We start from the raw sequence: 57,438 nt of genomic DNA on the forward strand, positions 1-57,438 counted from the left end.
ATTGCGGTGCTGAACATCTGGACCCTGCACCACCGCCAATCGATTGCCCAACTGTCGACATGGTCGGATGAACTGATAGCCTCAGCCGCCCGCGTTACCGAACTGATCGGCGGGGCGGCGCCATCGATCGAGAGCTTGCGAAACTGATCCATGATCGACGTCGAACGGAAGATTGTATATCGGCGACCCGTCCCGCAGGATCAGCCGGACCAGTTCGTCTAGATCGCCCTCGCCAGTCAGGTCGAGACCAATCTCGGCAAACGATCGGGGGAGTTCCACCCTGCCGTAAAAGTCTAGAAGCGGCCCGATCTCGTCCTCACTGCCCTCCAAGGCAAGCTGAAACAACACGCCAAGCGCCACCCGTTCCCCGTGCTGGGCCGTGTTTTTGGCCGACAGCCGCGAAATAGCCGTATCCAGCGCATGTGCTCCCGCAACGCCTGTATTCTCGAAGCCAATACCGCTCAGAAAGATATTGGCCTCAATCACCCGCTCCACCGCCGGTGCAACGGCGCCTTCGGCCACGTCGGCGACAGCGGCTTCGCCGAATTCCAGGATCGTCTCAAGACATTGACGCGCGAGGGCGAGCGCGACAGGTGATATGGCCCCACCCCGAAAGTTGATCGTTCCGCTCGCGTGACAAGCCCGTGCTTCGTACCAAGTAGCAATCCCGTCTCCCATGCCCGCGATAAGCAGCGCCGCCGGCGCCTTAGCGATGATATCGCTGTCCACCAACACGATGTCAGGACTCTGGTTGAAGCGCATCACACCGATGTGGACATGATCCTCGGTGTACTCGACCGCGATGCTGCTGACCGGTCCGTCGGTCGATGCAATCGTCGGTACCGAGATCATGCGAACCTGCGCAGCGGCGGCCACTGCTTTACCGGTGTCAAGAGCCTTGCCCCCTCCGATGGCCACGATCATTTGCGCTTCGCTACCCTGGGCAAGCCTGGTCAGACGCTCTATCTCGGGTGCGCAGCATTCGCCACCAAACGCTTCCAAGCGATAGTCAAGCCCGACCGCTTTAAGGCTGCCGACGACCCGGTCGCCGACAAGATCAATTACGAAAGGATCAGCGAGCACCAAAGCCTTCTGCCCGAGATTGGTGGCTACTTGCCCGATCCGGTCCAGTGCTCCCGGCCCCTGAATGTAGCGGGCTGGGAATCCAAGCGCGAGATCCGTCATTTATGCAGCTCCATGAAAGACATTGCACGTTATCCTCCGATGACCGCAGTCAATCCGCCATCGACGGCTAAGATATGCCCATTGACGAAATCGGATGCGGGTGAGGCCAGAAAAATGGCCGCCCCAACCAGATCCTGCATCTCTCCCCAACGCCCTGCCGGCGTTCGGTTGATGAGCCAGGTGTTATGTGCTTCATCCTGTGCGATGACTTCGGTGATCTCGGTAAGGAAATAGCCGGGCGCAATCCCATTCACTTGTATGCCCTTCGGTGCCAATTCATCGCACATCGACGCGGTCATTATGGCAGCGGCGCCCTTTGATCCCGAGTACGCCACAGCACCTTTCCGCCCGAGCTTGGACAGGGCGGAGCAGATGTTGATGATCTTGCCTCTCCCCCGCACCTCCATGTATGGTGCGACGGACCTTGTGACGAAGAACAGCCCGTCTACATTGGCGTTCATGACCATCCGATAGTCATCGGCCGAGATATCACCCATAGCACCGCGGCGATTGGTTCCCGCGTTGTTTACGAGGATGTCGATCGGACCGTCGTCTCGCTCGATCTGCTCGATGGCAGCCTCGACAGCAGTGTCGTCCGAAACGTCGAAGGCGCAGGACGTGTGATCGACCCCGGCCTCTTCCAGGATCCCAGCGGCCTTGCTCAGCTTGGCGGCATCTCGACCATTAAGGACGATGCGGGCTCCGGCAGCCCCCAGTCCACGCGCCAGCGACAGACCAATACCTCCACCCGAACCCGTGATGAGCGCCGTCTTCCCAGCGAGATCGAACAGGCCGACCGGGTCGGTGAACGCGCTGCTCATTTTGCTTCCTTTCTAGGCCGCTTGCGATACGCTTGAGGAACGCGAAAGAGGCCTCTCGTCGTCGGCTCATCGTGGTGTACGTTCAAATGCCTACCGGGTCGATCGCAATGATGACGAAGTGCTTCTTCACGTAGTCTGCGACGTGCCAGACCGGCTCCAAGCCATTGTCCATCACGAAGCCGTCTCCGACCCTCACGGTGATCCGCTCGCCAACACCAGTCTCAATTTCGGCCTCACCCTCCAGAATGTGACAGAACTCGATCTGATCTTTCATCGGCCCGCGAAAGCTACCCGCAGTGCTCTCCCAGACGCCGGACCGGACCTGGCCGCCGTCGCCGATAAAGTGAGGCCAAGCGATGTGTTTCGGCGTGCCGGCCACCGCAACATCGGTCGTATCTTTCTCGACCGGGTCGGTCGCGCAATCGGTGAACTTGGTGAGAGTGGTCATGGTGTGCCTGTCGGTTGGAATTCAAAAAGTACGCCGGGCCGGATTTTCCGGCCCGACCGTGTGCCCTGCCCCTCACTACTCGAGAAGCTGCGTCATCAGCTGCGCTTCCAGATCACTGGCGGCTGCCGTACAGGTCGCTAGAGGCACGACGCGGATACCGTCAGGCACGATCAGTTCGGGCGCTGCCAGGAGGTCTTCCCGCATGAACTCTCGAGACGCCGGAACACCGTTCGAGTAGCCTGCGTGGTTGCTCAGCATGGCTGCATGTTCCGGCTGGAGAATGTAGTTGATGAATTCCTGCGCATTTTCATAATTCTGCGCGCCTTTCGGGATTGCTACAACGTCGATCCAGCTCGCAACACCTTCCTTGGGGTAAATGTACTCCAGTTCCGGCTTTTGCTCGCGTCCGCGTACGATCTGCCCACTGTAGTTGCTTGCTGCGATGAGCTCGCCCGAGACCAGCTGCTCGCGCATCGCGCCACCGCCGCCGTAAACTTTCACATGCGGCTTCTGCGCCAGTAGCACTTCAAGAACGCGCTGCATCTCAGACGGATCTTCACTGCAGAACGGGACACCCAAGTAAAGCTGCGCTAGCGAGATCAGGTCAGAGGCGCCCTTGAACATGCCAATTTTGCCTTGCAGGGCTCCCGGCGGGGTGAACAAGGTTTCGTAGCTGTCGACCGGCTCGTTATAGACGGTCCGGTCGACGGCGAAGGCCGTTGTACCCCACTGCCACGGCACTCCGTAATCGCCCTCCGGGTTCCAGTCCGCTGTCAAGTACTGCGGATCGAGATTTTCGATGTTCTCCATGTCCTTCAGGCCGATAGGCTGAATCAGCCCTTCGGCCGCGTGAACCGGGATGAAGCTGTGCGCCGTCACGATGATGTCGTAGCTGCCACCACCCGCTTGCAGCTTGGACAGCAGCACCTCGTTGGTGTCGTAGGTATCGATCGTTACGTCGATTCCAGTCTCCGCTTCGAACTTCTTAACCAGATCGGGCGGGGTGTAGCCAGCCCAGTTGTAGATATTCAGCTGACCCTCCGCATACGCAGCTCCAGCCACAGTGAGACAAGTCGTGAGCGCTAGAATTCCGTAGATCGATTTCATTGATGACCTCCTTGTTGGAAACTTTTTTTATTGAGGCGCCGTCAGTCCTTGGCACCCGTACTACCTGCAATCCGACCACCAGTCAGAACGTAGGCGCATGTCAGCAATACCAGAGACAGCAGTAGGACTCCGGTAGAGACTGCATTCAATTCCGGTGTGATCTGGGTCTTGACGAGACCGTAGATGTACAGTGGGAGCGTCGTCCCTCCTGCACCGGCCACCATCAGCGTGATGATGAAATTGTCGAACGATACGATGAAGGCGAGCATCGCGCCGGACACCACGCCAGGGGCCAGCAGCGGAAGCGTTATTAGCCGGAAAGCCCTCGGGCGGCTGGCGTAAAGATCGTAGGCCGCCTCGCTCAAACGATGATCGAGGCTGCGAAGCCGGGCGACAATGGGCAAGAGCGCGAACGGGACGCAGAAAACCGTGTGCGCGATCATCACGTTCCCAAGCCCCAGGTCGATGCCGACCGACGTGAAGAACACTAGCGTTGCGATCGCGATCACGATCTCGGGCACAACCAGCGGCAACGACATCAAACCGGTCGCGGTCGAAGCGGCGCGCTTCGACACTCCTTGACCGGTCAACACAACGGCCGCAGGCAGCGCAATAAGGACAGCACCGATCGTCGCGACAACCGCCACAAGAAGGGTGTTCACAACTGCCTTCTGCAGATCCGTGTTGCCGATCGCCTCGGCATACCATTTGAAACTAAAGGTCTCCCACACACTGATCGAGACCGACGAATTGAACGAGAATGCGATCAGCACCATGATCGGCAGATAGAGGAAACCGAAGAAGAAGATCGTGATTACCCCGAAACCTGGGTAGCTGGTCAGTTTGCGTCTCTGCGCGCGGGCCATTGGCTCAACCTCTCGCTCGGATCGCGCGTCGCGCCAGAATGAACATCGCAATCAGCACAGCCGCCAGAAGCAGGACCGACAGCGACGCGCCGTATGGCCAGTTGCGTGCGGTGGTGAATTGCAGGTGGATCAGGCTGCCCAGCATCAGCTTCTTGCCACCGCCCAGCAGATCGGGCGTAATGAAGGCCCCGAGGCTTGGCACGAAGACGAGGATGCTCCCGGCGATGATCCCGGGCATGGTGAGCGGGCCGATCACGTGACGCACGGTCTGAAATCGTGTGGCAAAGAGATCGAACGACGCTTCCAACAGACCGTTGTCGAGACGCTCGACCGACGTGTAGATCGGAAGGATCATGAACGGAATGTAGACGTAGACCAGACCGACCAGGATGGCCCCGTTCGTGAACAGAAGCGTTATCGGCTCGCTGGTGATCCCGACCCACATCAGGAACTGGTTCACGAAACCGAAGTCCCGCAGGATGATGATCCAGCTCGTGGTGCGCACCAGAAGGTTTGACCAGAACGGGAACATGATCAGCAGCAACAGGATGCTCTTCGTGCGCTGCGACTGCCGAGCCACATAAAAGGCTGTCGGAAAAGCGATCAGCAGGCAGATCAGCGTTGTGAGTCCCGCAAGGACAAGCGATCGGCTCAAAATCGCTAGGAAAGATAGGTTGTAGGCAAGACTTCCGTCCAGCCGCGTCACGTATATAAGCCGCTGATAGGCATCAGTCGAGAACTCCCAGACGATGCCGCCGTACTGGCCCCGCGTCATAAACGACATGACAACCACCAGGATAAGTGGGATCACCATGAAGGCGCCCATCATCGTGACAGCCGGAGTCAGCCCCAGTATGGTCCGGCGCCGAATTCTCTGTGCGCGCGTCGTTGTCGTCATGGCGCCAGCATCCTGAGGTGCTCCGTCGGCATCTCCAGTTTGATCGATCCCCCAACGACGACGTCGGCTAGGTCGTTCTCAGCGGCGGACAGGCGAACGCGCAGCTCTTGGGGTCGCTCGCCGCAACGAATGTGGACTGAAGCAAAAGGCCCCGTGAAGATCACGTTCTCGACCACGGCATTAATGACATTTTTATCCGGGCCGCTGCCGTCATGGAGCCGGAAGCGCTCGGGGCGGATTGCCAGAATAGCGGCATGCGGCGGCACCGTCGCCTCCTTGGGCGCATGCATCTGACCCAACGGCGTATCGAAAACCAATGCACTTCCGTTCGCCATCGGCGTGCCGACGGTCTCGATAAAGTTCATTTCGCCGATGAAGCCCGCAACAAAACGGTTGACGGGCCTGTTATAGATCTGCTGTGGCGTCCCGACCTGTTGCAGCGTGCCGTGATCCATGACCGCGATACGGTCAGACATGGTGAGGGCCTCTTCCTGATCATGCGTGACGAAGACGAATGTCGTATGCGACTCCTGCTGGATCCGCTTCATCTCGATTTGCATCTCCTTGCGGAGCTTCAGATCGAGCGCCGACAACGGCTCGTCCAATAGCAAAACGCGGGGATGCGGCGCCAGTGCGCGTGCTAGCGCGATACGCTGCTGCTGCCCCCCGGACAGCTGCGATGGCTTGCGCGCGGCCATCTGCGGCAGCCGTACGAGCTCCAGAATTTCCAATGCCGTTGCATCGTACTCCGACCTCGGCCGCCCGAGCATGCGAAGACCGAAGCCTACGTTATCCTTGATCGTCATATGCGGGAACAACGCGTAGCTCTGGAAGACCGTATTGACCGGTCGCTTGTTGGCAGGGTCGGATGTGATATCCGTCCCGTCAAGCGTCACCCGACCCTCGTTCGGCGTCTCGAACCCGGCGAGAATTCGCAGAAGCGTCGTCTTCCCGCAGCCAGACGGGCCCAGCAGAGTAAAGAACTCGTTCGCCCCAACATCGAGCGAGACGTCGTCAAGGGCTCGGAATGTCCCGCCATCGTCCGTCGGGTATTCCTTCACGATGTGGGAGAACTTGATCTGCGGATCGGAGGAGTCCGCCTCTCGCGGTCTGTCGCGTGTCGTCATCATTTCCCCCGATCCCTCAACTTGTCGAATTTGTCCTTGCAGGTCATGGCTGGCGCGGCAAACGGGATGAACGTCTTGACGACGCCATGAAGCGGGATCGGCTTGATCGGAGTGACCGGAAACGGAAGGTCCTCGTCATTCCGCCCAAGCACCTTGCTTACCAAAGAGCGTCCCATGACGGACGTCATCGCAATCCCTCGCCCACTGAAACCCAATGCCGCGAGAACCCCAGGCTCCGGGGCATGCAGATGCGGGATCATCTCCGGCGTCACCGCGATCCGCCCGGCCCAGGTCCGCTCGATTCCGATGTCCCTCAACTGCGGGAAAACAGTGTGCAGACCTTCCTGAAGCCGTCTCTTCCCCCCAAGCGTTCCAACCTTGTCCGCGCTGCCGATACATCCGAAGATCAACCGGCCGTCCCGATCGTATCGCGCGAAGTAGATCGCCAAACGTGTGTCCGAAATCGTCACCTGCCCCGGCAATACCGAGGTCTGCAATTCCGGCGACAACGGCGCGGTGGCCAAGGCGATACTGACCATCGGGTAGAATGTACGCTGCAGTCCCGGCCAGAGCCCATTGGAGTATGCGTTCGTCGTCAATACCACCGTATCGGAAGTCACTGAGCCCTCGGGCGTGGCGATGACCCACTTTCGGCCTTGCCGCTCCATTCGCGTGACCGGACTGTCGCGAAAGATCCTCGCACCTCTCTTCTGTGCTGCCCGCGCAAAGCCGCGTGTCAGTGACAGTGGCTGGACGTGTCCGCCTGACCTGTGGAGCAGCGCGAATTCATACTCACCTGATCCGCTCGCCGATGCGACACCGGCACCCTCGAGCATGTCGATCCTGGCGCCCGCGTCCGACCAAGCCGCGCCGAGGCGCTCCAACTTGCGTCTCGCGCTACGACAATGGGCAGCCTGCAGCCATCCCGCCTGAACGGGGTCGCAGTCGATATCAAAGGCCCGGATATCATTGAAAAGGTCATCGGCCGCGCTCAACGTCGTGGCAACAAGCCGCTCCGCTTGCGCGCCGCCATAGCGATCGGCCAGCTGTCGCGGCGTTTCTCGCCAGATCGGATTACATTGTCCGCCACTCCTGCCGGACGCCCCCCAGCCAATGGCCTTGCTGTCCAAAAGAGCAACAGAGGTACCCTCCTCCGCGAGTCCAAGCGCGGTTCGGCATCCGGTGAGACCGCCGCCGACGATGGCGACATCGACGTTGACACTCGATCGCAGCAGTTCCGTTTCCACCGCCGCGCCTGCTGTGACGTTCCAGTGAACTTCTTCCTGAGTCTGAACCACCGACCGAAACATCCCTGCTATTTAGTTCCATATTACGGAACATTATTTTTATTTAGCAAAACTAAGAGGACCTTGACCCTCCGTCAACGATTTTTTTGGCGAGATACTTGGCCAACAATGTTCCGACCCCGGCGCTACGCTTTTTCTGTGTAAGTCACGGCCTACAACATGCAGGCCGCCCGCCCGGATAAACCGCGCGACGCTGCCCATGCCGATGTCCCTCCTACTCTCGTGAGGAGACTTAAAAGAACTCAGGCGAATCTTGGCGTACTGCATCGCCCCATAACAGGGGACTAAACAGTCGTTGCCAACGAGGTGAAATCCCTTGCGAATCAGGCGGCCAAGGCCACGGAAGAGATTGGCCAGCAGGTCGAAGACATGCAGTCGGCGACCGACGGCACGGTGTCTTCTATCGAAGGAATCGCTTGTGTCATCAAACAGATCAGCGAGAATGCAAACGGCATCGCCGGCGTTCGCTAGGCGACCGAGCAGACCGGCACTTCGGCCGGCGAAGTCCTGGAGGCGGCAGTCGAACTGTCGAAGCAGTCAGAGTTGCTGCGCGGCGAGGTCGATGGTTTCCTTGCCGAACTGAGGACCGGCTGATTAGCCGAGGTGCAGCAAACCGGCATTGTCTTCTATGGGCGCTCCCCTGATTGCAAGTGGTTTTGATGATTAGCCCTCTCATCAAAAGCTGTCAGCAATCGGTAAATAAACATGAAAAGTCGCTCCCTTCCCCGGCCCATCGCTTGATGCCTCAATTCGCCCATTCATGCCGGCAAGGCAGTTAACGGACCAGTGAAGACCGAGGCCTCCATTCTTGCCGCTTCGAGTACTGTAGCCACGCTCAAAGATCTGGCCCAAGTTGCTGTTAGAGATGCCTATCCCATTATCAGCAACTGCAATGTGCACCAAAGCACCTTCAGGTCCATCTTCCTGCCCGCAAGTAACACGAACCTCACCCTTCTCGAGCCCGGCGGTGGCGATCGCTTCCCTTGCATTGATAAAGAGATTGCTTAGAACCTGCAGCAAAAGGATGCGGTGCGCCATAACAGCGGGAGTCGAAGGCGGCCAGGTGATCGTCACCTTTGGTCCGTCACCCGAAGAGATCACTTGTGCCGCCTCGCGGATCAGACCCGCAAGATCAACACAGTCCATAGGCTGTTCGTAGCGGGTGAAGGTGTCGTGCTGAGTCAGCATCTCCTCGATGCGGCGATGCTGATCAACTATCTCGCTAACGTCCTCCAGCAACTGCTCGCCGTCGTCCAACACTGTGTCTTCATGACCTGCGAAAATGGTCTGCTTTTCCCTATCGGAGCTTCGTTCTTTGAGGGACTCTGTGATCCGCCATAGGCTCATATTGATCGGGTGCAGAGCATTGCGCACGTTGTGCAGGATTCCCGCTGTCGATTCGGCCTTACCGCTGTAGTAAGACTGCTCCACCAATTGCTTGCGCGTAACCGCAAGCTGCCGAATCATGGTATCGAACTCCTTTTTCAAAAGACCAATCTCGTCGCCACGGTTGATCGCTTCCATTTCCGAAAGCACACCCGTGTTGCCGATAGAAGCTACGTGCCGCGTTAACTTCTTTATCGGTGCAATGACAATCCATTGCGCAAAAATAGCGATGGTCAGCAGCACGGAAAGGGCGGTCAAGAGAAGCAAGACGAAAGCTGTCTCCTCGGCTTTGTGGCCTATCTGTGTGATGGAGCGCGAAGTAATGACCCGCACCAAAGCAACGGGCGCACCTGTGATGTCACGCAGTAAGGTGCGGGTCGTCAAAGTGTTGTCACCGGTCTCCTCAACAGCAACATTTTCAGCTTCCTTCAGCACGATGGTCGCTTGTTGATCGGCCTCGTCCAAGCCGGGACCTGAAAGCGGGACAAGATCAAAAGCGACGCCGGTCTGAGATTTAAGTTCGTTGACTATCTTTGAAGTCAAGAGGCGACCAAGGATGAAGGTGCCGGCGGGTGGCCCCCGCCAGTCGTTGTCGAGAATCGGTGCTGCCGAAATCATCAGCAGACCAGCTTGTGTTTCGACCAAGCCGCTGAACGGTCGGTCATCTGGCCGCAACCTCAAAACAGGATGACCGACCACAAAGCGGTCGCCGGGGAGTTCTCGCACCGCAAACTCCTCCCCCGTATCAAGGTCGAGCAGCAGGCTCCAGAGAACTGTCCCTTGCCGGTCCAAAACGTAGAGCGCGTTGACTGATAGGCCGTTCAGCGTGTCGGGATAGAGGTTTTCTGCCAAGTAGCTTGGGTCGCGGCCCAGGACAAAGTTGCGAGTGTCGTCCCAGAAAGCCCAATCCCGCGCCGAACTTTCCAGATGTTGACTTTCGCGCTGGATCGTTTCGACGACGCGCCCTGCGTCATCTATTGCATGGTCACGCTCAAGCTCAGCGAAGCTCGGCACAAACGTCGCATTGAGAATCCAGAATATAAGTCCAGTCGACACACCGAAAACCATCAAAACTGCCAACAGGAGCTTGAAATTAAGCTTCATTGCGCAAGTTCCATTTCTTGCTGACGCGCCACCTCTGCTGAACACCCGACAAGCCCAGACCGAAACAGGTCAGAACATACGGCATGTTTTGTTTATAGGCTATAATCAAGGACTATTTTCACTTGCGTAAGGACAAAAGGCGGCACAAAAAAAGCATTTGTCGCCAAAGGTAACCACTGCCTTAAAGTTGAGCCTGACATTTCGCCAACCTCTGCTAAGCAGGTCGCCAGTGACGGTCGACTGCATGCTGGTCGGAGACAGAGGATACGTTGCCGGAACAACGCCGGAGCGGCATTTATCCGCGGTCCGTGCAGTTCGTCAGCCGCAAATACGCGCTGGTGGAGCGTTGGCGGGAGCTCAATTTCGTTCCTTGGCAGCCTGTTATCGAGAAGGCACTGGGCCAGCAGTTCACCGGCCTCGCCCGGGGCAGCGGTATCTCGTGGGATTTCGGCCGTATGCGTAGGCTCGGTCTTGGCATGTAGGGTAAGCGCCCACCGAGGTGGTGAAATCAGCGTTCTCTCCACATAAAGCCACGTTGATGACGAGAGTTCGTTCCGCGAGCCCAACCACGTGGCAACAAAGGTAGGGCCAACTAGGGGCACGGAAGCCGCCAGTTACCGATAGCTCTTTTGGATTGACTTGAACCATTTGATACCAATCGCTCAGTTCGGCCGGTTATGTTGAAAAACTCGTTTGGGTGTTGAGGGAGTTGAAGGCTGCTGATTTTTGGGCTGGTTTGCCGGTTATGTTGCTCCGGCGGGCTGAGGCATTGGGATCAGCTTTGCCATTTTCCTGAGGTTCTGTGCGGTGGCTGCGAGGAGGAACTCACCGTGAGCCCCACAGGGTCCTCTTAATCGTAAGCGGCCGAGACCCAAGATGCGTTTGAGGTGGGCGAACAGCATCTCGACCTTCTTGCGCTGTCGCCGCGAGGTGGCGTAGGCGTCGGTCTTGGCGATGCCGCGGGCTATGTCACGGGCGCCTTCGTGGATACTTCGCGGTACCTTTCGTGCCGGCGCATTTGGGCAGCAACGCTCCTTGAACGCACAATCTTTGCAGTCCGACTGACTTGCGCGATAGAGCCGCGTCCCTGCTTTCGTGATGCCGGTCCGTGGCGATTTGAAGTTGCGCCGATACTGCTGCAGGACCTTGCCCTGTGGACAGGTGTAGAGATCGCGCTCGGCATCAAAGGTGAAATCTTCGCGTGAGAAGGTGCCGTCGCGTCGCTTCGACTTGTCAAACACCGGTACGTGCGGTTCGATGCCGCGCTCATGGATCAACCAACCGAGCATCTCGGCAGAGCCATAGGCGGTGACGCCGGCGAGCCGCTCAGGGTAGAGATCGAAACGCTCTTCTGTCCGATCGATCATTGTCTTGGCCGCCGTGACCTCGGCCTGACGGATCGTGGTCGAGGCCTCCACATCAACGATCACGGCGTGGTCGAGGTCGATCAGGTAGTTGGTGCAATAGGCAAAGAAGGCCTGACCGCCGTGCGCGCCCGTCCAACGCACCACCGGATCGGCCGACGAAAGAAACTTCGGGGTCACCACGGTCGCGGCACCGAAGGCCGCATCGTCCAGCACGGCCAGGTACTCGTCGATCGCCCGGCTCGATAGCTCCGGCGGCAGACCCTTCGTGCCTTCGACGCCCTCCTGGCGGCTGGCATCCGCCTTGATCAAGCTGGCATCGACCGCAAAGCCCTCGCCCCCCACCAACCCCTCGGCCATGCAGCGCCGCACCACCGTCTCAAAGACCTGCCGCAGGAGATCGCTATCGCGGAACCGCCCGTGGCGATTCTTTGAGAAGGTCGAATGGCCCGGTACTTCGCCCTCGAGGCCGAGCCGGCAGAACCACCGATAGGCCAGGTTCAGATGAACCTCCTCGCACAGCCGACGTTCCGAGCGAATGCCATGGCAATAGCCGACAAGCAGCATCCGGATCAGCAGTTCGGGGGCGACCGACGGACGGCCTGTCGCGCTGTAGAAAGGGGCTAAGTGCTGCCGGACCGTGCTCAGGTCAACAAAACGGTTAATTGATCGCAGCATGTGATCGCCTGGCACATGCTCCTCAAGCAAAAACTCGTAGAACAATGCACCCTGATCGACCAACCGATCACCCATCATCGCAGTCACTCCAGATTCGGTTACCGCAGTGAATCCGTGAGATCGTGCCGCCGCAATAGAGGAGTTTTTCAACACAATCGGCCAGAACCGGTCATTCGTCGGGTTTGCAGCGAATGACTGGATAGAGCCCGATGCAGAAGTGCCAAATCTTTGCTGCGTGCGCTCGCAGAACTATTCACGCCGCGACCGCGAAAAACACCATGCCGCCGTGCAGCAGGAACAGCGGCCATTCATGCAAGTGGCAGAGAAATAGAAAAACGCAATGACTGGGTCACGGGACAAAACCGACATCCCTCGGCCCGCCGTGAATGTCAGCTTTGAGTTGTGGGTTCTCTATTTCGGCGGCTTCGACCTCATCTCACACCAGACGAATTCTAAACGCGGATCACCTCCCGCAAGATTTGCCAGCGACCGTCTTCCAGCACGAAGTCAATGCTCAGTGTGACGATCTGCTCGGATCCTGTGAGATTCACCTTGCGGCTGATCACGACATGACCTTCTGATTCATTGGCTTCAATCGAGTGGTACTTCGCCCAGTTGTTCGGCTCGACAGCAGCTTCCGTCGACTCCGTGACATGCTTAATAAAGCCCGACTTGTCATTGAATTGCACGGCGCCATCTGCGCCAAACATATAGATTCGCATGTCGTCGTGGTAGATCCTCTCGAGAATATCGAATTCGCCGGCAGTGGCTGAGGCTATCAGTTCATCAAGCGCAGCTTTGACTTCGGCCGCTTGCGGGCTGTCTGATGATAGGAGTGCCATTATTCCCCCGCCCGCGGGTATTGGTTGAACATGTCAGCAACAATCTCCCAGTTGTCTTTGGCGTCATCGCGAACCAGCGTGAAATGATAGGTCCCCTTGAAGGCGATACCCTTACTTTCGACACTGCCTACAGCATCTCCAATCATCACGGCCTGTGTGCCGTCGTCAGAGACAAAGAGATAGTCAATCGTATGTGTAATCTCGCCATCGTTTTCGGTCAGGAATGTGAAGGTCTGACGAGGGACACCGTCGCGGCCTTTCGCGGGCGGCGTCGCAGGTGCGATCCACAATGCGTCTTCATGGTAGAGAGACATCATCCCTTCGACGTCCAATACCTCAGCATGGGCGTTGAAGGCATCATTGAAAGCGATAAGGCTGGCCCTGGTATCGGCATCGATTTCTTGGGCTGAAACGGGTGCAGTTGCGATGAGGAGTGCAAAAACAGCCCCCGACAGGTTTATGTACCTGAACATGATTTATCCTTTTTGTGGAGTGAGCTTTCAGCAATTCAAACAGGTGGTGTGATCAGACGTACGTGCCGTTGGCCGGGTAATCCCCGGTCATCGAACGCATGAAGCGGATGCCGCTGAACACTGCGCCGAGATCTGGGCGCGCGAAGGGGACATTCGAGATGTCGAGCACCTTCAGATTGCCACCGGCATCGATAAGGAAGAGGCCAGGCTCGGCGAAAGGCCTTTCCGCATCCATGCCGAGCCGGGGTGAAGAGATGTAGAGGCCAAGGGCCGTCATCTGATCGACAGTCAGGTCATAGCCAACCTCGTAGGTGGGCGCGACCTCTGCCATCTGGGCCGTGGCCCGCGCCTTGCTGTCAGCGGAGACAGCGACAATCGTGACGCCAATTTCCTGCAACGGGGCCACAAGTTCATTCAGTCCGCGCAAATAGGTCGTACAAATCGGACAGTGTTTTCCGCGGTACACAACCACGAGAGTCCAATCGTCTGGTCCTTTTGTCTGGGAGAGATCGAGGTCTCCCCCGTTCAGAGCCGGTACAGAAACGTTTGGAAATGACTGTCCCGGTTCGGGTTTGGGCGTCGCCATGTTGAGGCTTCCACTTTTGTAATGATCGTTCTATATATCTCTTATGCCGACTCAAAAGAGAGGGTCAAGAGATATATGTCGAACGTTACAAAAAAAATAGGACGCCCCAGAACCTTCGACCAGGACGAGGCGCTTCTGGCGGCCATGAATGCCTTTTGGACGAAGGGGTATGACGGCACTTCCATGCGTGATCTCACGACGGCAATGGGGATTAGTGGACCGAGCCTTTACTCAGCATTCGGGGACAAACGTGAGCTCTACCTGCAAACGATCGACCGATATGCCGATGTGAATGCCTGTGCCCCAATCGTTGCATTTGAAAGCGAACCAGACATTGAAAATGCCGTGAGGGACTTTCTGACAGCGGTCATTACCTACTCCACCATGTCTCACGGCGGTGCAAAGGGCTGCTTTCTCGCCTCATGTGTCTCGACCACCATTGGCGAAGTTGAAGGCGTAGCTGAGCGTATGGAAAAGGCGATCACGGATACAGATGATCGGCTCGCTGTTCGTTTTGAGAAGGAGAAGCAGGTCGGTTGTCTACGCGCAGACTTTCCCTCGAAAGACCGGGCCAGACTGCTTTTCGACATGCGGCAGGGTTATGTGTTTCGCGGCCGCGCAGGTTGGTCGGCGGAGGCGCTGCTGGTAGACATTGATGATCGGGTCAGGATGGTTTTGTCCTAGAAGGATAGTGACCACTAGAGATAATGCTTGATCCGTGTAGCCAGACATTCGTGCTTTCTGCAACATGGGACGATTTGGGCTCGAAGCGGCCGGCTGCAGCGCAGCGGTATTGTGCTGCAAACCAGCTCCGCGACCCGTCATTTGCGTCCCCTGTAAAATATTACGGTCAACACTGTGTCGACGCATGGGCCGGGAGGGGTGGATGGAGGTAATCTCATGCCCAAAATCCAACTCCCCACCGTCAAACCAAAGCGCCGGCCATGGAACAAGGGACCGCTGATCGGCCAGAAACGCCCGTTACTCCTGAAACAGGTTTGGGCCATTCGCGCCCGGCTCGAACTCGCTGGCAACCTTCGGGACTTCGCGCTATTTAACCTTGCGACCGACAGCAAATTGCGGGACTGCGATCTGGTCCGTTTGAAGGTTGCCGACCTAGTTTCCGATGACAGAGTTCGTGAGCGTGTCTCGGTCATCCAGAGCAAGACCAGTCGACCGGTGCAGTTCGAAGTCTCTGAAAGCACGCGCGATTCAATTTGGAATTGGGTGTACAGCCCGGAAATGCTCGGCTGTGCGTTTCTGTTTCCCAGCCGTTTCCATGACAGGCCGCATGTATCGACAAGGCAGTATGCGCGGCTCGCTCGGGACTGGGTTTCGGCGATTGATCTCGATCCGAGCGGTTACGGCACGCGGTTCAGCTTCTGCTCGGCCATACCATGGTCGATAGCACGGTGCGGTATATCGGTGTCGAACTTGAAGACGCTTTGAGCATCGCAGAGAAGATCGACATTTAACAGTTGGGCGAACGGTTCCAGCCGTACGCCTTCCAAAACCGGTCGTGCATTGAGACCCCGCTAAAGACGGCAGAGAGCCCAAATCGCATGATGCTGCGGGATGTACAAATGGCCAAACCTCGCACAAAGCTGCCGTAGACCAAATGCAGGACGGACCAAACCCGCTAGTCATTGCAATCAAGATCGCCGCGGTGCAGCTTTCCCAGAAACGGACGTTGAGCGTCACCTTAGCTTGAGATGCTACGGATGACTGAAGTGCGAGATGAAGCCGCCCTTCGACCCTCTGAATTGAAGAGAAGGTTTCTTTTGTCGTCAGACCGACTTTTTCGGATCAACAGCTTTGAGTTCAAAAATTGGAGAGTGAAATCGACCGTTGTCTTGCCGCGTCCAATGTTTGCCAGACTAAGCGTTCCAGCACGTTTTCCTTGCCCAATACAGCCAATCCCGCTGCAGTCGTGCCGTTGGGGCTTGTGACGGTCTCTCTCAGAAGGCCAGGATCGGGGCAATTCTCCAACAGCCTGCCTGCAGCCGACACGGTTGCGATAGCGAGAGACCGTGCCGTCGTGTCGTCCAACCCCTGTTCGATCCCTGCCATGATCATCGCCTCGCACATCGCAAACACGTATGCCGGCCCACTGCCGGAGAGCGCTGTCACAGCATGAAGCTGGTCTTCGCTTTCGAGCCATGAAAACGTCCCAATTGCCTGGAAGAGTAGTTCGACATGCACGCGCCCATCTGGCTTGGTTGAGGCGTCGGCAAAACCTGCGCTGACCGAATATCCGACGCTCGCCCCGATATTTGGCATGACACGCACCGTTGACAGATTACCATGGAGGTGTTGCTGGATATCCGCGATGCCAACACCTGCCGCCACCGAGATGACGACCGCGTTAAGGGCGGTCGGCTTTGGCATCGCTTGCAATGCAGCGGCGATGATCCGCGGCTTCGTCGCCAGTACGATCACATCCGCCGCAAGATCATCAGGCAGATCCTGAGCGGAGGCGTAGTGGACCAGCGACCCGGGATTTGCCAACCTCTTTCGCAGCGCGGCAACAGCATCGCATACGCCAGGATCTACGACATGAAACTCATGGCTGGGTCGCAATTCGCGGAGCCACCCCACCAGCATGGCATGGCCCATCCGACCCGCCCCGATCAGAACGACACGGGTCACCCTTGGGTCACGCATCAAAGTACTCCTTTCGCACTTTCGCGCAGCGACCGCATCAACGCGGTGTTTTCGTAGCGAGCCAATGAAAATTCCGTCCCATAGGAAGGTCGTTGCGCATCAGCGACCCAGGCCGCACAAAGCTCGCCGCCCGCACAGGCGGCCATCGTGCCAAAGCCTGACATGGCACAAATCATGAAAGCCCCTTCCAGACACATGGGGCCAATCAAAGGCCAATTTTCTTCGGTCATGGTGTACCAGCCGCCATAGTGGTGCATGTTCCGTGGCAGCTGGCCATAGTAATCCTTAAGGCCGGGGTTGAGACGTGCGGCCCCGCGTAAGACGATCTCCGGGAAATTGTCCTCCAGCGGCGGCTCCCACGTCGCGGTGGCCGGTTTTTCGTTGAATGCCCAGCCAAGCTTGATCCAGCTTCCATTGTCCCCGCCATCGGGGCGGCAATGGATAGCGCCTGGCATGTCCTCGGCCAGCCAGCGAAAGTCGGGCTCAGCCATCAGCATCTCGCGCTCTTCGTCGGTCCAGTCGATCTGTTGGCCGTCGAGATCGATCGAGAAGGGCATGTTCCGTGGAATGACCTTCTCCCTGTCCTCAAACGCGATCTTCTGCTGGAACGTGTTGTAGATCGGCAAATCGACGCCCAGCATGTCGGCGATCCGGCCCGCGAACGGGCCCGCGGCGTTCACGATCCTATCGGCCTTGATGTGGCGGATGCCGCCTTTGCCGGAGAGTTCCAGCTTGTAGCCGTCGCCCTGCGCAATGTTCTCGACGGCCCCGGTGACCCTTTCGACTCCGGTTCCTTTGAGAGCCTCGAGCATATGCATGCCAAGCTGCTGCCCGCTGATGCCGCCGCCGCGACGGATATGGATGACGGTCTGAACGTCATGCGCATAGGATGGAAAGGCTTCGCGGATCAGTCGCTGAGCCTGCAGGATATCAACCCCTATAGGCGCGGTTTCCCAGTCTGGTGCCAGCGCAGGCTCGTACCCTCCGGCGTCTGCGCCCGTGTGATAACGGATAAGCGTGTCGGCGCTGCGGCCCAAGCCGTAATGCAATTGCTGCACGAAATCATCGATTTCGGTCCGCCGGGTCACGAGCGAATAGCCGCGGCGGTTCATATTGATGCGGTTGCCGCTCTCACGCGCGACATCTTCGAGCAAATCGATCGTGCGGTTGGTGAAAGCGACCATGGTCGGGTGCGGCCACCAGTTGCGGTAGTTTTCGCCCGACTGTGCCGAGGTGAAGGCCATCGGCGCGTCCCGATCGATCAAGGCAATGCGTGTGATTCCGTGATTTTTGTTCAGGTAATAGGCCGTTGCGATCCCGACGATCCCGGCGCCGATCACTGCAACTTCATAACTGGTCGTCGTCATTCTTTTCCATCTCTACACGCCTGCCATTTGACCTTTCCGCTCCTCACAGGAGGAAGCAAGAAATCAAATCGTATTCGATCTTGACAAATATGAATACGATTAACAAGACTTAAGCCGCACTCAAATGGCTGCATGACAGCCTGATCAGAGTCTTGAACCAACCTGGGAGACCGACATGAAAACCAAATTACTCTTGGCACTGGCCACAGGGGCAGCCATCGCGTTGGCGTCCGGTGCGGCAGCGCAGGACCGCAAGTTCGTCAATATCGGAACCGCCGGAATCGGCGGCGGGTACTATCCAACGGGTGGGTTCATCTGCAACGTTCTGAACAAAAGCCGCGAAGCTCAGGGCCACAACATCCGCTGCACCGTGGAATCGACAGGTGGTTCGGTCGCCAACCTGCGGTCGATCCAGGCTGGTGAACTGGACGTAGCGATTGCGCAAGCGGACTGGCAGTATCACTCCTACCGCGGCTCCTCGAAATTCGAAGACGTCGGCGCGAACGAAGACCTGCGTTTCCTTTTCTCCCTGCACATCGACACGGCTCACCTGGTTGCGCGCGCTGACGCGGGCGCTACGAGCTTCGACGATCTGGAAGGCAAGATCGTTAACATCGGCAACGCGGGATCGGGCACCGAGGCCACGATGAATTTCGCCCTGTCGCGCTACGACACGGACGCGGAAAGCTACTTTGGCCAGGCCACCCGCCTGACGTCCCGCGAACAGGCGCAGGCGCTTTGCGATGGCAAGATCGATGCGTTCTTCTACACCACCGGTGTCACCGCGTCCTCCATCACCGAGGCCACAAACACCTGCGATGCAACGGTACTGAACTGGAACGACGAGACCATCGACGCGATGATCGAGGAGTTTCCCTATTACGGCAAATCGATCATCCCCAACGGCACCTATCGCGGTCAGACCGAAGAACTGACGACCTGGGGCCTGCCTGCGACGCTGGTTGCTTCTGCCAGCGCCGATGAAGAGGTGGTCTACAACATGGTCAAGGCCGTGTTCGATAATTTCGAAGACTTCACGGCGCAGTCGACGCTCTATGTCGCGATCACGCGCGAAGGCGCGGTCGTGAACGGCCGGTCTGTTCCCGTGCACCCCGGAGCGGAGCGGTACTTCAAGGAAGTCGGTCTGATGGAATAACGGCAAAAGCCAAAGAGCGGGCGCGACATGTTTCGCGCCCGTTTCCACTTTTCCAAGGGGGCGCACATGACCGAGAAAACGCATCAGGAAGAGCTCGAAGATCTTATCGCCGAAAATGATACTGGCACGCGCGACCCTTCCGGTCTTGCCCGCAAAGTCATCCTTGGCGTGGCCCTACTTTGGCCGCTCTACCAGCTTTACATGGCGTCCCCGCTTCCCTTCACCACGGGGATCGGCCTGATTGACGACAGCCAGCAACGGGCCATCCACTTGGCATTCGCGCTATTCCTCGGGTTCCTGACTTTTCCCGCATTCCTGAATTCGCCGCGCAGCCGCATCCCGACACTGGATTGGATTCTGGCCATCGTCGCTGCGGGGTGTTCGCTCTATATTCTGATTTTCTACCGGGATGTCGTGAACAACGCCGGCGGCGTCCGCACCCCGGTCGAGACCGCCGTCTCGATCATCGGTATTCTGCTGGTGCTCGAGATCACCCGCCGCGTCCTAGGCATATCACTGGTCATCGTGTCTGCGGTGTTCACGGCCTATGTTTTCATTGGACCAATGTTGCCCGACCTGATGTCGCACCGCGGGTTTTCGCTGAACCGCTACGTCGATCACATGTGGCTGACGACCGAAGGCGTCTTTGGCCTGCCCTTAGGGGTTTCAAACAGCTTTATCTTTCTTTTCGTCCTCTTTGGCTCATTGCTCGACAAAGGCGGCGCAGGCAACTTCTTCATCAAACTGTCCTTTTCGATGTTGGGTCATCTGCGGGGCGGCCCTGCCAAGGCCGCCGTAGTGTCGTCTGGCCTTACGGGTCTGATCTCCGGCTCCGCCATCGCCAACGTGGTGACGACAGGCACCTTCACAATCCCCCTGATGAAGCGCATCGGCTTCACCGGGGAGAAGGCCGCCGCCATTGAGGTCTCCTCCTCCATCAACGGCCAGATAATGCCACCCGTTATGGGGGCCGCAGCTTTCCTCATGACAGAGTTCGTGGGCATCACCTATTTCGAGGTGGTCGTGCACGCCTTCGTGCCCGCCATCGTCAGCTATATCGGCCTGTTCTACATCGTGCATCTTGAGGCGGTGAAGGCCAATATGCCCGTTCTCGCAAAAGTGCAAGAAAGCACGCTGTTGCAAGCCTTGGGCCGCTTCCTCTTTGGCTTTGGCGCGGTCGCTCTGGTTGCGGGCATTGTCTATGCAATGGCGACAGGGCTCGGCGTTGTCGCAGGCCCGCTCGCGACACCCATTGCAGGTGTTCTGATGATCGCGCTTTATATCTGGCTGCTCAAGATCGCGGCCGGATACCCTGAGCTTGAGATCGACGACCCCAACGCTCCCCTGATCGAAATCCCGAAACTGAAGCCCACCTTGATGGCCGGTTTGCACTTCGCCCTGCCCATTGGCGTGCTGATCTGGTGCCTGATGATCCAGCGCCTGTCGCCGGGTCTGGCCGTGTCCTGGGCCATAGTTGTGATGGTAGCGATCATGCTGACGCAGAAACCCATCCTGACCTATTTTCGCAAAACCAAATCCTCGGGCTTCGCGCCTGAATTCAAGGAAGGGCTTGCAGACCTGATCAACGGTTTCATCGCCGGGTCGCGCAACATGGTCGGAATTGCGGTCGCGATGGGGGCTGCCGGAATCATTGTCGGGGCCGTGTCCCTGACCGGACTTGGCCTCCTGATGACCGAGATCATCAATGCGGTCTCGGGCGGCAACATCATGATCATGCTGCTCTTCACGGCCATCATGTGCGTGGTTCTGGGCATGGGCCTGCCGACAACGGCAAATTACATTGTTGTAGCCAGCGTCATGGCGCAGCCACTGGTGACCCTCGCCGCACAAAACGGCCTCGTCATTCCGCTATTTGCTGTCCACCTCTTCGTCTTCTACTTCGGCCTCATGTCGGGGACGACCCCGCCTGTGGCCGTGGACAGCTTCGCGGGTGCCGCCGTGGCGCGTTCAGATCCAATGAAGACATCGGTACAGGCGTTCTATTACTCCCTCAGAACCGCGATCCTGCCTTTCATCTTCGTTTTCAATCCCGAGCTTCTGTTGATCGGTGTCGAAAGCTATTGGAGCGCGGCGCTGGTGATCATCTCATCCACGATTGCGATGTGCGTCTTTGGAGCCGCGACCCAAGGGTACTTCATGACGAAGAACTGGAAGATCGAAAGCGCTCTGCTTGTTGTCATCGCTTTGTCCTTGCTCAGACCGGGGTTCTGGCTCGATCGCATTCAGCCGCCGTTTGAAGCTGTTCCGCCCTCCTCTATTTACACGGTTGCAGAGACTGCCGCGAAAGACGCGCAGATCCAGATGTTTATGACCGGCGAGAATTTCAGCGGCGATGTCGTTGAACGCCGCGTGGCCATCCCGCTGGGCGAGGTGGGCAGCCCCGGCGCTGACCGTCTTTTGGAAGCTACCGGCATGACCATGCGCATCGAAGGGGACGATGTGTTTGTCGACAACGTCGATTTCAACAGCCCGGCGCAAAAATGGGGGATCGACTTCGACTGGCAAATCCTTGAGCTCAGCGAACCAAAGAAGCGCATGGCAAAGGAATGGTTCTACATTCCGGCCTATGGCGCGCTGATCCTGTTGATCCTGTTCCAACTGGCCCGGCGCCGCAATGCGCAAGGAGAGCCCGCCAATGTATGAACACATCCTTGTCCCCGTCGATATCGAGCAGATGGAGACCAGCGAAAAGGCCGTGCGAACGGCAGTTCGCATCGCGCAGGACTATGAGGCCACATTGCACTTTCTGACCGTTGTGGCCCCGCTTGGGTCTTTTGCATCGACATTTTTTCCAGACGGGTTCTCGAAAGAAGTCTCAAAGGCGGCACGGGAGAAGCTTCACGCTTTCACCCACAGCAGGAATCTTGATGGCCTCAAAGTACAGCACGTCGTGGCGCATGGTGCGATCTACGACCAGATCCTTTCCATCGCGGGCAAGGTGAATGCCGATTTGGTTGTGATGGCGTCGCATCGTCCCGAGTTGAGCGACTACCTTTTAGGCCCAAATGCCGCGCGTGTCGTTAGGCACGCAAACTGCTCAGTCATGGTGGTGCGCGAGTGAGACACCATCCCCCACCATTCTCCCTGCCTGGCTTTGCAAGCGCGCGAGGTCTGGCCACTGCCGGTGGGCGTAGCACAGCGCGCTCACCGGGCTCTCTTTCGAACATGCATCTCGCCATGAATACTCGCTTTGAAGAATGGCAAACCGTCCGGTTAGCAGTTAGTTTTGGGTGAAAGCGAGACCGTTCGATGGAGCATGAGCAGCCCGTGAAACCTGATCAGGCCGTATTCTCCGCCTCCCAGCCCATCTACGAGGCGCTGCGGAACGATATCCTGTCAGGAAAGCTGTCAGGCGGCGTACCGCTGCGGCAGGATGAAATCGCCAGGAATCACGGCGTGAGCAAGATGCCTGTGCGTGAGGCGCTCATGAAGCTCGAAGCCGAAGGGTATGTTCTTTTCCGGAAAAACAAGGGCGCGACGGTGCGGGAAATTTCGGTCACCGAGTTGCTCAATTTGATGGATATCCGGGTCGCCTTGGAATGCAAGGCGCTGGAAATGGCGATTCCGAACCAGATCCAGTCCGACTTTGATGAAATCGCCAAAATTCTCGGTGACTATAGCCAGAGTTGCACGACCGCACATTGGAGCGAGATGAACCAGAAATTCCATTACATGCTCTATGAACCTTGCGGTAACGCGCAGCTACTTGAGATGATCACGGATATTCAACGCCGCATCGGGCCGGTGACCAGGGTTGTGGTGACCGAGGCATCTGGGTTTGAACGCCCCAACAAGGAGCATCAGGATATCCTGCAGGCCTGCAAACAAGGCGACGTCGAACGCGGTGTCGCGCTGCTTCAGGCACACATTATCACCACGAAGAAAGAGGCCGCCGCGCGACTGCGACGTAACGCGTTCTGACAGCGATCGGCATTCTTGCTGATCCTGAACTCAATTCCTCCGCAAATTGTCACTTCGACAAGGCTATTCGCCTTGCGACCGGCAAAGGGTCTCGAAAAATAAATTGCCATTTTGCATACTAATTGTCGACAAATATCGTTTTTGCACGCAAACTGTCGACAAAATTAAGCAGGAGTACCCTGTGGTGGAGTTCAAGTTCCAGCGCGGCTCGGCAACGAACGAAATCTGCGAGGCTGTCAGACGCGAAATCCTGACGCTCGAAATGGAGCCAGGCGCACCGCTCGACGAAACGACACTCTCCCGACGGTTTAACGTCTCACGCTCGCCAATTCGCGAAGTGCTCAGTCGATTGGCAGCCGAAGGTCTGGTGGAAACGCTGCCCAATCGCGGGGCCATCGTCGCCCCTATCGATCTCGTAAATTTTTCAAGCTTCATCGAGGCGTTAGACCTGCAACAGCGGTACGCGACGCGTCTGGCCGCGCGCCACCGAACCGCCGCCGACTTGGTTTGGCTCAAGGAACTGGCTGGGGACTACAGCACAGCGGTAAAGAACCGCGACCGCTTCGGGATCCTTCAATCCAACTATGATTTTCACAAAGCGATCGGAGAAGTCGGCCGCAATCCCTATGTTTCGCGGCACTACGGCCAGCTGCTGTCCGAAGCGCGCCGGTTCTTGCATATCCACATCAGATTCCTGGAGGCGACGAGTGATGAGAACAAACTCGCCGATCAGCATGACGATTTCATCGAGGCGATCGAAGCCCAGGATGTCATGGCCGCCGACAGGGTCGCGCACGAACACACCTTCCAATTCCACGACCGTTTTCTGAAAGCACTGCGATACGAGGCCGATGCGGATTTCTCCATCGAAGTCGCTGCAGGCCTTGGGTCCCGCAAAAAGAAGCCGGTCGTCGCGTGAGCTTTGTCGCCAACATCCGTGTGCACACGCACTGCAACGACCTGAGCGGCAAATTCTGGAATCCGGCAATCCGATGGACGAAGAAATACGTCGTTTTTGTCGAGGTCGAAGATGGTGCAGGACGCATCGGGCTTGGGGAATGCTGGTGCTTCGACACCGCGCCCGACACGCTTTGCGCCTATCTCAAAACAGAAGTGATACCAGCCTTCCTGGGTCGGGAGCTGTCCTCCCTCGAAGAAATTTTGACGACCCTTTGGACAAGGGCGACGCTGACCGCACGACACGGGCTTTTGGCTTCGGCAATGTCGGGGCTCGACATCGCGATGCATGACTTACGGGCCCAATCCCAACAGCGACCGATCTGGCGTTCCATGAACGACACGGCGGCGGGGCACGTACGGCTCTATGCAAGCGGCGGTCTTTATGGACAAGGTAAGGGATTGCCCGAGCTGGCGCGCGAGGTCGCTGGCATGTCCCAAGCCGGCTTCTCGATCGTGAAAATGAAGATCGGCGGGCTCGATTTCGAGGCAGACCTCGAGCGGGTGCGACAGGCCCTGGATGTCTTGCCTTCGACGTCACGGCTAATCATTGACGCCGTCTACAGCCTGACACCTGTTGAGGCCTTGCGCTTCTTCGAGGCTCTTCCGACGGAGCGGATCGAGGCATTTCAGTCACCGTTACCGGCAGAGGACATCGCGGGTATGGCTCGGCTCGTCCGGGCGGGTGTGCCGGTCATGGCGACGGAAGCCGAGTACCGCCGGGAAGTCCACGCACGGCTAGTCGAGGAACGTGCCGTCTCTTTCCTGCAAACCGCGCCCATCGCCTGCGGCGGGTTCGGCCGCCTGACGGAATTGGCCGACTTGGTCCGGGAAACGGAGATCCGGCTTTCGCTGGAGGTCTCATCGACCGCGGTCGCCCTGATGGCAGCCTGCCATTTCGCTGCCGCCGACGAAACGGTGGCGCATGTCGAATATCACCATTTGCATCAGGTGTTTTTCGACCGCCTGCCATGGTCCGGCACCGAATTCGGGTCGCAAATGCCGCTCCCCGATCGGCCGGGGCTTGGCATCTCGTTGCCGCAAGACGGGACCGAATTCGCCTTCGAACTTTCAAACTCACCCGAAGAAGATGCGGTCGCCTAAATGAAATACGAAAACCAACGGAGAACGATATGACTTCAAAAATCGGAAGAATGATCGCAGCGACTGCGGTCGTCCTTACGGGTGCGACCGGGGCGATGGCGCAGGACGAAGGTGTACTGGGCGCGATCAAGGATCGGGACAGCCTGCTCTGCACGGGACACAATGGCTCCTACCTCGGCTTTGCAGAAGTGGACGCGCAGGGCGCATGGCAAGGCTTCGACATCGAGATGTGCAAGGCGCTCGCGACCGCAATCACCGGCAGCCCGGACAAATTGCAGATCATCCCGGTCAGCTGGGCACAGCGCTTCCCGGCCATTCAGTCGGGCGATATCGACGTGATCATCAAGGTGACCGGCTGGACCATGACGCGCGACACGGAGTTGGGTCTGCAGTACTCGCGCCCGTATTTCGTCGGCCCGTTCTATACCATGACGCGCAAGGAGCTAGGCGCGAGTTCCATCGAAGACCTCGCAGGTGGTGTGTTCTGCGCACAAGCGGGCACCACCGTCGAGCGTATCCTCGTCGATTACATGGATTCCCGCGGCCTTGAATACGAAGTCCTCGCCTTCGAGAAGCCGGAGGAGCTGCGGGGTGCGATCTACAACGAACGCTGCGATGCGGTGCCGGGCTTCGGTCCGTTCCTGTCCGCCACGCGCGTCGAAGCTCCGGATCCGGATGCCTTCATCATCCTCGAAGACGTGATGGCGCTCGAACCCGAAGGCATCGTTGTGCGCGAAGGCGAAGAGGCGCTGCTGGACGTGATCAACTGGATGGTTTCGGTCCTGCTGCTGGCCGAGCAAGAGGGCATCACGCAGGCCAATGTCGACGACATGCGGGCCAATCCGCCCTCGGCGACCATCGAGCGGATGTTGGGTGTGACACCCGGCGTCGGCGATCGCCTGGGGTTGTCCAACGATTGGGCCTACAACATGATCAAAGCCGTAGGAAACTATGGCGAGATCTATGACCGCACGGTCGGCGACGGCTCTCGCTATCAGCTGCCACGCGGATTGAACAATCTGTGGAACAATGGCGGCGTGCTCTACCCGCTGGTGCTCGACTGACTTGAAGCACCGGGGCGCTCTACAGGGGCGCCCCTCTCCAATTTGAAGGGGCTAGATAATGTCGGCGCTCATTCGGTCACGCTCGTTCCGTCGCGGCGCATTCCAGATCGGCTTTCTCGCGCTTCTGATCGCGTTGATCGTGGCAGCGGCGCTGGTCGGTCGTGCGAACATCCTGTCGCAGGGCATGGCCACAGGCTTCGGCTTTCTCGAACAGACGACGGGCTGGACGGTAGGCTTTTCGGTCATCGACGTCGGCCCCCGGTCGACTTATGCCCACATGCTCTTCGTCGGTATTCTCAATACACTCGCAGTCGGTCTGCTCACCCTTGTTCTTGCAAGTCTGCTTGGGCTTGTGCTTGCCCTGATGCGCGTGTCGACGAACACGCCGATGCAGATTGTGGGCGGCACCTATATCGAACTGTTCCGCAATGTGCCGCTGATCCTGCAGGTACTGTTCTGGTACGCGCTGCTAACACACACGCCAAGCCCCCGCAACGCCATCAGCTTCGTAGATGTGGCCTTTTTCTCCAACCGAGGGCTGACATTGCCTGTGCCCGCACTGAGCGGCCTGGATGTGCTGATCCTTGTGGCGGGCCTGGTCGTCCTTGCGTTCGCGTTTCGCGGACTCAGCAAAAGTTTCGACCTTCGCCAGCGCATACTCGGCGCCATCGCGGCTTTCGCGGCCCTGTTTCTGGTACTGCTATTGACCGGCCGCGCCCCCGAAATGCCGCTGATCTCGGTTCCGGCACTCAAGGGGCTTCGGTTTGACGGTGGTTTCACTCTGAAACCCGAATTCACCGCCCTTCTGATCGGACTTGTCCTGTTCGGGGCCTCTTATATCGGTGAGATTACTCGCGGCGGGCTTTTGTCGGTCGACAAAGGCAAGCTGGAGGCCGGCGCGGCGCTTGGGTTCAACTCGTCACAGATCAATCGCTTCATTCGCATCCCCCTGGCATTCCGCGCGATGCTGCCTGCGCTGGCCAACCAGTACGTCTGGCTGATGAAAGGAACGACCGTCGGTATCGTGATCGGGTATCCCGATTACTTTGCGGTCGTGTCCACTTCGATCAATCAAAGCGGTCAGACGCTTGAGCTTCTGGCCCTTCTGATGATCGGCTTCGTCATCATCAACTATTCCATCGGCTTCGCGATGAACGTCCTCAACGATCGTTTGAAACTCAAGGGACGGAGCTGACCGATGGTTGCAGAGACCCTTCCACCGCCCATAGCGCAGTCCGGCATTGGCCATTGGTTCAAGAAACATTTCTTTTCGACCTGGCTCGACGGCGTTCTGTCACTGATTTTCCTTGCGCTGATCATCTGGGTTGTCAGCGCCGTCTGGACCTGGGGCCTGCGCCACGCGATCTGGACGGTCGAAAACCGCGAGGCCTGTGGCCACGGCTCGGGGGCCTGCTGGGCCGTCATCCAGGACCGTCACCGGTTGATCCTGTTCGGGCTGTATCCTTACGAGGAACACTGGCGCTCCACCCTCGCATGTCTTGCGGTCATTGCAACTATGGTCCTGTCATGTGTGCCGCTGTTCTGGACAGTCTGGCGATTGCCGATCCTTTGGCTTGTCGGCTTTGGGACATTCGTCCTTTTGATGCGGGGTGGTTTCGCTGGCATGCCGCTTGTGACAACCGAACAATGGGGCGGGCTGTCACTGACCATTTTCATCTTCTCGGCGGTCTTTGTCCTTGGCACGCCTCTGGCCGTGATCCTTGCCTTCGCGCGGCGCTCAAGCCTGCCCGTGATCGCGAAAACGACGGGACTGTTCATCGACATCTTCCGCTCCCTGCCGTTGCTGACGATCCTTTTTGCCGCCGCCGTCGTCGTGCCGCTCGTACTGCCCGACTGGCTGCAGGGCGACAAGCTTGGCCGCGTTATCATTGGCTTCGCGCTTTTCTTCGCGGCCTACCAGGCCGAGATCATCCGCGCGGGATTGCAGTCGATCCCCGACGGGCAGGTTGAGGCGGCCGTGTCGTTGAACATGCCGTTCTGGTCTCAGGTCGTGGACATCCAACTGCCTCAGGCGTTCCGCAACACCCTGCCCTCGACGATCAATCAGGCGGTGATCACCTTCAAGGAAACGTCCATCGTCACGATCATCGGCTTTTTCGAGGTCATGGCCTCGGGCAACGCCGTGGTCGGCACCGGCGAATGGGGCCAGCAATATGTCGAGGTCTACCTTTTCCTCGCCTTCATCTATTTCGTCTTCGTCTTCGGCCTGTCCCGCTATGGGGCCTGGCTTGAAACGCGCATGAGGGTCGGTCATGGCTGAACACGCGATCTCCTTCGAGAAGCTCAACAAGTACTATGGCGATCATCACGCCTTGCGGGACGTGACGCTGGATGTCGATCACGGCGAGACGCTGGTGATCTGTGGGCCCTCCGGCAGCGGAAAATCCACTCTGATCCGCTGCGTCAACGGGCTGGAAGCCTATGCCGATGGTGCGCTCTCGGTTCTGGGGCACAGTGTGGGCGATGACGAACGGGAATTGGAAGCCGTGCGCAAACGCGTCGGCATGGTGTTCCAAAGCTTTAACCTGTTTCCGCATCTGACGGTTCTGGAAAACTGCGTCTTGCCGCAGGTGCGCGGGATCAAACGCAGCCGGACGGAGGCAACGCAGATCGCGATGGGTCAGCTTGGGCGGGTGCGCGTGGCCGAGCATGCCCACAAGTTCCCTGACCAAATTTCAGGCGGGCAGAAACAGCGCGTGGCACTGGCGCGATCCCTCAGCCTCGATCCTGACATCATGCTTTTCGATGAGCCGACATCGGCACTCGATCCGGAAATGATTTCCGAGGTGCTCGACGTGATGCAGGAACTCACCCGCGGCAACATGACGATCATCTGCGTGACCCACGAAATGGGGTTCGCCCGCGCCGTCGCCGACAAGGTCATCCTAATGGTCGACGGTGCGATCGTGGAACAAGGCGACCCGGAACAGATGTTCACAGTGCCAAAGCACCCCATCACGCAGGATTTCATGAAGGCCGTCGCATCGTGACCGCACCGCCGTTTCTGACGAAAGCCGATTTACCGGCGGCACTGGATTGGCAGCGGTATGTCGCGGCCCTTGAAGCCGGTCACAAAAGGCCACGTGCCGAGATTGCCGATGTGTTCCTGGGGCCGGCGGAACGCACGCTGCTCAGCCGCGCTGCCCGTATCAAGGGATTGGGCTTCGGGGTGAAGTCGGTAACTGTCGTGCCGGAGAACGCGGATCGGGACGTCCCGACGATCCAGGGCGCCATGCTGGTCTTCGACGACGCGACCGGACGGCATCTCGCCACTTTGGACAGCGCCGTGGTGACGAACCTGAAAACGGTTTCGGATTCTCTTCTCGGCGCGAAGATGCTGGCCCGGCCGGACAGTCGCCGATTACTCGTTGTCGGCGCAGGCAGTGTCGCCAGAACGCTGATAGAAGCCTATCCCGCCATGTTCCCGCATCTCGACGAAATCTCGATCTGGAACCGCACCGCCACATCGGCCAAGACCTTGGCAGAGACGGTCTCCGGCGGCCCGATCACTATCCAAGCGGTCACCGATCTCGAAGTGGCCGTGCAGGAGGCCGACATCGTCGCCACCGCGACCATGGCGCGCGCGCCGGTTGTACTGGGCGATTGGCTGAGCCCGGGCACGCATCTGGATCTGATCGGTGCCTTCCGGGCAGATATGCGCAAGGTGGATGACGCCGCCCTTTTGCGCGCGCGTTTGTTTGTCGACAACCGCGACACGACGCTCGACCACATCGGAGAGTTGAAGATCCCGCTGAGCGAAGGTGTGATCGCGCCGACGGATATATTGGCGGATCTTTATGACCTCTCACATGGCAGTCCGGGACGAGCCTCGCCATCCGACATCACGATTTTCAAGAACGGCGGAGGGGCGCATCTTGACCTGATGATCGCCTTTGCCATCGTCGAGAGCAGCGGAATACACTGAATGAACCAGACCGAAAGTCACAGCACCCACGACGCCGACGACGATCCCCGCAATCGCGACATCAAGATCTACGTGAACGGAGAGCTGGTGCATCGGGACGACGCCAAGGTTTCGGTCTATGACTCCGGCTTCATGCTGGGCGACGGCATGTGGGAAGGGCTGCGCCTCTATAACGGGACATGGGCCTTCTTCGACGAACATATGGATCGATTCTTCAACTCCTGCAAATCGGTCTCACTCGATCCGGGGATGACCATGGACGAGGTGCTGGACGCGCTGAACCGGACCGCTGCCGCAAATAACATGACCACTGATGTGCATTGCCGCCTGATGGTCACGCGCGGGGTCAAAGCAAAACCCTTCCAGCACCCAAAACTCAGCCGCTTCGGCCCGACCGTGGTCATGATCCTTGAGCACTCCAAACCCGTGGACCAGCTGCAGTCCAAGGGCATTCGTCTGGCCACCGTCCCACAGGTGCGCGGCCTGCCGATGAGCCAGAATGCGAAATATAACAGCCATTCGAAACTGAACTGCGTGATCGCCTGCCTGCAGGCCGAACAGGCCGGCGCGGACGAAGCGCTGATGCTGGACCCCCATGGGTTCGTGAACACAACAAATGCCTGCAACTTCTTCATCGTGCGCCGCGGCGAGGTTTGGACCTCGACCGGGGATTACTGCATGAACGGGGTTACGCGGGCCAAGGTGATCGAGCTTTGCCGCGCGAACGACATCCCGGTCTTCGAGAAGAACTATTCCCTTTACGAGGCCTATGGCGCCGATGAGGCTTTCGTGACCGGCACATTCGGCGCGCAAACGCCGGTGGCGGAAATCGACGGCAAGCCCATCGGCACGGGCGAGCGCCTAGTGACAGAACGCGTCCGACAGCTCTACAAGGATCTCATCCACGCAACCACAGCAGGTTGAGATGACGCAACCCAACATCCTGTTGTTCATGGTCGACCAACTGACCTCATTCGTGCTCAGCGCCTATGGGGGCAAGGTCTGCCGGACGCCGAACATCGATGCCCTAGCCGCGCGAAGCACCGTCTTCGAGAATGCCTATTGCGCATATCCCCTGTGCGCGCCGTCCCGGTTCGGCATGATGGCCGGACGGTTGCCCTCGCGCATCAGCGCTTTCGACAACGGCGCAGAATTCACCGCCTCGACGCCGACATTTGCGCATTATCTGCGAGCCGAGGGCTATTATACCTGCATTTCCGGCAAGATGCATTTCGTCGGCCCAGACCAGTACCATGGGTTCGAAGAACGGCTGACAACGGAGATCTACCCCGCGGACATGTCGTGGACGCCGGACGCGGACTTTCGCGATTACAACTGTGACGAAGAGCGGGCGTATACTTTCGGCGTCTCAACGATCGACACGGTGAAGGACGCAGGCCCCGTCGCCCGTTCCATGCAGATCGACTATGACGAGGACGTCATTCATCACGCCAAACGCGAGCTGTTCGCACGGGCAAGGTCGACGGACAAATGCCCTTTCATGATGACAGTCTCGCTCACTCAGCCGCATGACCCGTACGTGACGACGCGGGATTGCTGGGACCGATACGATGATGCGGACATCGACCCACCGCGCGTTCCTCACATTCCGGTGGACGAACGCGATCCGCACAGCCAGTCGCTCTACTACCACTACGGACAGGACAAGTCCGAACTGACCGCGCAGGACTATCGCAACGCACGGCACGGCTATTACGGCATGATCTCCTATGTCGACGATCTCTTCGGCGAATTGATGCAGGCCCTGCGGGACAGCGGATACGCCGACAACACGGTGATCCTTTTCGCCTCGGACCACGGCGACATGATCGGCGAACGGGGGATGTGGTTCAAGAAGACGCTGTTCGACCCGGCGATCAGAGTCCCCTTGATGATCTCTCACCCAGCGATCGGGCCGAGGCGTGTGCGCGAACCGGCCTCTCTGCTAGACATCTTTCCGACGCTGCTGTCCGTTGCCGGTATTCCGAAAACCCAGATCAAGACGCGGCTGGACGGAAAAGACCTGACGCCAGCCATGCAAGGCGAACCGATCTCCGCGCCCGTGTTCATTGAGCATATCGACGGTGGGACCGCCGCGCCGCGCGTTTGCGTGCGAGACGGCGATATGAAGTTGACCGTCTCCCGCGCCTATCCTGCGCAATTGTTCGACCTTTCGTCAGATCCCTGTGAGCAAATCAATCTGGCGGGGCAAGGTCACCCGGAGGAACGCCGCCTGACGCAAGTGGTAGAAGAGACCTGGCCGCTCGATACCTTGCTGGAGGAGATCATCCAGTTGCAGGTCGACCGCAAACTGGTCGATACCGCACTGAGCACGGGGCGCGAGGAACTTTGGGATTTCACGCCACGTCCATTGACGCAGAACACGTCCTATGTCCGGCGTGGCGATGCATTTCCCGATGTCGAAAGGCGCGGATATCTCAAATCAACAAAATAGCTGTTTCGATTCGGAAACCGACGAGCAACATGCTGAAAGCCGGGGTGGGGTGGTGGTCGCGTTTCAAGTCGTCATTTACCGTGTATTGTTTGTCTTGGCTCCAACCATGAGCTGACCGATGAACTTAACCATGCACGCCAGCTTAACGAACGGCCGCGCAAAACCTTGCAATATCAAACCCCGGCGGACAGGTTCGCTGAGTGTGTTGCGGCGATCAGTTGAATCCACCGTCGAAGACAGCCACTTGCGAGCAGGGACAGCCCGGGTATTTTAATATCCCGAATCAACAGCTGAAAATCTCTCAGAGAAGATGATTACAGCGCCCGACTGGCTCAACGCTTTGTTATGAAACCGGTTCTGTCAGGCACCCTGATCAAAGTATAAACGGCAACGGGCGCCAGCGTAATCGGTGACAGAGCCACGAAAGCCGTTCTCGGACAACAATTCACCGGCACTGCCTCGTTTGGTTGTCAGCACCGTAGGTGCATAGGGTTGTCTAATTCCGGCTGTCAAGCCAGTCTCCGATCGGCGGTCCACCACCGGGGAACATGGTTGTCTACGAAGTCTGACCCGGCAGTGCCGGCCGCTCCACCATAGTGCCCTTTGGCCTTGACGCCCCTGATGTGTAACGCGCAGTCACGTCTGGAACAGTGCTGCAATCCCATGCACGAGGTCGTCCGAGCCGCGTCCCCGGATCGGGACGAACCGCTCAGAGAGTTGCCTTTCCATTCACCATACCCTTAGCTTCCTTCAATCAGCTCGACGCCGCTTCCGGCCACCTGAATGGCTCTCCAGTCGTCAACATCCGGTGCATCAGCACCGCCAGTTTGCGCGCCAGGGCCACACAGGCCTTCTTGTGGCTGCCGCGCCCCCAATCCTTCAGAGGATGAGAACGCCGTACGACTGTCAGCATGTTGTTGGCAGCCTCATACAACAGCGCCCTCAAGAGCCTGTCCCCCTGTTTCGGGACGCGCCCGGAATAATCCATCTCCCCCGACTGGTAACGCCGGGTCGCCAAGCCCAGATAGGCCCCGACGGTGCGCGAGCGCCTGAATCGGCCCGCCTCCCCGATCACCGACACATAGGAAAGCGCAGTCATCGGGCCCACGCCCGGCACCGTCATCAGCCCCCTCAAGACATTCTCAAGGTCCTGCCGACGCCTGACCAGATGGCTGCGGGCCTTGACGATGCCCAGGTTCTCCTGGGCCTCCTCAGGCTTGACCACAACTTCCTGGTAAAAGCCGGTGCGCGCGATCTCGCAGAGAAGCGCCGCATCGCCGGCATCGGTCTTCTGATGCTGAAGCCGCATCACCGCATGGGCCTGCCGGGCGTCGATTACCATCACCTCAAGCCCCCGCGCCCTCAGCCCGCGAGCCAACCATGGCGTCAGCGCCCCGGTTCCGATCACAATCCACTCCGGGCACAGGTAATGCTCCTTCAAGACCTCGAACAGCGCGCCCAGGTCGCTCGCCGCTTTGCCCGCAGCGAGCACATCTCCCGCTGCGTCCTTCACACAGAAGGCCGTTTCGTCCTTCGATACGTCGAGCCCCACATATTCGCCCATCTCCCGGCTCCTTTCCGGTTCAGATCACTAGCCAACGCAAGACAAAGTATCCTGAAGACTCAAGCCGGAATTACGCTATGTGTGACAATCCCTTGGTGGGAATTTTCGGTCGTAACGGCTTCATTCCCGCAGCCGCACTCCCGGCCCGCTACGCGCGCGGGGACTCCATGCCCTTCCCCCGGCGCGGCCCCATACCGCCCTGCGATATCAACGCCTATCTGCAGTACTCCGACCTCTTCCAGAGTTACGCCGATCCGGTGCGCGATGCCGTTGCCGTGCTGGCCCATACCGTCGCGGGCATTCACGCCAAGCTCGCCCTTGGGGTCATCGTCGCGCGGCGCGGCAACGCGCGGATCTACATGTACGAGGACAGCGAATGGCTGCAGGCTGCCCTGATCGATCTGGAGCGCTTGGCCAATCCTAAGCAGCGCGTCGGCAGGCTGCGTCCCTGGACCCCAGACCCTCTCGTATTGGCCTGACCGCCGATGCCCACCATCGCCCTCACCCGCGAAGTCGGTCTTCTGGTCCGTGCCCTGCGCAAGCGCTACGGCCTGGCCCAAGTTGACCTTGTCGGACGGATCGGCCGCTCCCAGCTTCGTCACCCTGGAGCGCCTCGCCATCGCCTTGTAGGTGCCCGCCGCATCGACATCAGTCACCAGTTCGGTGAGCGCTGCCGTCGATTCGAGCGACCCAACGACCGGCGTCACAGCAGGCCCGAAGTCCGCCAAGCCGTCGCTACGCCGCGTCAGTGCCTTGACCCGCCAGCCGGCATCGACCAATTGCCGCAGGATATGTCCGCCGACAAACCCCGTGGCACCGGTAAGAGCAACGCATCCTGCCACAGGCGTGGTTCCGTTCATGGCCTATCGGGCTTCTCGTGGCGGCCCAACAAGAACCCCTGTTGCAAGCCGATTCGACGGTCTACTTGGCCAGCGCGCAGTCTCAGATCAATCGCCTGACTGCGCAGCAGCAGAGCCGGGAGATATTTTTTGATCGATCGGGTAGCTTATATCGAAGATTTCGCCGGCGATGTAGTCCTGGCGCACAGCCGTGCGGCTAAGCTTGCCGGAAGAGGTGAACCTCAAGGTCTTCGGCGGCACCAGGACAATACGGCAGTCGGCACCACAGGTTTTACGGACCGTCGCGGCCGCCTGCTTGCGCAGGTTTTCGCGCGCGGCCGGATCATGCAGTCGACATTGCAGCACAGCAACCATTTGCTCATCGCCGTCGGGCTCGATGACCGAGAAGCAAGCAACATCGCCGTCTCTGACGTCCTCAAGCGCCTCCACAGCCCACTCCACGTCCTGCGGCCAGATGTTGCGGCCGTTCAGAATCACCAAGTCCTTGCGGCGACCGGTCACGATCAGGCGCCCCTCGACCATGTAGCCAAGGTCGCCGGTGTCCAGCCAGCCATCATCCGTCATCACCGCTGCGGTGGCCGCCGGGTCGTTGAAGTAGCCGTCCATAACACTCGGCCCCTTGACCACAATTCGGCCAACGTAGCGATCCGGCAGCAGATCGTTCTTCTCGCTGCGGACCTCCACCGCATGACCGGGCAACGCGGTTCCGCAGTTCACAAAAGATCGCACCGCCCGGTTTGATCCGCCAGGGTTGCGCTTGACCGTCGTCACGCCATCATTCGACGCGTAGTGATCCTGGTCTACACGGTCGATCTCTGTTCCCTTGTCCAAGGCTGCGAAGGTTACCGCCAAGGTCGACTCCGCCAAGCCATAACTTGGCAAAAAGGCCTTGGATGAGAACCCCGTTACGCCAAAAGTATCGGCAAAGCGCTTTAGGATCTCCGCGCGCACCATATCGCCGCCGATACCGGCAATACGCCAACGCTTGAGATCGAGATCCTTGGCCGAGCCGTTGAGTCCACGGCGGACACAAAGCTCGTAGCCAAAAGTCGGGCTGAAGGAAATCGTTCCGCCGTACTGCGACAACAGTTTGAGCCAGGTGAGCGGCCGCAGTGCGAAGCTCTTGGTTGACAGGTAGTCAACGGTAATCTGGCTCAACATCGGCGTGAGACAGAAACCGACCAACCCCATGTCGTGATAGAGCGGCAGCCAGGAAGTGCTGCGATCGCCGCTACGCAGTTTCAAACCGTGCTGACCGATGCCGCGCGCATTAGAGGTGATAGCCCGCTGGGAAACGAAGACACCGCGCGGCAGGCTGGTACTGCCGGAGGAGTATTGGATATAGCAAGGCTCATGCGCGGCCAAAGGCCGGAGATCACCGCCCGCGTGCGGCAGCGCATAAAAGTCCGCCGGCGTCCCGATCATCTTGAGGGTACCGGCCGCCTCGGTCAGGTAGTGGATCATCTCCGGCGGACCGACAGCGACCTCCGCCCCCGCCCTTGTAATCATGGAACGCAGACGTTCGACATAGGCCTCGTGGCTGCCGAGATGGATCGGTAAAGGCAGGGGAACGGGAATCAGGCCGGCGTACTGGCAAGCGAAAAAGAAAATCGGGAAATCTGGAACCGTGTCGGCCACAATCGCCACCCGGGCGCCAGGCTGCAATCCTGCCTTATCGAAGCGCTGCGCAAGTACAATCGCCTGCTCTCGCAACTCTCGATAAGTTAACGCCTGCTGGAGCTCACCTCTCGATGAGAAAAAATTGTAACCAGTCCGTCCCTTAGCTGCATAATCCAAACCTTCGACCAGAGATTCGAAATCTGACACAGCGATAGGCAAGTTCTCGTTTATGGATTCAGCGGCGTTCACCATATAAAGCTCTTGTATCGGCTTATTTTTTATTTGGACAGCTGAGTTGTTTTTATTCTTCTGAACACGAACTATGAACTCTCACAAAACACTCACCACCCTGCACTACTGGCACGCACTGATACTGTGCATTTCCAGTGGGCAGAATAGGGACCACTGAGAAATTCGAGATAGTCCGGTTAGTTCGGCAAGTCCCAGCCAGATGACTGCGGCGCGCGCCTCAACCTCTCAAAAAGCAGCAGCACATGCATTTAGTCGGGTGACGCCCGTTCTTTTGAGCGTTGCTGCAAGCAGTCGCCTGCACTGCCTATAACAGGATGCCGTACTGGCGGCGAAAGTTTCAATCCTGTGACATATGACTATAGCCTTTGAAGATCAATAACTGTTTGGACAAAGATCCACCGTAGCCTGCTGGCGCGGGGCATGCCGGTAACACTCCCAGCGGCCGGACTGTTGTGCTATGCGCCTTGGCCTGACAAACAGAACGGCTACGGAATGGGTCTGACCCTCACGTCGGATTTTCCGATGGAATGGAGCATCTTTTCTCAGAGAAAGGTGAGTCATTAGCGTGGCCAATTCCGCGGGAGGGCCGGATCAAATCCATATCTCACCTTGACAGTCTGCACCATTCATACATCCGGACATAGTTTTTGGTAGGGACAAGAGGGACTCGCTGAAACTGCTGGAACTTGCCCACGGTGTCTCCACTGCGCGGCGATGATGTTCCCGTTCTGTCATAGGAAAGTCTCATCAAATCTACGTTGGATTGGGTGATACTGGCCACCGCCAACAAGGCATCCCATTGGCGATTAACATACTTATTATCCTGCAGTCATCGTCGTGTCTTGTAAGACTTGCTCTGCTGAAGGCGTCATGTCCGACGATATCGTCATAGGACACATTCCATTCAATTTTTCAGGTTCAGAGGACGGAACGATGAAAAAAACTCGCAATCTGCTTGGCAGCTTTTGTGTCAGTGTCCAGCCTGTCGGCGCAGAGTGTATCTGCTCAGGATTTCTCCATGCCGGTTGTCCAGATTGCACCTGACTTCGCTATGTCGAACCTGAACAGGGAGTTGCTGAACAGGCCGAATGCATCGACCAGGATTGGTTCCTCTCGCTGGACGATGCGCGCTCGAAATGCGAGGTTTATCGGAGAGAATACAATGAGGAGAGGCCTCACAACGCCATCGGCAACAAGACCCCGATGGAGTTCATAAAATCCATCGGGCAACCCAGCCGCCCGATGGTCTAAAGAACAGGAACTTGGGCCTCAAGCCGGTCGAACGTTGGGGGGCAAGCTCATATACACCCATACATGTCACTAACATTGGTCCAGTCACAAGGGGGAGTATGAAACCGACTCGGATACCTCACTACATTGTACGGCGGGATAATACTAGCGGTTTAAGGTTCAAGAAGAGGTCGGCCTCAAGCTGAATCCCCCATCAAAATATTTGCTGAGGATCGTCCTGACTAACTCGAAGATGCCTTTAATAAAGCAATAGCAGCCAGCCCGAATTGGCATGAGAGAATCCGTCGGGCTTTGGCAAGGATGTCTGATGCGAAGGAGCGGTTGACCAAGCTATGAAATGCTCCAGTTATTGGTCAACTTGCTTAGTATAGGTATCTGGGAGTCTGTCGATCTGTCGCAACAAGTCGCTGTAATCAGGCGACTCTGTTGCAGCATAATTGAAGTTCTTGAATAATCCTGTCAGCTGAGTGAAGTAGCCTCGCGCGGTCGTTTTGTCGGCGAAGTCGTAGCTGCGGGTCACAAAGTCGTAGACCTTATCGAAGGCCAGCTTTTGCCGCTCCAAGGGCACCGTGGCGTCCACCGGATCAAAGGCGTCCTGCTGCAGGTAAACCATATCCAGAAACAATGCCTTTTGCTGGGTTACGAAGTCATCCAGGGTCACACCCTCCTCGCCAGTCACCTGCATCATCTGCAGAACCGCATCACCTCGGTTCAGGAGGTCCTGCATCTCTTCCACCCGCTTGGTCCAACCCGCCGCCAGCGTTTCATCGTACCAGGGTGCGAGCTGCTCCAAATAGCGCGACCAGGAAAGAAGCGGGTCAACGGCAGGGTAAAATCGTTTGTAGGCGCGGTCCGCCGAGAGACCGAGGAAGCACTTGACGGTCGCCAGCGTCGATTGTGTGACGGGCTCATCGAAATTTCCGCCGGCCGGGGAAACCGTGCCGATCATAGTAAGACTGCCATGCGCACCGTCGTTGGTTTCGATCACACCGGCCCGCTCGTAGACGCCCTTGATCGAGGATTGCAGATACGCCGGGAAACCCTCTTCCCCCGGGATCTCCTCCAGCCGACCAGAAGTCTCGCGCATGGCCTGCGCCCAGCGCGAGGTGGAATCCGCAATCAACAGCACGTCATAGCCCATTTGACGGTAGTATTCGCCCAGGGTGATCCCGGTAAAGATTGAGGCTTCCCGCGCCGCGACAGGCATGGAGGAGGTATTGCAGACGATGATCGTCCGGTCCATCAGCGTTCCGCCTGTTCTGGGATCGGACATCTCGGGAAACTCATTGATCGTCTCGACCACCTCACCGGCGCGTTCACCACAGGCCACGACGATCACGACGTCGACCGAGGAGTGACGCGAGATCAGGCCCTGCAGGACGGTCTTGCCGGCGCCGAAAGGCCCCGGGATACAGGCCATGCCGCCGCGGGCGATGGGATAGAAGGTGTCAATCAGGCGCTGGGTGGTGATTACCGGTTCGTCGGGATAGAGCCGGCGCGACAGCCCCCGCTTGAGCAGACCGGCATTGAGCGCCTTGCGCACCGGCCATTTTTGCGAAAGCGAAACGGAGCGCTCCCGCCCGGCCTTATCCTCCAACCGCGCAACAACCTCGCGCAGGGTAAAGCTGCCTTCCTGGATCCAGGAGACGCGGAAGCTTCCCGGCCAACCGAAGGGCACCATGATCTTGTGCCGGTAACGCCCCTCCTGGACCGTCCCGACTGTATCGCCTGCGACGACTTCGGCGCCGCTTTTGACGACTGGGATGAAGGACCACTTCTTATCCTCATCCAGGGGCGCGATCTCGGCGCCGCGCGGCAGGAAGATGCCGTAGCGAGCGGCGACCTTTGGCAAGGGGGCCTGCAGTCCATCGTAGACCTGCCCCAAAAGCCCCGGCCCAAGCTCGACGGAGAGCATCTCGCCGCTCTGTTCGACCGCATCGCCGACCGCGACACCCAGTGTGCTTTCGTAGACCTGGGCATCGGCGGTTGCGCCCTGGACACGGAGCACTTCGGCCTTCAGGCGTTCCTGCTCACCCCGTTCATTCAGCGCGCCCGGACAGATGTAGATGACTTCGTTCTTCACCAGGTGTCCCTGCCCGCCGTCCTCGGTGGCCAGGGTTTCGATCTCGACGAGATCGTCCTGTACAGCCACCACACTGGCCGTTGGCTTTAGCGCGATTTCCGGTTTCTGCTGCGCGCCCCGTGACTTCCCCACCATCAGATCTCACCCTCGAATGATAGTTGCGCCTCTGCACCGAGGCCTGCGGCGATCAGATCTTCGAAGCGGTGCGCCGCGGCTTCACTGTTGTAGCGGCCCCAACGCTCGACGATGCTCCAGCGCAACACGTAGATCACGACCGCCTCGAAATTAAAGGCGTGACTGCCGGAAAGGCGCTGCAACTGCTTATTGGATTGGTCCAGTATCAGGCGTTCCAGTGCGATCGTGTCGCCCTGCTCCATCAAACGGGCAGCCTCACCCAGCCAGGGAAAGACGCGCTCGAGCCGAAAACCCGTTTCAGCCCAGTTGCGGGCGATATGCCCGGTCCAGCGTCCGAAGCCCCAGGAGTTGTTGCCCGGCGGTGGCCCCTCGCCCCGGGCCCGGTGGCGCAGTGCGGCCACGCAGGTTCGGATCTCGAGCCGGCCACGCAGGATCTCATGGAGAGTCCGGTTGCCGATCTGGGACAAAGCTGCGCGTCCGCGATCGATGACATCCTGCTCAGAGAAGGTCATTGGAAACCGACGCCAGTCAAGGACGTCCTCGATCAGCTTCAAGGTCTCGGCATCCTCGGGCGTCAGCACACGCAGCCGTTGGTCCAGCTTCAGGCGTGACAGCGGTGGTTGCTTAGCAACGAACAACGCCTCCGGACTCGGCAGACTCGAGATCAGCATCACGTAGCTATCGGACTCACTCATAACGCCCGCATCCATTCACTTCACGATCCCTTCCAATACCGCCCGAAAACGGGGCTGGAGGTGCTGAAGGATTAGGGCGGCAACGGCCTGATCCGTCAGATCAAGCGTAACATCCTGGTCTTTCATCCGCACTGTAATGCCCGAGCCGGTGTCATCCGACGGACCGAAAGTCACCCCTTCCCGCAGCATCTCACCGGTCAGGCTCAGGACGAATTGCGTCAGCTGGCCCTTATCCAACTCCTGCGGATCGTTGCGCAGCTCTTCGAGACCCACAATGCTTTCCGGCAGCAGAATCTCAAGTGGTTCATCCTCCTGCCCGGCGATCTCATCGCGCACCCGGCCTGCCACGTCCAAAATCATTCGCTCAAGCAGCGCGGGGCTCTCAAGCTGCCGGGTGACAAGGCGTTGCACGTCGGCGCTGAAGCGCTTCATCAGGACGGCTTTCATATCTAGCACCGTGTCGCGCATCGCGGTCTTGAGCGCTTCTTCTCCGGCTTTACGGTATGCCTCCGCCTTCTTACGCGCGGTCTCCCGCTGCACCTGTGCATCGGCCCTTGCCTTATCCAGAAGGAATTTCGCCTCGGCCTTCGCGTCCCCCAGGATCTGCGCGGCCTCCGCCCGCCCCGCCGCTACGCCTTCTTCACGCAACCTGCTGATAAGTGCGTCGACACCGCTCGACATAGCCTGATCCTGGAGCGCTTTGTTCGCCATCATGCTGCTCCCGGAATACCGGCGCTGACCACCAGCGCAAAGACGAAGGCGAAGACTCCAAAGCCTTCAATGATCACTGCCGGCGCCAAAGACAGCCCAAAGATTTCAGGCTTTTCCTTGGCGGCGTTGATCGCGGCGGCGCAGGCCCGGCCCTGCCAGATGCCGCAGTAGAGCAGCGCGATACCCGCAAAGAAGCCGACCCCGAAAAGTCCGCCCGCATTTTCCGGTGTCACCTCGCGGTTCAGGGTGAACATGATCACGATGCCATAGATCACAAAACTCGAAGGAAAGGCCGAGATGCCGATGTAGCGGCCGTAGCCGCCCTCGGTCTCGAGCATGGCACCAATGCCCGCCTGCCCGGCAATGGAACAGCCGATCGCGCCGGCGACCGTGCCGATTGCCATCGGCGAATAGATCCCGCTCCAACCCAACGCAAGGACGAGTTCGTTCACGGTTGCACCTCCTTTCGGGCGAACCTGCGGAAAGCTGTCCCCTCTTCCGGCAAGCCCCATTTGTAAAACTCGATAAAGTTCAGCCTTAGGCCGTGGACCACGCCACTCATCAGCGATAGGCCAAGATTAAGACTGTGGCCGATTGCAAGGATAAGTATGGCGGCGAGAAGACCGATACCCGGCGAGGCCTGATGAACGGATGTGGCCAGGTCGTTGAAAGTTACGGCCAAGGACGCACTGGCCAGGCCAAGCGCAAAGAGGCGCATGTAACTCAGCACATCGCCGAAAGCCCCCATCACGCCGGTGAGGCTCTTCATTCCGTCGGCCAGGCGCCAGAGATAATCACTCGGCTTACGGACCGGGCGCTCACTGCTGAACAGCAGGACGGCGAGCAGACCAATGCCGATCAGCGCCTGGCCAGCAAGAGTCCAGGAAGCGTCCGTGCCGGCCAACCAGAAAGCCAGGCCGCCGAAGATCCCGGTGATCCAGCCCAGTTTGGAAAGGGCGACCAGACTCCTGCACCGGACATAAGCCGCCATGGCATTTGCAAAGACGATATGAAGCACACCGACCACGATGGACAACTTCATCATGCTGTCAAAGTCGTTCACGCTGAGTACATGAAGTGTTCCGGGTAAGGAATCTGGCGGCGGCGTCACGCCGAAATAACTGCCGACGATCACACCATAAAGGATAGTGCAGCCGAAGAGCGACAGACCGAGAGTCCGATAGGACCTGCTTGTCCGACTGCGCCCGAGCCGCCGCCAGAAGAGCAAAAGCCCGGCCATCAGCACCGCACCGTACCCGGCATCGGCTAGGATCATGGCAAAGAAGAGGGAGAAAAACGCGACAAGCAACAGAGTTGGATCCCAACTGCGATAGCCCGGCACCTGATAGAAAACCGCCAGATCGGCGCCGGCCGCGAGTTCGTCCGGCTGCTCAATCAGGGTCGGCGGATCGTCTTGGGCACCGGGTTCCTCAATCAGACACGCCAATCCTGCCTCCCTGACGTAGGCCTCGACCGTGGCAAGGGAGTCGACAGGCACCCAGCCCTGAACCGCAACGAGCGAATCGCCATCGCGCGTCTGCTGTTCGGCATAGCTCAATGATGCCTGGTTCTCGGCCTCCGCCAGATTGACGCTGAGCAGATAGATGTAGCGCGTCAGGGCCTGGCGCTGCGCGACCAGATCCTCCAGCTCGATTTCTGTATCCTCAAGCTGGGCCTTGAGCTCGCCCAGCGGCAATGCGCCGGTGTGAGTGCGCGGAACGGGCAGCAGATCGCCTGGTGGTTCCTCCTTTGCAATGACAACGAGGTAAACGAAGCGGTGATCCTTGCGCAGAATCTGCCAAGGCAGTTCAACGGAATCGAGTGTGCTCAGCAGCGCTAACGGCAGGACATAAAACCATAGCCGGTAGCCAACAAGCGCCTCATGAGGCGGAAAGACGAGGTCACCCCAGGGTTCGACGGCTGCGATGCGGTGCTCCAGAAAATCCCGGCGATCGGTGGCGTCGCGCAGTCCTTGCTTCAACGCGAGTGCGTCCGTGATGAGGCTTCCGACATCAAACCTGGGATCACGGAGTACCTGCCTTCGTTTCTGCGGCATGTCGGAGAGAAAACGCAGAGCCTTGAAAGCCGCCTCAGCCCGCGGCGAGGCGACCTTCTCCACCTCGGCGGGACGCGGACGCAGTGGCAGAAGGTGCATGCACCCGAGATCCTGCAACCCTTCGAGCAAGCCACGCTTTTCCCTGAGCAGGCCGCAGAGCGTGATCTTTTTGAGCCGCAGAATGGTCATACCGTTCCCTCCGCTGAATGCTTGCGCTTAGCGATCTTGGAACGGACCACCGCCGCCATCTCCTCGTCCGAAAGGAAAACCTTGATGCGCTTGATGTTCGCTCTGGCATTCGGGATCAGAACCTTGTCGAAAAGGTTCACGCGCTGCGTAATCGTCTTTACGGCTCCGTCGAGAAGGACCAACCGCCGCTCATCAACCTGCACACGGACTCGCAGTTCCAGGACTTCGCGCAGAGCAGCCACCACATTGTCGACCCAATGCGGCTTGGCCAGCAGAGCATAGGATTTCACTTCGACTTCGACCGCCTCAAGTCTCGGAAGATGCGTGCCCACGAGGTTCTCCGTCGCCAAACGCACGTCAGAGATGCGCACCAGGCCGGTCAGATCGACATCTTGATTGGAGAGCATGGGCAGAGAACGACCCACCTGCCTGGTTAGCGTCCCGATCTGCCCGCGCGTTTGCGAAAGAGCCCGGACCGCCTTTGCCCGTTCCGCCATCAGCTGCTGACGCTTGAGATCGAGCGACGGCAGGAAACGCTCGTAATTGCGCAGACTTTGCGACTCACGGGCCAGCGAGGATTTATTGAGCTGCAGCTTTGCCATGTTATGCCTCCTCTGCTTCGGCTAGCTTCGCAGTATCAACTCGTGGCAACGCCAACTCCTTCGGATAGTACTTGTCGATCAATTCCTGTTTCATGAGCAACTGCTCGGGCCGAAAACACTCGGCAAGAGTCTGCCAGCCGAGATCCAAAGCCTCCTCCAAGGGCAGAGTGAGTTCGATATCCATGAAGCGGCCGCGAAAGAGGTTTCCGAACTTCAAAAGCTGCCGGTCGAAATCGGATAGGTCGAAGGCCATGGCCTGCTTCTGCTGAGCGTCACGGGCGCCGGAATAGAAACGAATCATGGTGTTCATGATCTGACCGTGATCTTCACGGGTTACCTTGCCGATCACGTTCTGCTTCAGCCGCGACAGCGAGCCGAAGGGATCGATGACGCCGTCATGCAGATAGAACTGCCCCTCGGTGATGTAGCCGGTGTTGTCGGGCACCGGATGGGTAATGTCGTTCCCCGGCATGGTGGTCACTGTCAGGATAGTCACCGACCCGCCCTTGGCGAAGTCGCAGGCCTTCTCGTAACGGCGGGCGAGCTGGGAATAGAGATCGCCCATGTAGCCACGGTTCGAGGGCACGCGCTCCATGGAGATGCCGACCTCTTTCAGGGCATCCGCATAAGCGGTCATGTCAGTCAGCAGCACCAGGACGCGTTTGCCCTCCTCCACCGCGAAGCGCTCGGCCACGGCCAGCGCCATATCGGGTACCGGCAGCCGTTCGACGATCGGGTCCGAAGCCTGATTGATGAACATAACGGTGCGGGAGAACACGCCCGCGTCCTCGAAGGTTTTGCGGAAGGTATGGTAGTCGTCGAAGATCAGCCCCAGCCCCCCGAAGACAACGATATCCGCATCCGCCTGAATACCGATGCGGGCCAGGAAGGGGTTGAAGGGTTCGCCGGAAACCGAAAAGATCGGAATCTTCTGACTCTCGACTAGACAATTGAAAACGTCGATCATCGGCACGTCCGTGCGGATCAACTTTTTCGGGACGATGCGCTCGCAGGGATTGACCGACGGCCCGCCGATATCGACCTTAGGATCCATGGAGAGATCGGGACCGCCATCGATGGGCGCGCCGGTTCCGTCGAACACCCGCCCCAGGATGTTCGCTGAGTAGGTCGCCTGCATGGGATGGCCGAGGAACTTGACCGTGGCGTTGGTAGAGACGCCCTTGGTTCCCGTGAAGATTTGCAGAGAGACCACGTCCCGGTCGATGCCTATGACCTGGGCCAGCGACGTCTCGCCCTCCGCATCCTCCAGCCGAGCAAGATCACCCAGGCGGACAACGCTCGCTTTGCTCCTGCCGGTCTTGTTATCGCCATTTTCAGGCACCCGGACTTTCAGAATGTCGCCGACGATCTCGAGGATGCGCGAGTAGCGGACCAGATCACGAAGCATCGCTATCCCTCCAGGATTCTAATGCCATTCAAGACCGGTTACGACGCCACTCACGGTCGTCCCGGCCGTTCCGTCGACGATGCCCTGCAGCCTACGGTTTTCATCATAGACCGTCGGGATGCCGCCCCCACCGGCGCAGATGACGATGGTGTTGCGCTCCAGTAACCAGCGGATCGGGCGGATTTCGAAGATCCGCTTGGGCATTGGCGAGGCGACGACGCGGCGCCACTTGTCGCCGTTCGGCTCGATAGACCAGTTCTTTTCAGACGCCAGGCGCCGGGCTTCCGCTTCCTCGTAGACCGGGCCGATAAACTTGGTCGGGTCGGCGAAGGCTGGATCCGTCTGATCGACCTCGATCATTGTCAGGATGGTCGCAAAGGGTACCTCGACCGGTAACAGGTTGCCCATCTCCTGCTCGATCATGTAGCCGATCATGCCTTCGGTTTCGGCCTCCAGGACATCCAGCGGATAGACCTCCCCCGGTTTGTAGGCCGCCCCCTGCAGGGCGAGCAGGCCGACCTGCGGACCATTGCCATGTGACACAACGAACTGGTGCTGCGCCGCGATCGGTACCATGGCTCCAGCAGCGACCCGCACATTCTCTCTCTGGTTCTCCGCGGTCATGGCCTGACCGCGGCGGAGAAGAGCATTGCCCCCAAGAGCGATGACGATCCGCATGGCTCAAGCTCCGATCGTTGAGACCAGGACGGCCTTGATAGTGTGCATGCGGTTTTCCGCCTGTTCGAACTGCACGCCGGCGGGAGATTCGAAAACCTCCTCGGTGACTTCCATCTCGGCAATGCCATGTTTCTCAAAGATCTCCTGACCGACCTTGGTTTCGCGATTATGAAAGGCCGGCAGACAATGCATGAAACGGGTCGAGCCCTTGCTGGTCGCCACCATCAGTGCGCTGTTGACCTGATGATGCCGCGGGCAATGCCGATCACAGGGGCAACGCCCAGCAGTTCGCGGGCGCCGTCGAAAAGGTATTGGTGAAGTCCTCCTCGCTCATGCAAGTGACCACACCGACCAGGATCGAGGCCACGATGAAGATACCGGATATCTCGGCCATCCACCAGCCACCGGACGAGACACCCCAGATCATGACCGCGAAAGCGAGGACGAAGACCAGCAACACGGTCTTGCGGGGCAAAGTGAAATCCAACAGGTGGCTGTCTGCAACAACCTCGCGACCTTTCAGGAAGTGCGCTTCGTTGGATTCCCGCCGGTCCGCGACGATGGAGGATGCCGTCGGTAATGGGCACACCTGCCGCGTTGGCCGCGATCACTGTGGCAAAGGGATTGATGGTCGAACCCAGGGCGCCAACGCCAGCTCCCAGCATAATAATGGCATCCCCGGTCACCGCGTCGTACCTTGCGGCGATCATCACCGGAATAATCAGGCCATAGAACGCCAGAGTTTCCTCGGCCATGCCGTAGATCGTCCCACCGGCAGCGAAGAGCGCCATAAGGATCGGAATCATCCACTTCTCCCGGCCCCTCATGCCTGTCATGGTCCGCTCGATACCGGCATCGATGGCGTCTGTTTTGGTCACGACACCCAGGAAGCCGCCGATGATCAGTACAAAGAGTGCAACATCGATTGCCCGCGCCTCGTAACTCCCCGGATCAAAGAAACCGGCAATCGGCGCGAGTACCACGTCGGCAAAGCCCTGAGGATTGGGATCAACCTCCTTATAGGTGCCGGGTATCGGAACTTCCTTCCCCAGTGTCTCGTTCATTTCCCGGTCATATTGACCGGCCTGGACAAACCAGGTGGCAACAGCCACCGCGATGATCAAACCGAACAAGATGGTGTAGGCACTTGGAAACTTCAGTTTCATAGCTTCACGTTTCCCCTGTCATAGAGTCATGAAATCGCAAGGGTTCGCTCAAATTGCAACTCTACAATTCGAAGAACCGTCGATTATTTTGTGATATCAACGTGACCTTTCCATCGTCACGACGCGGCGCAATCGGCTGCGGTAACTTGGGCTTGCTTTGTCTCTCCGTGCGCCGGCGGTGCTCTGTGCCTCCGTCGCAATGGCCTGTGCCTGGCTTGAAACCTCTTCAAGCTGATCGACCCGACTCCTCGCTTTTGGGTTAGCCTGTTCCTCGAAGAAGGAGACAGACGATGAGGCGCAGCAGGTTTTCCGAAGAATAGATTATCGGCGTCCTGAAGGAGCATCAGGCGGCCGGACGATGCTGTTGTCCACCCGCGCTCGCGCGAACTGGCCTCTGAGCGTCGCCGTTTCGGCTACCACCGTCTGTACATCCTGCTGCGGTGCGAGGGCTTCCATATCAACAGGAAAAAGGTCTGCCGGTTCTACAAGGCGGAGCGCCTCACTGTGCGCAAGCGCGGCGGGTGCAAGCGGACCCTGGGCAGTCGAGCCCCGATGGTGGTCCCGCAGGTCGCCAATCGCCGCTGGAGTCCGGACTTCGCCTCCGATGCGCTGTTGGACAGCCGGCGGTTCCGCATCCTCTGCGTGATCGATGCCTTCACCCGCGAGTGCCTGGCCACTATGGTGGATAACTCGCTCTCTGGTGTTCTCGTGGCCAGGAAGCTGGATCGGCTCTGCAGTCTACGCGGACGCCCAGACACCATTGTCTCCGACAACGGCACCGAGTTGACCTCCAACGCCATACTGAAGTGGCAGCAGGATGTTCACGTCGATTGGCACTACATCGCCCCTGGAAACCCATGCAGAACAGGTTCGTCGAATCTTTCATAGGCCGGCTGCGCGACGAGTGCCTTAATGAGCACCTGTTGACCAGCTACGGCCATGCCCGCAGGGTCATCAATACCTGGAGGAACGGCTACAACACCCACAGACCGCACCTGAGCCTCAACGGGCTCACCCCGATCCAGTTCGCAACCCGATTCGAAGCGGACCATAACCGGAACAGAGCTAACTTATGAATGTGGACATTTCGGGGAGCTTGTCACTTTTAATCTGACAGTGCCGAGCAAACGCATCTATCACACCGCCGCCACCACCCAAAGCGAGGGAGACCTGCAAAAACAGATAAAGCCAAACCACACTGAACCAAACCCAAAAACTGGGTGAATTTACTCCGGCACTTCTAGCTATTTTTAAGTCGACATTGACAATGGGCACGAACGATCCCACGTCGTCGATTGTTCTGGTCCACCCTAGTGTCCATGCAAGTGTCTCACGATTGTTGTTTTGTTGTCGCATTACGGCATTACCGTGCTGGTTAAGCACAAAAGAAATGGAAGCAGTCTAATGAAGGATCCAAACGCAACTGAAGTCGCCGGTCACGCGTCACAAAGTGCTTCGGTGACCCGCAAAGCCGACCGCCCTTTGCGTCGGCATTTAGCGTCGATAACAGGCGGAAGCTCTCCGGCATCCACGCTGACGATGATCAACGACTGGGCGCTGCATCTGGCCAGTGCACCAGATTTGCAGATCACCCTGGCACAGACGTCGTATGCTCATTGGGTCGCCTGGCTGGGATTTGTTGCAAGAGGGTGTCCCGAAAGCCCGGACCAGCATCCCATTGCGGCGCAAAAGGGCGACCGGCGTTTTCAAAATGCGGCGTGGACCAAGCCACCGTATGCTGCGATGGCGCAGGGCTTCTTGCTGTTGGAAGACTTTTTCGACAAGGCCACATCAGAGGTTCCAGGGCTTGATCCGGCACATGACAGGGCGATGACCTTTCTGATGCGTCAAATGCTTGATGCTATGGCACCGTCCAACTTTCTCGCCACGAACCCCGAAGCACTGGTGCGAACCGTCGAGACGCATGGTGCAAATTTGCAAAAGGGCATTGCCGCGTTCTTGAACGACTACCAAGCGGGGTGGAAAGGCGCGACACCTGCGCGAACACAGCAGCTGGGTCTGGATGTGGCGTGCACACTGGGCAAGGTCGTATTTCGCAATCATTTGATCGAGCTGATCCAATACGCGCCCAAAACAGGCAAGGTACATCCCGAACCGATCCTGATCGCACCGGCATGGATCATGAAATACTACATCCTTGATTTGAGTCCGGACAACTCGCTGGTGCGTTATCTGACGTCGCAGGGCTTTACCGTCTTCATGATCTCATGGCGCAACCCGGATCCAGAGGATGCAACGTTGGGGATGGACGATTATCTCACACAGGGCCTCTTGGCGGCGGTCGATTACATCACCACCGTAACGGGGGCCGAGCAAATCCACAGCGCCGGCTATTGCCTCGGCGGTACGCTTCTTTCGATCGCGGCAGCCGCCTTGGCCCGTGACGGTGATGAGCGGTTGGCCAGTATGACGCTTTTTGCAGCCCAAACCGATTTCACGGAGCCCGGCGAATTGAGCCTGTTTATCAATGAAAGCCAGGTATCCTTTCTTGAGGATCTCATGGACGCACAGGGCTATCTAGAGGCTAATCAGATGATGGGTGCGTTTCAGATGTTGCGGTCGAACGATCTGATCTGGTCGCGGGTGGTGCGCAGCTACCTACTGAGTGAAAATGACACACCTATGAACGATCTGATGGCCTGGAATGCCGACGGCACGCGCATGCCTGCGCGGATGCATTCAGAGTATTTGCGGCATATGTTCCTGAACAACGACTTGGCGGCCGGTCGTTATCAGGTGGGCGGTCATGCAGTGTCACTGCGAGATATCCGTATCCCTGTTTTTGGCGTTGGGACCGAGACAGATCACATTGCCCCGTGGAAATCGGTCTTCAAGGTGCACTCGTTGGGACATGCCGATGTAACCTTTGTCCTGACAAACGGTGGCCATAACGCGGGCGTTCTGTCCGAGCCCGGCCACAAGCATCGCCATTTCCGCGTCCATACAACACGCGATCAGGACAACGCCCTGTCGCCGGAGGACTGGTTGGAAACGGCAGCACTGGAAGAAGGCAGTTGGTGGCCCTCCTGGGCCGCCTGGCTTTCAAGGCATTCTGGCCCCAAGGGCGCGCCACCTAAAATGGGCCGCAAACTGGCTGACGCCCCCGGCACCTACGTCATGATGGAGTAGACCATGATTCCCAATTCTGAGTTCTTGAAAGGCAAAAAGGGGCTGGTCGTGGGTATTGCCAATGAACACTCCATCGCAGCAGGATGCGCGCAGGTGTTTCGTGCCTCGGGTGCCGAGCTTTGCATCACCTATCAGTCAGAAAAGTCCCGCAAGTTCGTCAAACCTGTTGCCGAAGCGGTCGGTGCCGGGCTGTTTCTGCCGCTTGATGTGACGGACCTCGTCCAAACGGATCAGGTTTTTGCGGCAATCGAGGAAAAATGGGGCCAGCTGGATTTTCTGCTTCATTCTATCGCGTTTTGCCCACGCGAGGACCTGCATGGCCGAGTGGTCGATTGTTCGCAGGAAGGCTTTGGACTGGCGATGGATATCTCGGTTCATTCGCTGATCCGGCTGGCTAAACGCGCTGAACCGCTCATGGTGGCGGGCGGTACAATCCTGACAGTATCCTATCACGGCGCCGATAAAGTGGTTGATCACTACAACATCATGGGCCCTGTCAAGGCCGCACTTGAGGCAACCACGCGCTATCTATCCGTTGACCTGGGTCCCAGGAATATCCGCGTAAATGCGTTGTCGCCGGGGCCACTTGAGACACGCGCGGCTTCGGGCATCGACCATTTCGATGCGCTGATTGAAGACGCAAAGACACGCGCACCCCTGCATCGACTGACAACGATTGCCGAGGTCGGGTCGATGGCGGCCTGCCTTGTGTCCGACTTTGCCCGCTCCGTCAGCGGCAACACGGCCTATATTGATGGGGGCCATCATGTTATCTGAACATGACACGCAGATGGGGTTCATCGAAAACCGTCCTTTTGACGAGATCAAGGTAGGTGATTTTGCCGAACTTGTTCGGACCATCACGGCACAGGATATCGATGCGTTTGCGGTCGTTTCGGGTGATGTGAATCCCGCGCATGTGGATGCGGAATTTGCCGAAGGGGACATCTTTCACAAGGTGATTGCTCATGGCATGTGGGGCGGCGCGCTGATCTCGAACGTGCTTGGAACGCAGTTGCCCGGGCCGGGGACGATCTATTTGGAACAATCACTGAAGTTCCTCAAGCCGGTGGGCATCGGGGATACCGTGACCGTGCGCGTGACGGTGACAAAACGGGATCCCGAGAAGAAGCGCCTAACGCTCGATTGCCTGTGTAGCAATGGCGACGGCAAACCGGTGATTGCGGGGCAAGCCCATGTAATCGCGCCGAACAAGAAAGTCCGCAGGCCCCGGATCACGATGCCCGATCTTGTCCTGCACAAGCATGGCGCAATCCATGGCCAGTTACTGGCCCGCGCCCAGACCCATCCCGCGCTGCCGGTGGCCGTTGTGCATCCCTGCAATGACATCTCGCTTGAAGCGGCAATAAATGCGCATGAGCTTGGCCTGATGGTGCCTATACTGGTGGGCCCCGAGGCTCGGATTAAGGCCGTGGCCGAACGGGCCGGGCTCGATCTTGCGGGTCTGCGGGTGGTCGACACACCACACAGCCATGCCTCGGCCGAGGAGGCCGTGAAACTGGTGCGCGATAAACAGGCGAAGGCACTGATGAAGGGCGCCTTGCATACGGATGAATTAATGGCAGCCGTGGTGCCAAAACAAGGTGGTCTTCGCACAGAACGCCGAATGAGCCATGTTTATGTGATGGACGTGCCCACCTATCCCAAAACGCTGATCATGACGGATGCCGCTATCAATATCGCGCCGGATTTGAGCACAAAGGCCGATATCGTCCAGAACGCCATTGATCTGGCGCGCGCCGTTGGTATTGAGACACCGAAGGTAGCGCTGTTGTCAGCGGTCGAAACCATCACTCCGCGTCTGCAATCAACGGTCGAAGCCGGAGCGCTGTGCAAAATGGCCGATAGAGGCCAGATCGCGGGTGGAGTGCTAGATGGCCCCTTGGCCTTTGACAACGCGGTTTCCATGGCCGCTGTGGCGTCCAAGGGTATCAAGTCTGACGTCGCGGGCCAGGCCGATATCCTGGTCGCCCCTGACCTTGAAGCGGGCAATATGATTGCAAAGCAACTAATGTATCTTGCCGGCGCTGAGGCGGCGGGCATCGTTTTGGGCGCGCAGGTCCCCATCATTCTCACCAGCCGTGCTGACGGCGATAAAACACGAACCGCCTCTGCGGCGATTGCGACCCTTTATGCCGAGGCTCGCCGCGTTTGAGTAGCCTTCTCACACTAAATGCTGGCTCGTCTTCTCTGAAATTTGGGCTTTACCGCGCCGCACCTGAGCCTGACTTGCTCGCCGATGGCCAGGTTGCGGGCGTTGGCAATACAGCGCAGCTGATCCTGAGGGTCGGTAACAACGCTTCGCAGACCGAAATCAGCGCAGAAACACAAGCAAGTGCTTTAGCAGAAGTAATGCGCGCTCTTGCGCCACATATGTTCGGTCTTGAAATCACAGGCGTCGGGCACCGTGTTGTGCACGGTGGCCCGGATTATGCGACCCCCATCGTTTTGACCCCAGAAGTGCAAGACGCACTGGCCTCCTTCATTCCGCTCGCACCGTTGCACCAACCGCACAATCTGGCCGGGATCTCCGCCGCGCATCTCGCCTTTCCAGATGCGATTCAGGTCGCCTGTTTCGACACTGCCTTTCACCGTGGACACCCATGGGTCAACGACGCCTTCGCCCTACCACGCGCACTTTATACCGAGGGCATCCGCCGCTACGGCTTTCATGGGTTAAGTTACGAATACGTAACCGGGGTGATCGCAACCGAGTTCCCCGATTTGCAAAAAGGCCGGGTGATCATCGCCCATCTGGGCAATGGAGCCTCGATGTGTGCGATCCGGGACGGCAAGAGCGTCGGGTCGACCATGGGGTTCTCGGCGCTGGACGGGCTGCCGATGGGCACCCGCTGCGGGCAGATTGACCCGGGCGTGGTGCTTTATCTGATCGAGCAAAAAAGGATGACGCCGCATGATGTTTTTCAGCTTCTCTACAAGCAAAGCGGGCTTTTGGGGTTGTCTGATATTTCAGGCGATATGCGGGAATTGCTGGCCTCTGACCAACCCGAAGCGGCGCAGGCCATTGATTACTATGTCTTCCGTGCCCGCCGGGAGATCGGGGCCTTATCGGCTGTGCTGGGTGGCATCGACGGATTGGTGTTTTGTGGCGGCATCGGTGAAAACGCGGACGGCATTCGGCGCCGTATCGTTGATGGGTTAGATTATCTTGGCTTACGGATCAACCCGTCTTCGACCCATGGCGATCCGCGCGACATCGGCACCGGGCCGACCCGTATTCTGGTCGTCCCAACAGACGAAGAACGTGTGATCGCACGCGCGGTGAACCGGGCATTGAACCAAACCAACCGCTAAAGGCAAAAATGACCGGAGTGCTGCGCGAAAAGAGCACGTCAAAAGAACTGACATCCAACAATTTGAAAGTTCGCAATCTCAGACACCCAGTTTCCGCCACTCAAGCAGTGCAGCTTCACATCTCGGTTTGAACATCTCGCGGCTGTATAGGTGACAGCCGTGATTAAAGTGGTTTAAGAGTGACGCCTGGACCGGGGCGAATTTCTGAAGGGCCTTCATACCTCGAACTTTTGCGATTGCTTTTTCTCGTCGTCGGAACAGCTGGTCCGAGTTTTCGGCACGGTTATTGAGATAGCAGGTATATTCCTGACTCGGAGCGTTACCGATCTCTTTCATTGCGGCTTTGTACGAACCAAGACGATCAGTGACGATCTCTCTCGGTCGACCACAACGCTTCATCGTTCGTTTCAGGAATTTCAGCGCAGCCATACGGTCTCGGCGCTTGGTCACAAAGACTGCCAGCATCTCGCCTTCATGATCCACAGCGCGCCATAAAGAGAATGATCTCCGACAAATGCACCGCTTTCTGATCTCGACCGCAAAAATGGGGCCGAAGCGATTCCACCAAAACTACACCGTCTCGTGGCAGATATCGATCCCACATTCATGAAGCAGACCTTCAACCTGCCGCAATGACGGTGGGTAACGGACATACATCATCACAGCGAGACGAACGATCTCGGGTGATGTTCTGAAATAGCGGAATGGCTTCTTCACCGATCAACGCTAGGATCAGTGTAAGCGCTCGATACGGTCAAGCTCCTCGGTATCACCCCTTGCGTTGAGCAGCACGGGATAGGCGGCGCCCGGTTCGCCGTCGTCGATGCCGAGGAGCTTGACCGTATGCTCCCAGCCGTCACCGAAGTTGTAAGGATAGTGGAGTGTTTTTGCACCGGTATCCTCGATGACATCCAAAGCGTTGCCTTGCGCACACTGATGGGGCCGTCGGACCAGCCTGGATCGGGAATACCCCAGACCGCATCGCGGGCGCGGATCTCCCATAGATGACTATCGGTCCAGCCGAGCGCCGCCTGCAGAGTTAGATGCAGGCGATCCAGGCGGATGCCGAGGGGAATCTCGAGGCGGCGCGCCACCGACGGCTCGACGTCGTCAAGTACCACCTTCAGCCGGGCGATGGTCTTGGCAGGTAAGAAACGCCCCAACTCCTCAGGCGATCCTTCAGCCGACTCCCCAGGGCGCGAAGCGCGGATCCCGCAGCCTGGTGAAAACGTGGTTCACGTCGTAGCGCCGTGCAACCTGGTTGACAGAGACGCCAGATACCCGGGTCTGGGCCCAGACCATCCGCTTCTCGTCATCCGTCCAGAACCGCCGCTTGCGCCCCTTCACCACCCCAGACTCCGATAGTGTCCATCATCCCTGATCGACACTACCCAACTCTGGCCCCACCCGTCAGAGCGGGTAGACCGGACGGACACCAAAGAAGAACCTTCAATGGTGATCACCGGCACTTATCGTCGCGGTCGCCAGGGCCACACCAGCAATAAGCTAATCGTCCTACGTTGTCTCGGCGCGGTTTCGCCGTGCTTGTGCCGGGCTATGCCTGCTGTCTTTTCTTTGTGCCAGCAAGTTTCAGGTGACAGAAGGCCCGGCTTTTAACACCAAAACACCCGCTGGTTTTTGACCGGGCGGGCTAGCTTTCGATGATTTGGGTGCGGAGGCTCGCAACCTGCGAGACCGACATTCGCTTAGAACTCCAAACTGATTGGGGGGCAGAGGCTCGAACCCATCAACAGTTGCAAACCCGGTCGCTTCCAACTTAATTGCCGCGTTGTGCAGTTTCACTTGCCTTATAAACACAGACTAGATGTTTAGTACCGAGGTGTGATGATATGTTCTCCCGAGATTCCGTAGATGTGGTCAACTCTCGGAATCAGGGTTTAAGGACTACAGTCTGTTTTTTGAAAGAACTCCCTAACAAAATCAATGGTTGTTGTTCTTGTCATCACTGCTTTGTAACTCAAACCGCAGCAACACGCATTCAGCCCAAGACCTATCCAGGTTGCAGGCCGCTATAGCATCATCAAAGTGCCCGCCACAGTGAGCAGCACGTTGGCGAAGGCGTAGGTGCCGGCGTAGCCCAGCGCGGGCATGGAGCTCTTGGCGGCCTGCTGGACCACACCGAGCGCTGGCGTCGACGTCATCGCGCCGGTCAGGGCACCGAGCAATAGCGCCGGGTTGAGTTTCAGCACGTAGGTCCCGACCAGGAATCCGGTCACCAGCGGCGCCAGCAAGACGATCATGCCACAGAGAATTATTACCGGGCCGACAGACAGTAGCGCTTCGAGCACGCCTCCGCCCGCCTGCAGTCCGATGTTGACCATGAAGAGCATCAACCCCAACTCCATGATGGCGTAGCGCGCCGCCGGTGGCACCCGCCCAAAGGTCGGGTTGTGGGAGCGCAAGTAGCCGAACAGGATGCCAGCCAGCAGAAGGCCACCAGCGCTGCCCAGGCCAACGCTTATGTTGCCGACCTTGACCTGGATCAGCCCAATCAGGAGGCCAAGCGCAATGCCCGAGGCGAAGGTCACCAGATCAAGTTCCTGCACGTCGCGCTCGATCACGCCGAGCCACTCAGCCAGCTTGTCGATCTGCTGCGAGTCGCCGACCACGGTCAGCGTGTCGGCGCGCTGAAGCACGGTGCTATCACGCAGTGGCAGATCGATCTGGCTGCGCTGGATGCGCGTAACGAAGCAGTTAAAATCCGGTGTCAAACGCAGTTCGCTTAAGGACCGGCCGGCCACTTCGCTACGCGTGACCACGATCTCAGCACTGGTGATGTAGGTATCGAGCAGGTCCTTGTCCAAAATACTCGAG

Annotated in this window: 53 protein-coding genes and 4 pseudogenes (1 of these 57 only partly in view); 24 read left to right on the forward strand and 33 right to left on the reverse strand. The window is 58.4% G+C overall.

The window, feature by feature from the left end; genetic code table 11:
- Window positions 1–81 precede the first annotated feature (81 nt).
- From HBA54_RS22175 to HBA54_RS22210, 8 genes are all read right to left on the reverse strand, one after another.
- The gene (locus HBA54_RS22175) at window positions 82–1,185 is read right to left on the reverse strand and encodes a glycerol dehydrogenase (protein ID WP_167228815.1); all 1,104 of its coding nucleotides are present in this window, start codon (window positions 1,183–1,185) and stop codon (window positions 82–84) included.
- Between the two features lie 29 nt (window positions 1,186–1,214).
- Entirely contained in the window at window positions 1,215–2,006 is a 792-nt protein-coding gene (locus tag HBA54_RS22180) for an SDR family NAD(P)-dependent oxidoreductase (RefSeq protein ID WP_167228817.1), read from the reverse strand.
- Window positions 2,007–2,088: 82 nt separating this feature from the next.
- Window positions 2,089–2,454: a cupin domain-containing protein gene (locus HBA54_RS22185; RefSeq protein WP_167228819.1), complete on the reverse strand. Its 366-nt coding sequence runs from the start codon at window positions 2,452–2,454 to the stop codon at window positions 2,089–2,091.
- Between the two features lie 75 nt (window positions 2,455–2,529).
- Window positions 2,530–3,561, reverse strand: coding sequence for an extracellular solute-binding protein (locus HBA54_RS22190; protein WP_167228821.1), 1,032 nt, complete (start codon window positions 3,559–3,561; stop codon window positions 2,530–2,532).
- Between the two features lie 41 nt (window positions 3,562–3,602).
- Complete coding sequence (locus tag HBA54_RS22195) at window positions 3,603–4,427, reverse strand: ABC transporter permease (protein ID WP_167228823.1); 825 nt, start codon at window positions 4,425–4,427, stop codon at window positions 3,603–3,605.
- Between the two features lie 4 nt (window positions 4,428–4,431).
- Window positions 4,432–5,325: an ABC transporter permease gene (locus HBA54_RS22200; RefSeq protein ID WP_167228825.1), complete on the reverse strand. Its 894-nt coding sequence runs from the start codon at window positions 5,323–5,325 to the stop codon at window positions 4,432–4,434.
- Window positions 5,322–6,455, reverse strand: coding sequence for an ABC transporter ATP-binding protein (locus tag HBA54_RS22205; protein ID WP_240932830.1), 1,134 nt, complete (start codon window positions 6,453–6,455; stop codon window positions 5,322–5,324). The genes HBA54_RS22200 and HBA54_RS22205 overlap by 4 nt, the downstream gene beginning before the upstream one ends.
- On the reverse strand, window positions 6,452–7,750 hold the full coding sequence (locus HBA54_RS22210) for an NAD(P)/FAD-dependent oxidoreductase (RefSeq protein ID WP_167228827.1): 1,299 nt from the start codon (window positions 7,748–7,750) through the stop codon (window positions 6,452–6,454). Before HBA54_RS22210 ends, HBA54_RS22205 begins: the two co-directional genes overlap by 4 nt.
- Before the next feature lie 315 nt (window positions 7,751–8,065).
- Between HBA54_RS22210 and HBA54_RS22215 the strand changes: the two genes are divergently transcribed.
- On the forward strand, window positions 8,066–8,230 hold the full coding sequence (locus tag HBA54_RS22215; RefSeq protein WP_167228829.1) for a hypothetical protein: 165 nt from the start codon (window positions 8,066–8,068) through the stop codon (window positions 8,228–8,230).
- Between the two features lie 204 nt (window positions 8,231–8,434).
- On the opposite strand, the gene HBA54_RS22220 is transcribed toward HBA54_RS22215, so the two are convergent.
- Entirely contained in the window at window positions 8,435–10,249 is a 1,815-nt protein-coding gene (locus HBA54_RS22220; RefSeq protein ID WP_167228831.1) for a sensor histidine kinase, read from the reverse strand.
- A gap of 269 nt (window positions 10,250–10,518) precedes the next feature.
- On the opposite strand from HBA54_RS22220, the gene HBA54_RS22225 reads away from it, so the two are divergent.
- On the forward strand, window positions 10,519–10,731 hold the full coding sequence (locus tag HBA54_RS22225) for a DUF3363 domain-containing protein (RefSeq protein WP_167228833.1): 213 nt from the start codon (window positions 10,519–10,521) through the stop codon (window positions 10,729–10,731).
- 261 nt (window positions 10,732–10,992) lie between these two features.
- On the opposite strand, the gene HBA54_RS22230 is transcribed toward HBA54_RS22225, so the two are convergent.
- The 4 genes from HBA54_RS22230 to HBA54_RS22245 form a co-directional block, all read right to left on the reverse strand.
- A complete protein-coding gene (locus HBA54_RS22230; protein ID WP_167228835.1) occupies window positions 10,993–12,369 on the reverse strand; it encodes a transposase in 1,377 nt (458 codons plus the stop codon).
- A gap of 374 nt (window positions 12,370–12,743) precedes the next feature.
- On the reverse strand, window positions 12,744–13,133 hold the full coding sequence (locus HBA54_RS22235; RefSeq protein ID WP_167228838.1) for a nuclear transport factor 2 family protein: 390 nt from the start codon (window positions 13,131–13,133) through the stop codon (window positions 12,744–12,746).
- The gene (locus HBA54_RS22240) at window positions 13,133–13,606 is read right to left on the reverse strand and encodes a YybH family protein (RefSeq protein WP_167228840.1); all 474 of its coding nucleotides are present in this window, start codon (window positions 13,604–13,606) and stop codon (window positions 13,133–13,135) included. Before HBA54_RS22240 ends, HBA54_RS22235 begins: the two co-directional genes overlap by 1 nt.
- A 52-nt stretch (window positions 13,607–13,658) precedes the next feature.
- Window positions 13,659–14,192: a peroxiredoxin-like family protein gene (locus tag HBA54_RS22245; protein ID WP_167228842.1), complete on the reverse strand. Its 534-nt coding sequence runs from the start codon at window positions 14,190–14,192 to the stop codon at window positions 13,659–13,661.
- Between the two features lie 75 nt (window positions 14,193–14,267).
- Between HBA54_RS22245 and HBA54_RS22250 the strand changes: the two genes are divergently transcribed.
- A complete protein-coding gene (locus tag HBA54_RS22250) occupies window positions 14,268–14,876 on the forward strand; it encodes a TetR/AcrR family transcriptional regulator (protein ID WP_205944836.1) in 609 nt (202 codons plus the stop codon).
- Between the two features lie 216 nt (window positions 14,877–15,092).
- A complete protein-coding gene (locus tag HBA54_RS22255) occupies window positions 15,093–15,641 on the forward strand; it encodes a site-specific integrase (RefSeq protein ID WP_322096089.1) in 549 nt (182 codons plus the stop codon).
- Between the two features lie 372 nt (window positions 15,642–16,013).
- On the opposite strand, the gene proC is transcribed toward HBA54_RS22255, so the two are convergent.
- Together proC and HBA54_RS22265 are read right to left on the reverse strand one after the other, a co-directional pair.
- Window positions 16,014–16,856, reverse strand: coding sequence for a pyrroline-5-carboxylate reductase (gene proC / locus HBA54_RS22260; RefSeq protein WP_167228844.1), 843 nt, complete (start codon window positions 16,854–16,856; stop codon window positions 16,014–16,016).
- A complete protein-coding gene (locus HBA54_RS22265) occupies window positions 16,856–18,223 on the reverse strand; it encodes an NAD(P)/FAD-dependent oxidoreductase (protein ID WP_167228846.1) in 1,368 nt (455 codons plus the stop codon). Before HBA54_RS22265 ends, proC begins: the two co-directional genes overlap by 1 nt.
- 175 nt (window positions 18,224–18,398) lie before the next feature.
- Here HBA54_RS22265 and HBA54_RS22270 point away from each other — a divergent pair, with 175 nt between their 5' ends.
- From HBA54_RS22270 to betC, 13 genes are all read left to right on the forward strand, one after another.
- Entirely contained in the window at window positions 18,399–19,379 is a 981-nt protein-coding gene (locus HBA54_RS22270) for a TAXI family TRAP transporter solute-binding subunit (protein ID WP_167228848.1), read from the forward strand.
- Window positions 19,380–19,445: 66 nt separating this feature from the next.
- Complete coding sequence (locus tag HBA54_RS22275; RefSeq protein WP_167228850.1) at window positions 19,446–22,043, forward strand: TRAP transporter permease; 2,598 nt, start codon at window positions 19,446–19,448, stop codon at window positions 22,041–22,043.
- Window positions 22,036–22,461 carry a universal stress protein gene (locus tag HBA54_RS22280; protein ID WP_167228852.1) on the forward strand — a complete coding sequence of 142 codons (426 nt, stop codon included), beginning with the start codon at window positions 22,036–22,038 and terminating at the stop codon, window positions 22,459–22,461. The genes HBA54_RS22275 and HBA54_RS22280 overlap by 8 nt, the downstream gene beginning before the upstream one ends.
- A 188-nt stretch (window positions 22,462–22,649) precedes the next feature.
- On the forward strand, window positions 22,650–23,321 hold the full coding sequence (locus HBA54_RS22285; RefSeq protein ID WP_167228854.1) for a GntR family transcriptional regulator: 672 nt from the start codon (window positions 22,650–22,652) through the stop codon (window positions 23,319–23,321).
- A 181-nt stretch (window positions 23,322–23,502) separates the two neighbouring features.
- On the forward strand, window positions 23,503–24,240 hold the full coding sequence (locus HBA54_RS22290; protein WP_167228856.1) for a GntR family transcriptional regulator: 738 nt from the start codon (window positions 23,503–23,505) through the stop codon (window positions 24,238–24,240).
- The gene (locus HBA54_RS22295) at window positions 24,237–25,382 is read left to right on the forward strand and encodes a mandelate racemase/muconate lactonizing enzyme family protein (RefSeq protein WP_167228858.1); all 1,146 of its coding nucleotides are present in this window, start codon (window positions 24,237–24,239) and stop codon (window positions 25,380–25,382) included. Before HBA54_RS22290 ends, HBA54_RS22295 begins: the two co-directional genes overlap by 4 nt.
- A gap of 29 nt (window positions 25,383–25,411) precedes the next feature.
- On the forward strand, window positions 25,412–26,446 hold the full coding sequence (locus HBA54_RS22300; protein WP_167228860.1) for a transporter substrate-binding domain-containing protein: 1,035 nt from the start codon (window positions 25,412–25,414) through the stop codon (window positions 26,444–26,446).
- 58 nt (window positions 26,447–26,504) lie between these two features.
- The gene (locus HBA54_RS22305) at window positions 26,505–27,641 is read left to right on the forward strand and encodes an ABC transporter permease subunit (protein WP_167228862.1); all 1,137 of its coding nucleotides are present in this window, start codon (window positions 26,505–26,507) and stop codon (window positions 27,639–27,641) included.
- 3 nt (window positions 27,642–27,644) lie between these two features.
- Window positions 27,645–28,727, forward strand: a complete 1,083-nt coding sequence (locus HBA54_RS22310) for an amino acid ABC transporter permease (protein WP_167228864.1) — start codon at window positions 27,645–27,647, stop codon at window positions 28,725–28,727.
- Window positions 28,720–29,457: an amino acid ABC transporter ATP-binding protein gene (locus HBA54_RS22315; protein WP_167228866.1), complete on the forward strand. Its 738-nt coding sequence runs from the start codon at window positions 28,720–28,722 to the stop codon at window positions 29,455–29,457. Before HBA54_RS22310 ends, HBA54_RS22315 begins: the two co-directional genes overlap by 8 nt.
- A 110-nt stretch (window positions 29,458–29,567) precedes the next feature.
- The gene (locus tag HBA54_RS22320) at window positions 29,568–30,392 is read left to right on the forward strand and encodes an ornithine cyclodeaminase family protein (RefSeq protein WP_322096090.1); all 825 of its coding nucleotides are present in this window, start codon (window positions 29,568–29,570) and stop codon (window positions 30,390–30,392) included.
- Window positions 30,393–31,316 carry an aminotransferase class IV gene (locus HBA54_RS22325; protein ID WP_167228868.1) on the forward strand — a complete coding sequence of 308 codons (924 nt, stop codon included), beginning with the start codon at window positions 30,393–30,395 and terminating at the stop codon, window positions 31,314–31,316. It abuts the gene before it with no gap.
- Between the two features lies 1 nt (window position 31,317).
- On the forward strand, window positions 31,318–32,847 hold the full coding sequence (gene betC / locus HBA54_RS22330; protein WP_167228870.1) for a choline-sulfatase: 1,530 nt from the start codon (window positions 31,318–31,320) through the stop codon (window positions 32,845–32,847).
- A 754-nt stretch (window positions 32,848–33,601) separates the two neighbouring features.
- Here betC and HBA54_RS22335 read toward each other — a convergent pair.
- The gene (locus HBA54_RS22335; RefSeq protein ID WP_167228872.1) at window positions 33,602–34,411 is read right to left on the reverse strand and encodes a transposase; all 810 of its coding nucleotides are present in this window, start codon (window positions 34,409–34,411) and stop codon (window positions 33,602–33,604) included.
- A gap of 77 nt (window positions 34,412–34,488) precedes the next feature.
- On the opposite strand from HBA54_RS22335, the gene HBA54_RS29230 reads away from it, so the two are divergent.
- Window positions 34,489–34,890: a hypothetical protein gene (locus HBA54_RS29230; protein WP_240932840.1), complete on the forward strand. Its 402-nt coding sequence runs from the start codon at window positions 34,489–34,491 to the stop codon at window positions 34,888–34,890.
- Window positions 34,891–35,043: 153 nt separating this feature from the next.
- On the opposite strand, the pseudogene HBA54_RS29935 reads toward HBA54_RS29230, so the two are convergent.
- Both HBA54_RS29935 and HBA54_RS22345 read right to left on the reverse strand, forming a co-directional pair.
- Window positions 35,044–35,271 (reverse strand): annotated as a pseudogene (locus HBA54_RS29935) (NAD(P)H-binding protein); the annotation flags it as partial.
- 87 nt (window positions 35,272–35,358) lie between these two features.
- Window positions 35,359–37,143 (reverse strand): fatty acyl-AMP ligase, encoded by a 1,785-nt coding sequence (locus HBA54_RS22345; protein ID WP_167228876.1) that lies wholly within the window; start codon window positions 37,141–37,143, stop codon window positions 35,359–35,361.
- Between the two features lie 1,086 nt (window positions 37,144–38,229).
- On the opposite strand from HBA54_RS22345, the pseudogene HBA54_RS22350 reads away from it, so the two are divergent.
- Window positions 38,230–38,394: pseudogene (locus HBA54_RS22350) on the forward strand (integrase core domain-containing protein); the annotation flags it as partial.
- Between the two features lie 346 nt (window positions 38,395–38,740).
- Here HBA54_RS22350 and HBA54_RS22355 read toward each other — a convergent pair.
- Genes HBA54_RS22355 through HBA54_RS22400 form a run of 10 tightly spaced genes read right to left on the reverse strand, consistent with a single transcriptional unit; the run spans window position 38,741 to window position 48,117 of the window.
- Window positions 38,741–40,612, reverse strand: coding sequence for a V-type ATP synthase subunit A (locus HBA54_RS22355; protein ID WP_167228878.1), 1,872 nt, complete (start codon window positions 40,610–40,612; stop codon window positions 38,741–38,743).
- Window positions 40,612–41,307: a hypothetical protein gene (locus HBA54_RS22360; RefSeq protein WP_167228880.1), complete on the reverse strand. Its 696-nt coding sequence runs from the start codon at window positions 41,305–41,307 to the stop codon at window positions 40,612–40,614. Before HBA54_RS22360 ends, HBA54_RS22355 begins: the two co-directional genes overlap by 1 nt.
- 15 nt (window positions 41,308–41,322) lie before the next feature.
- On the reverse strand, window positions 41,323–42,021 hold the full coding sequence (locus HBA54_RS22365) for a hypothetical protein (RefSeq protein WP_205944837.1): 699 nt from the start codon (window positions 42,019–42,021) through the stop codon (window positions 41,323–41,325).
- Window positions 42,018–42,470 (reverse strand): ATP synthase subunit C, encoded by a 453-nt coding sequence (locus tag HBA54_RS22370; RefSeq protein WP_167228882.1) that lies wholly within the window; start codon window positions 42,468–42,470, stop codon window positions 42,018–42,020. The genes HBA54_RS22365 and HBA54_RS22370 overlap by 4 nt, the downstream gene beginning before the upstream one ends.
- Window positions 42,467–44,263: a V-type ATP synthase subunit I gene (locus tag HBA54_RS22375; protein ID WP_167228884.1), complete on the reverse strand. Its 1,797-nt coding sequence runs from the start codon at window positions 44,261–44,263 to the stop codon at window positions 42,467–42,469. The genes HBA54_RS22370 and HBA54_RS22375 overlap by 4 nt, the downstream gene beginning before the upstream one ends.
- On the reverse strand, window positions 44,260–44,865 hold the full coding sequence (locus tag HBA54_RS22380) for a V-type ATP synthase subunit D (protein ID WP_167228886.1): 606 nt from the start codon (window positions 44,863–44,865) through the stop codon (window positions 44,260–44,262). Before HBA54_RS22380 ends, HBA54_RS22375 begins: the two co-directional genes overlap by 4 nt.
- 1 nt (window position 44,866) lies before the next feature.
- Window positions 44,867–46,273 carry a V-type ATP synthase subunit B gene (locus tag HBA54_RS22385; protein ID WP_167228888.1) on the reverse strand — a complete coding sequence of 469 codons (1,407 nt, stop codon included), beginning with the start codon at window positions 46,271–46,273 and terminating at the stop codon, window positions 44,867–44,869.
- 18 nt (window positions 46,274–46,291) lie between these two features.
- Window positions 46,292–46,951 carry an amino acid kinase family protein gene (locus tag HBA54_RS22390; protein ID WP_167228890.1) on the reverse strand — a complete coding sequence of 220 codons (660 nt, stop codon included), beginning with the start codon at window positions 46,949–46,951 and terminating at the stop codon, window positions 46,292–46,294.
- Between the two features lie 3 nt (window positions 46,952–46,954).
- The gene (locus HBA54_RS22395) at window positions 46,955–47,176 is read right to left on the reverse strand and encodes a Rossmann-fold NAD(P)-binding domain-containing protein (RefSeq protein ID WP_167228892.1); all 222 of its coding nucleotides are present in this window, start codon (window positions 47,174–47,176) and stop codon (window positions 46,955–46,957) included.
- Window positions 47,176–48,117, reverse strand: a complete 942-nt coding sequence (locus tag HBA54_RS22400; protein WP_205944838.1) for a YfcC family protein — start codon at window positions 48,115–48,117, stop codon at window positions 47,176–47,178. Before HBA54_RS22400 ends, HBA54_RS22395 begins: the two co-directional genes overlap by 1 nt.
- A 348-nt stretch (window positions 48,118–48,465) precedes the next feature.
- Between HBA54_RS22400 and HBA54_RS29240 the strand changes: the two are divergent.
- The 5 genes and pseudogenes from HBA54_RS29240 to HBA54_RS22430 all read left to right on the forward strand — a co-directional run.
- A pseudogene (locus HBA54_RS29240) lies at window positions 48,466–49,193 on the forward strand (IS3 family transposase); the annotation flags it as partial.
- Between the two features lie 328 nt (window positions 49,194–49,521).
- On the forward strand, window positions 49,522–51,267 hold the full coding sequence (locus tag HBA54_RS22415; protein ID WP_167228898.1) for a PHA/PHB synthase family protein: 1,746 nt from the start codon (window positions 49,522–49,524) through the stop codon (window positions 51,265–51,267).
- Window positions 51,268–51,270: 3 nt separating this feature from the next.
- Entirely contained in the window at window positions 51,271–52,044 is a 774-nt protein-coding gene (gene fabI / locus HBA54_RS22420) for an enoyl-ACP reductase FabI (RefSeq protein ID WP_167228900.1), read from the forward strand.
- A complete protein-coding gene (locus HBA54_RS22425; RefSeq protein ID WP_240932832.1) occupies window positions 52,034–53,443 on the forward strand; it encodes a bifunctional enoyl-CoA hydratase/phosphate acetyltransferase in 1,410 nt (469 codons plus the stop codon). Before fabI ends, HBA54_RS22425 begins: the two co-directional genes overlap by 11 nt.
- Window positions 53,440–54,603 (forward strand): acetate/propionate family kinase, encoded by a 1,164-nt coding sequence (locus tag HBA54_RS22430; RefSeq protein ID WP_167228902.1) that lies wholly within the window; start codon window positions 53,440–53,442, stop codon window positions 54,601–54,603. The genes HBA54_RS22425 and HBA54_RS22430 overlap by 4 nt, the downstream gene beginning before the upstream one ends.
- Window positions 54,604–54,681: 78 nt before the next feature.
- On the opposite strand, the gene HBA54_RS28780 is transcribed toward HBA54_RS22430, so the two are convergent.
- The 5 genes and pseudogenes from HBA54_RS28780 to HBA54_RS22450 form a co-directional block, all read right to left on the reverse strand.
- Window positions 54,682–55,149, reverse strand: coding sequence for a DDE-type integrase/transposase/recombinase (locus HBA54_RS28780; RefSeq protein WP_437126242.1), 468 nt, complete (start codon window positions 55,147–55,149; stop codon window positions 54,682–54,684).
- Window positions 55,150–55,335: 186 nt separating this feature from the next.
- On the reverse strand, window positions 55,336–55,518 hold the full coding sequence (locus HBA54_RS29480; RefSeq protein WP_205944840.1) for an IS1096 element passenger TnpR family protein: 183 nt from the start codon (window positions 55,516–55,518) through the stop codon (window positions 55,336–55,338).
- A gap of 80 nt (window positions 55,519–55,598) precedes the next feature.
- Window positions 55,599–55,679 (reverse strand): annotated as a pseudogene (locus tag HBA54_RS29745) (plasmid pRiA4b ORF-3 family protein); the annotation flags it as partial.
- 103 nt (window positions 55,680–55,782) lie between these two features.
- Window positions 55,783–55,950, reverse strand: coding sequence for a hypothetical protein (locus tag HBA54_RS22445; protein ID WP_167228904.1), 168 nt, complete (start codon window positions 55,948–55,950; stop codon window positions 55,783–55,785).
- Window positions 55,951–56,633: 683 nt separating this feature from the next.
- A protein-coding gene (locus HBA54_RS22450; protein ID WP_167228906.1) for an aspartate:alanine exchanger family transporter crosses the window boundary here: on the reverse strand, window positions 56,634–57,438 show its end. Its footprint extends 872 nt past the window's final position; 805 of the gene's 1,677 nt are visible here — the last part of the coding sequence; its start codon lies off the right edge, out of view; its stop codon occupies window positions 56,634–56,636.

Origin of the sequence: Pelagibius litoralis, from assembly GCF_011683915.1 — a bacterium.
Classification (GTDB): Bacteria; Pseudomonadota; Alphaproteobacteria; order Kiloniellales; family Kiloniellaceae; genus Pelagibius; species Pelagibius litoralis.

What these genes read in the sequence shown, in the direction of transcription:
- HBA54_RS22300 (WP_167228860.1), top strand. Translation starts at nt 25,412, where the DNA reads ATGACTTCAAAAATCGGAAGAATGATCGCAGCGACTGCGGTCGTCCTT.
- HBA54_RS22230 (WP_167228835.1), bottom strand. Translation starts at nt 12,369, where the DNA reads ATGATGGGTGATCGGTTGGTCGATCAGGGTGCATTGTTCTACGAGTTT.
- HBA54_RS22365 (WP_205944837.1), bottom strand. Translation starts at nt 42,021, where the DNA reads ATGATGGCGAACAAAGCGCTCCAGGATCAGGCTATGTCGAGCGGTGTC.
- HBA54_RS22305 (WP_167228862.1), top strand. Translation starts at nt 26,505, where the DNA reads ATGTCGGCGCTCATTCGGTCACGCTCGTTCCGTCGCGGCGCATTCCAG.
- HBA54_RS22180 (WP_167228817.1), bottom strand. Translation starts at nt 2,006, where the DNA reads ATGAGCAGCGCGTTCACCGACCCGGTCGGCCTGTTCGATCTCGCTGGG.
- HBA54_RS22190 (WP_167228821.1), bottom strand. Translation starts at nt 3,561, where the DNA reads ATGAAATCGATCTACGGAATTCTAGCGCTCACGACTTGTCTCACTGTG.
- HBA54_RS22220 (WP_167228831.1), bottom strand. Translation starts at nt 10,249, where the DNA reads ATGAAGCTTAATTTCAAGCTCCTGTTGGCAGTTTTGATGGTTTTCGGT.
- HBA54_RS22380 (WP_167228886.1), bottom strand. Translation starts at nt 44,865, where the DNA reads ATGGCAAAGCTGCAGCTCAATAAATCCTCGCTGGCCCGTGAGTCGCAA.
- HBA54_RS22235 (WP_167228838.1), bottom strand. Translation starts at nt 13,133, where the DNA reads ATGGCACTCCTATCATCAGACAGCCCGCAAGCGGCCGAAGTCAAAGCT.
- HBA54_RS22425 (WP_240932832.1), top strand. Translation starts at nt 52,034, where the DNA reads ATGTTATCTGAACATGACACGCAGATGGGGTTCATCGAAAACCGTCCT.
- HBA54_RS22310 (WP_167228864.1), top strand. Translation starts at nt 27,645, where the DNA reads ATGGTTGCAGAGACCCTTCCACCGCCCATAGCGCAGTCCGGCATTGGC.
- HBA54_RS22335 (WP_167228872.1), bottom strand. Translation starts at nt 34,411, where the DNA reads ATGGGCGAATATGTGGGGCTCGACGTATCGAAGGACGAAACGGCCTTC.
- HBA54_RS22200 (WP_167228825.1), bottom strand. Translation starts at nt 5,325, where the DNA reads ATGACGACAACGACGCGCGCACAGAGAATTCGGCGCCGGACCATACTG.
- HBA54_RS22360 (WP_167228880.1), bottom strand. Translation starts at nt 41,307, where the DNA reads ATGAGTGAGTCCGATAGCTACGTGATGCTGATCTCGAGTCTGCCGAGT.
- HBA54_RS22185 (WP_167228819.1), bottom strand. Translation starts at nt 2,454, where the DNA reads ATGACCACTCTCACCAAGTTCACCGATTGCGCGACCGACCCGGTCGAG.
- proC (WP_167228844.1), bottom strand. Translation starts at nt 16,856, where the DNA reads ATGCGTGACCCAAGGGTGACCCGTGTCGTTCTGATCGGGGCGGGTCGG.
- HBA54_RS22195 (WP_167228823.1), bottom strand. Translation starts at nt 4,427, where the DNA reads ATGGCCCGCGCGCAGAGACGCAAACTGACCAGCTACCCAGGTTTCGGG.
- HBA54_RS22385 (WP_167228888.1), bottom strand. Translation starts at nt 46,273, where the DNA reads ATGCTTCGTGATCTGGTCCGCTACTCGCGCATCCTCGAGATCGTCGGC.
- HBA54_RS22245 (WP_167228842.1), bottom strand. Translation starts at nt 14,192, where the DNA reads ATGGCGACGCCCAAACCCGAACCGGGACAGTCATTTCCAAACGTTTCT.
- HBA54_RS22250 (WP_205944836.1), top strand. Translation starts at nt 14,268, where the DNA reads ATGTCGAACGTTACAAAAAAAATAGGACGCCCCAGAACCTTCGACCAG.
- HBA54_RS22375 (WP_167228884.1), bottom strand. Translation starts at nt 44,263, where the DNA reads ATGACCATTCTGCGGCTCAAAAAGATCACGCTCTGCGGCCTGCTCAGG.
- HBA54_RS22280 (WP_167228852.1), top strand. Translation starts at nt 22,036, where the DNA reads ATGTATGAACACATCCTTGTCCCCGTCGATATCGAGCAGATGGAGACC.
- HBA54_RS22265 (WP_167228846.1), bottom strand. Translation starts at nt 18,223, where the DNA reads ATGACGACGACCAGTTATGAAGTTGCAGTGATCGGCGCCGGGATCGTC.
- HBA54_RS22275 (WP_167228850.1), top strand. Translation starts at nt 19,446, where the DNA reads ATGACCGAGAAAACGCATCAGGAAGAGCTCGAAGATCTTATCGCCGAA.
- HBA54_RS22270 (WP_167228848.1), top strand. Translation starts at nt 18,399, where the DNA reads ATGAAAACCAAATTACTCTTGGCACTGGCCACAGGGGCAGCCATCGCG.
- HBA54_RS22345 (WP_167228876.1), bottom strand. Translation starts at nt 37,143, where the DNA reads ATGGTGAACGCCGCTGAATCCATAAACGAGAACTTGCCTATCGCTGTG.
- HBA54_RS22205 (WP_240932830.1), bottom strand. Translation starts at nt 6,455, where the DNA reads ATGATGACGACACGCGACAGACCGCGAGAGGCGGACTCCTCCGATCCG.
- fabI (WP_167228900.1), top strand. Translation starts at nt 51,271, where the DNA reads ATGATTCCCAATTCTGAGTTCTTGAAAGGCAAAAAGGGGCTGGTCGTG.
- HBA54_RS22400 (WP_205944838.1), bottom strand. Translation starts at nt 48,117, where the DNA reads ATGAAACTGAAGTTTCCAAGTGCCTACACCATCTTGTTCGGTTTGATC.
- HBA54_RS22315 (WP_167228866.1), top strand. Translation starts at nt 28,720, where the DNA reads ATGGCTGAACACGCGATCTCCTTCGAGAAGCTCAACAAGTACTATGGC.
- HBA54_RS22175 (WP_167228815.1), bottom strand. Translation starts at nt 1,185, where the DNA reads ATGACGGATCTCGCGCTTGGATTCCCAGCCCGCTACATTCAGGGGCCG.
- HBA54_RS22395 (WP_167228892.1), bottom strand. Translation starts at nt 47,176, where the DNA reads ATGGTGGCGACCAGCAAGGGCTCGACCCGTTTCATGCATTGTCTGCCG.
- HBA54_RS22355 (WP_167228878.1), bottom strand. Translation starts at nt 40,612, where the DNA reads ATGGTGGGGAAGTCACGGGGCGCGCAGCAGAAACCGGAAATCGCGCTA.
- betC (WP_167228870.1), top strand. Translation starts at nt 31,318, where the DNA reads ATGACGCAACCCAACATCCTGTTGTTCATGGTCGACCAACTGACCTCA.
- HBA54_RS29230 (WP_240932840.1), top strand. Translation starts at nt 34,489, where the DNA reads ATGTGTGACAATCCCTTGGTGGGAATTTTCGGTCGTAACGGCTTCATT.
- HBA54_RS22415 (WP_167228898.1), top strand. Translation starts at nt 49,522, where the DNA reads ATGAAGGATCCAAACGCAACTGAAGTCGCCGGTCACGCGTCACAAAGT.
- HBA54_RS22240 (WP_167228840.1), bottom strand. Translation starts at nt 13,606, where the DNA reads ATGTTCAGGTACATAAACCTGTCGGGGGCTGTTTTTGCACTCCTCATC.
- HBA54_RS22255 (WP_322096089.1), top strand. Translation starts at nt 15,093, where the DNA reads ATGCCCAAAATCCAACTCCCCACCGTCAAACCAAAGCGCCGGCCATGG.
- HBA54_RS22285 (WP_167228854.1), top strand. Translation starts at nt 22,650, where the DNA reads ATGGAGCATGAGCAGCCCGTGAAACCTGATCAGGCCGTATTCTCCGCC.
- HBA54_RS22325 (WP_167228868.1), top strand. Translation starts at nt 30,393, where the DNA reads ATGAACCAGACCGAAAGTCACAGCACCCACGACGCCGACGACGATCCC.
- HBA54_RS22390 (WP_167228890.1), bottom strand. Translation starts at nt 46,951, where the DNA reads ATGCGGATCGTCATCGCTCTTGGGGGCAATGCTCTTCTCCGCCGCGGT.